Annotated in this window: 55 protein-coding genes (2 of these 55 cut by a window edge); 23 read left to right on the top strand and 32 right to left on the bottom strand. The window is 64.5% G+C overall.

Annotated elements, in window-relative coordinates:
- Positions 1-507, top strand: partial view of an NAD(P)H-dependent flavin oxidoreductase gene (locus ACZ1J6_RS11845; protein WP_132262952.1) — the 3' end only. The gene continues 900 nt to the left of window position 1, outside the view; the window shows 507 of its 1,407 coding nt (coding positions 901-1,407); its start codon lies beyond the left edge, outside the window; its stop codon occupies positions 505-507.
- A 102-nt stretch (positions 508-609) separates the two neighbouring features.
- Here the strand turns inward: ACZ1J6_RS11845 and ACZ1J6_RS11840 are convergent, their stop codons facing one another.
- From ACZ1J6_RS11840 to miaA, 9 genes are all read right to left on the bottom strand, one after another.
- Positions 610-1,473: a GGDEF domain-containing protein gene (locus ACZ1J6_RS11840; protein WP_431567446.1), complete on the bottom strand. Its 864-nt coding sequence runs from the start codon at positions 1,471-1,473 to the stop codon at positions 610-612.
- Positions 1,474-1,715: 242 nt separating this feature from the next.
- On the bottom strand, positions 1,716-3,389 hold the full coding sequence (gene leuA, locus ACZ1J6_RS11835; protein WP_314465434.1) for a 2-isopropylmalate synthase: 1,674 nt from the start codon (positions 3,387-3,389) through the stop codon (positions 1,716-1,718).
- Between the two features lie 301 nt (positions 3,390-3,690).
- Complete coding sequence (locus tag ACZ1J6_RS11830; RefSeq protein ID WP_134092966.1) at positions 3,691-4,320, bottom strand: TMEM175 family protein; 630 nt, start codon at positions 4,318-4,320, stop codon at positions 3,691-3,693.
- Between the two features lie 108 nt (positions 4,321-4,428).
- Positions 4,429-4,755, bottom strand: a complete 327-nt coding sequence (locus tag ACZ1J6_RS11825; RefSeq protein WP_134092965.1) for an I78 family peptidase inhibitor — start codon at positions 4,753-4,755, stop codon at positions 4,429-4,431.
- A gap of 72 nt (positions 4,756-4,827) precedes the next feature.
- Positions 4,828-5,484 carry a YceI family protein gene (locus ACZ1J6_RS11820; protein WP_465128099.1) on the bottom strand — a complete coding sequence of 219 codons (657 nt, stop codon included), beginning with the start codon at positions 5,482-5,484 and terminating at the stop codon, positions 4,828-4,830.
- A gap of 110 nt (positions 5,485-5,594) precedes the next feature.
- Entirely contained in the window at positions 5,595-6,614 is a 1,020-nt protein-coding gene (ilvC, locus tag ACZ1J6_RS11815) for a ketol-acid reductoisomerase (RefSeq protein ID WP_054441697.1), read from the bottom strand.
- A gap of 103 nt (positions 6,615-6,717) precedes the next feature.
- Complete coding sequence (gene ilvN, locus ACZ1J6_RS11810; protein ID WP_054441698.1) at positions 6,718-7,236, bottom strand: acetolactate synthase small subunit; 519 nt, start codon at positions 7,234-7,236, stop codon at positions 6,718-6,720.
- Between the two features lie 31 nt (positions 7,237-7,267).
- Positions 7,268-9,010 (bottom strand): biosynthetic-type acetolactate synthase large subunit, encoded by a 1,743-nt coding sequence (ilvB, locus tag ACZ1J6_RS11805; RefSeq protein ID WP_431567447.1) that lies wholly within the window; start codon positions 9,008-9,010, stop codon positions 7,268-7,270.
- Positions 9,011-9,228: 218 nt separating this feature from the next.
- The gene (miaA, locus tag ACZ1J6_RS11800; RefSeq protein ID WP_431567448.1) at positions 9,229-10,221 is read right to left on the bottom strand and encodes a tRNA (adenosine(37)-N6)-dimethylallyltransferase MiaA; all 993 of its coding nucleotides are present in this window, start codon (positions 10,219-10,221) and stop codon (positions 9,229-9,231) included.
- Between miaA and serB the strand changes: the two genes are divergently transcribed.
- Both serB and ACZ1J6_RS11790 read left to right on the top strand, forming a co-directional pair.
- Positions 10,214-11,098, top strand: a complete 885-nt coding sequence (gene serB, locus ACZ1J6_RS11795) for a phosphoserine phosphatase SerB (RefSeq protein WP_132262934.1) — start codon at positions 10,214-10,216, stop codon at positions 11,096-11,098. The genes miaA and serB overlap by 8 nt on opposite strands.
- 14 nt (positions 11,099-11,112) lie before the next feature.
- Complete coding sequence (locus tag ACZ1J6_RS11790; RefSeq protein ID WP_431567449.1) at positions 11,113-11,772, top strand: DUF1345 domain-containing protein; 660 nt, start codon at positions 11,113-11,115, stop codon at positions 11,770-11,772.
- Between the two features lie 67 nt (positions 11,773-11,839).
- Here the strand turns inward: ACZ1J6_RS11790 and purL are convergent, their stop codons facing one another.
- On the bottom strand, positions 11,840-14,011 hold the full coding sequence (gene purL, locus ACZ1J6_RS11785; protein ID WP_431567450.1) for a phosphoribosylformylglycinamidine synthase subunit PurL: 2,172 nt from the start codon (positions 14,009-14,011) through the stop codon (positions 11,840-11,842).
- 200 nt (positions 14,012-14,211) lie between these two features.
- On the opposite strand from purL, the gene ACZ1J6_RS11780 reads away from it, so the two are divergent.
- From ACZ1J6_RS11780 to tgt, 9 genes are all read left to right on the top strand, one after another.
- Entirely contained in the window at positions 14,212-14,436 is a 225-nt protein-coding gene (locus ACZ1J6_RS11780) for an exodeoxyribonuclease VII small subunit (protein ID WP_465128098.1), read from the top strand.
- A 3-nt stretch (positions 14,437-14,439) separates the two neighbouring features.
- A complete protein-coding gene (locus tag ACZ1J6_RS11775) occupies positions 14,440-15,348 on the top strand; it encodes a polyprenyl synthetase family protein (protein WP_132262930.1) in 909 nt (302 codons plus the stop codon).
- Entirely contained in the window at positions 15,348-15,866 is a 519-nt protein-coding gene (gene coaD, locus ACZ1J6_RS11770) for a pantetheine-phosphate adenylyltransferase (RefSeq protein WP_132262929.1), read from the top strand. Before ACZ1J6_RS11775 ends, coaD begins: the two co-directional genes overlap by 1 nt.
- 111 nt (positions 15,867-15,977) lie before the next feature.
- Complete coding sequence (locus tag ACZ1J6_RS11765) at positions 15,978-16,664, top strand: peptidylprolyl isomerase (protein ID WP_132262927.1); 687 nt, start codon at positions 15,978-15,980, stop codon at positions 16,662-16,664.
- Positions 16,665-16,717: 53 nt separating this feature from the next.
- Positions 16,718-17,752 (top strand): tRNA preQ1(34) S-adenosylmethionine ribosyltransferase-isomerase QueA, encoded by a 1,035-nt coding sequence (gene queA, locus ACZ1J6_RS11760; RefSeq protein ID WP_431567451.1) that lies wholly within the window; start codon positions 16,718-16,720, stop codon positions 17,750-17,752.
- A gap of 42 nt (positions 17,753-17,794) precedes the next feature.
- The gene (locus ACZ1J6_RS11755; protein WP_132262923.1) at positions 17,795-18,730 is read left to right on the top strand and encodes an ABC transporter ATP-binding protein; all 936 of its coding nucleotides are present in this window, start codon (positions 17,795-17,797) and stop codon (positions 18,728-18,730) included.
- Positions 18,727-19,500 carry an ABC transporter permease gene (locus ACZ1J6_RS11750; protein ID WP_132262921.1) on the top strand — a complete coding sequence of 258 codons (774 nt, stop codon included), beginning with the start codon at positions 18,727-18,729 and terminating at the stop codon, positions 19,498-19,500. Before ACZ1J6_RS11755 ends, ACZ1J6_RS11750 begins: the two co-directional genes overlap by 4 nt.
- 47 nt (positions 19,501-19,547) lie before the next feature.
- On the top strand, positions 19,548-20,591 hold the full coding sequence (locus tag ACZ1J6_RS11745; RefSeq protein ID WP_431567452.1) for a DUF481 domain-containing protein: 1,044 nt from the start codon (positions 19,548-19,550) through the stop codon (positions 20,589-20,591).
- A 19-nt stretch (positions 20,592-20,610) separates the two neighbouring features.
- Positions 20,611-21,747: a tRNA guanosine(34) transglycosylase Tgt gene (tgt, locus tag ACZ1J6_RS11740; RefSeq protein ID WP_431567453.1), complete on the top strand. Its 1,137-nt coding sequence runs from the start codon at positions 20,611-20,613 to the stop codon at positions 21,745-21,747.
- 418 nt (positions 21,748-22,165) lie between these two features.
- Here the strand turns inward: tgt and ACZ1J6_RS11735 are convergent, their stop codons facing one another.
- The gene (locus ACZ1J6_RS11735) at positions 22,166-22,363 is read right to left on the bottom strand and encodes a hypothetical protein (protein ID WP_134092953.1); all 198 of its coding nucleotides are present in this window, start codon (positions 22,361-22,363) and stop codon (positions 22,166-22,168) included.
- 167 nt (positions 22,364-22,530) lie between these two features.
- On the bottom strand, positions 22,531-23,145 hold the full coding sequence (gene rpsD, locus ACZ1J6_RS11730) for a 30S ribosomal protein S4 (protein WP_021235709.1): 615 nt from the start codon (positions 23,143-23,145) through the stop codon (positions 22,531-22,533).
- Positions 23,146-23,465: 320 nt separating this feature from the next.
- Between rpsD and ACZ1J6_RS11725 the strand changes: the two genes are divergently transcribed.
- On the top strand, positions 23,466-24,605 hold the full coding sequence (locus ACZ1J6_RS11725) for an IS110 family RNA-guided transposase (protein ID WP_431567454.1): 1,140 nt from the start codon (positions 23,466-23,468) through the stop codon (positions 24,603-24,605).
- Positions 24,606-24,906: 301 nt separating this feature from the next.
- Here the strand turns inward: ACZ1J6_RS11725 and ACZ1J6_RS11720 are convergent, their stop codons facing one another.
- From ACZ1J6_RS11720 to rpiB, 5 genes are read right to left on the bottom strand one after another with little or no spacing between them, the layout of a single operon-like run.
- Positions 24,907-25,659, bottom strand: coding sequence for an RNA methyltransferase (locus ACZ1J6_RS11720; protein ID WP_132262915.1), 753 nt, complete (start codon positions 25,657-25,659; stop codon positions 24,907-24,909).
- Positions 25,652-26,140, bottom strand: coding sequence for a transcriptional regulator NrdR (gene nrdR, locus ACZ1J6_RS11715; protein ID WP_132262913.1), 489 nt, complete (start codon positions 26,138-26,140; stop codon positions 25,652-25,654). Before nrdR ends, ACZ1J6_RS11720 begins: the two co-directional genes overlap by 8 nt.
- Before the next feature lie 32 nt (positions 26,141-26,172).
- On the bottom strand, positions 26,173-26,397 hold the full coding sequence (locus ACZ1J6_RS11710) for a hypothetical protein (protein ID WP_132262912.1): 225 nt from the start codon (positions 26,395-26,397) through the stop codon (positions 26,173-26,175).
- Between the two features lie 19 nt (positions 26,398-26,416).
- On the bottom strand, positions 26,417-27,715 hold the full coding sequence (glyA, locus tag ACZ1J6_RS11705) for a serine hydroxymethyltransferase (protein WP_431567455.1): 1,299 nt from the start codon (positions 27,713-27,715) through the stop codon (positions 26,417-26,419).
- Between the two features lie 17 nt (positions 27,716-27,732).
- Positions 27,733-28,170 carry a ribose 5-phosphate isomerase B gene (gene rpiB, locus ACZ1J6_RS11700; protein ID WP_132262908.1) on the bottom strand — a complete coding sequence of 146 codons (438 nt, stop codon included), beginning with the start codon at positions 28,168-28,170 and terminating at the stop codon, positions 27,733-27,735.
- A gap of 166 nt (positions 28,171-28,336) precedes the next feature.
- Between rpiB and ACZ1J6_RS11695 the strand changes: the two genes are divergently transcribed.
- A complete protein-coding gene (locus ACZ1J6_RS11695) occupies positions 28,337-30,049 on the top strand; it encodes a M28 family peptidase (RefSeq protein ID WP_431567456.1) in 1,713 nt (570 codons plus the stop codon).
- A 95-nt stretch (positions 30,050-30,144) separates the two neighbouring features.
- Positions 30,145-30,396 (top strand): hypothetical protein, encoded by a 252-nt coding sequence (locus ACZ1J6_RS11690; RefSeq protein WP_132262905.1) that lies wholly within the window; start codon positions 30,145-30,147, stop codon positions 30,394-30,396.
- A gap of 67 nt (positions 30,397-30,463) precedes the next feature.
- On the opposite strand, the gene rpoD is transcribed toward ACZ1J6_RS11690, so the two are convergent.
- From rpoD to ACZ1J6_RS11675, 3 genes are read right to left on the bottom strand one after another with little or no spacing between them, the layout of a single operon-like run.
- Complete coding sequence (gene rpoD / locus ACZ1J6_RS11685) at positions 30,464-32,482, bottom strand: RNA polymerase sigma factor RpoD (RefSeq protein ID WP_132262904.1); 2,019 nt, start codon at positions 32,480-32,482, stop codon at positions 30,464-30,466.
- A 40-nt stretch (positions 32,483-32,522) separates the two neighbouring features.
- Positions 32,523-34,418: a DNA primase gene (dnaG, locus tag ACZ1J6_RS11680; RefSeq protein WP_431568550.1), complete on the bottom strand. Its 1,896-nt coding sequence runs from the start codon at positions 34,416-34,418 to the stop codon at positions 32,523-32,525.
- 27 nt (positions 34,419-34,445) lie between these two features.
- Positions 34,446-34,898, bottom strand: coding sequence for a GatB/YqeY domain-containing protein (locus tag ACZ1J6_RS11675; RefSeq protein WP_431568551.1), 453 nt, complete (start codon positions 34,896-34,898; stop codon positions 34,446-34,448).
- Between the two features lie 163 nt (positions 34,899-35,061).
- Between ACZ1J6_RS11675 and carA the strand changes: the two genes are divergently transcribed.
- The 4 genes from carA (at position 35,062) to greA (ending at position 40,750) form a co-directional block, all read left to right on the top strand.
- Positions 35,062-36,228, top strand: coding sequence for a glutamine-hydrolyzing carbamoyl-phosphate synthase small subunit (gene carA, locus ACZ1J6_RS11670; RefSeq protein WP_431568552.1), 1,167 nt, complete (start codon positions 35,062-35,064; stop codon positions 36,226-36,228).
- Between the two features lie 166 nt (positions 36,229-36,394).
- A complete protein-coding gene (locus tag ACZ1J6_RS11665; RefSeq protein WP_132262897.1) occupies positions 36,395-36,772 on the top strand; it encodes a hypothetical protein in 378 nt (125 codons plus the stop codon).
- 47 nt (positions 36,773-36,819) lie between these two features.
- Positions 36,820-40,143 carry a carbamoyl-phosphate synthase large subunit gene (gene carB, locus ACZ1J6_RS11660; protein WP_431568553.1) on the top strand — a complete coding sequence of 1,108 codons (3,324 nt, stop codon included), beginning with the start codon at positions 36,820-36,822 and terminating at the stop codon, positions 40,141-40,143.
- 130 nt (positions 40,144-40,273) lie between these two features.
- Complete coding sequence (gene greA / locus ACZ1J6_RS11655; protein WP_132262894.1) at positions 40,274-40,750, top strand: transcription elongation factor GreA; 477 nt, start codon at positions 40,274-40,276, stop codon at positions 40,748-40,750.
- A 106-nt stretch (positions 40,751-40,856) separates the two neighbouring features.
- Here greA and ACZ1J6_RS11650 read toward each other — a convergent pair whose 3' ends face one another.
- The 5 genes from ACZ1J6_RS11650 to ACZ1J6_RS11630 form a co-directional block, all read right to left on the bottom strand.
- Positions 40,857-41,078, bottom strand: coding sequence for a DUF4170 domain-containing protein (locus ACZ1J6_RS11650; protein WP_132262892.1), 222 nt, complete (start codon positions 41,076-41,078; stop codon positions 40,857-40,859).
- Between the two features lie 130 nt (positions 41,079-41,208).
- Positions 41,209-41,790 carry a hypothetical protein gene (locus ACZ1J6_RS11645; protein ID WP_243840836.1) on the bottom strand — a complete coding sequence of 194 codons (582 nt, stop codon included), beginning with the start codon at positions 41,788-41,790 and terminating at the stop codon, positions 41,209-41,211.
- The gene (locus ACZ1J6_RS11640) at positions 41,777-42,097 is read right to left on the bottom strand and encodes a hypothetical protein (RefSeq protein ID WP_132262891.1); all 321 of its coding nucleotides are present in this window, start codon (positions 42,095-42,097) and stop codon (positions 41,777-41,779) included. Before ACZ1J6_RS11640 ends, ACZ1J6_RS11645 begins: the two co-directional genes overlap by 14 nt.
- Positions 42,094-42,480, bottom strand: a complete 387-nt coding sequence (locus tag ACZ1J6_RS11635; RefSeq protein WP_431568554.1) for a phage holin family protein — start codon at positions 42,478-42,480, stop codon at positions 42,094-42,096. Before ACZ1J6_RS11635 ends, ACZ1J6_RS11640 begins: the two co-directional genes overlap by 4 nt.
- A gap of 21 nt (positions 42,481-42,501) precedes the next feature.
- Positions 42,502-43,017 carry a hypothetical protein gene (locus ACZ1J6_RS11630; protein ID WP_132262887.1) on the bottom strand — a complete coding sequence of 172 codons (516 nt, stop codon included), beginning with the start codon at positions 43,015-43,017 and terminating at the stop codon, positions 42,502-42,504.
- A gap of 199 nt (positions 43,018-43,216) precedes the next feature.
- Between ACZ1J6_RS11630 and eno the strand changes: the two genes are divergently transcribed.
- Positions 43,217-44,503 (top strand): phosphopyruvate hydratase, encoded by a 1,287-nt coding sequence (eno, locus tag ACZ1J6_RS11625; RefSeq protein ID WP_132262885.1) that lies wholly within the window; start codon positions 43,217-43,219, stop codon positions 44,501-44,503.
- 254 nt (positions 44,504-44,757) lie between these two features.
- Here eno and ACZ1J6_RS11620 read toward each other — a convergent pair whose 3' ends face one another.
- The 7 genes from ACZ1J6_RS11620 to ACZ1J6_RS11590 form a co-directional block, all read right to left on the bottom strand.
- On the bottom strand, positions 44,758-45,321 hold the full coding sequence (locus tag ACZ1J6_RS11620; RefSeq protein WP_132262883.1) for a helix-turn-helix domain-containing protein: 564 nt from the start codon (positions 45,319-45,321) through the stop codon (positions 44,758-44,760).
- Positions 45,322-45,526: 205 nt separating this feature from the next.
- Entirely contained in the window at positions 45,527-45,673 is a 147-nt protein-coding gene (locus ACZ1J6_RS11615) for a hypothetical protein (RefSeq protein ID WP_165921328.1), read from the bottom strand.
- A 371-nt stretch (positions 45,674-46,044) separates the two neighbouring features.
- Positions 46,045-47,568, bottom strand: coding sequence for a DcaP family trimeric outer membrane transporter (locus ACZ1J6_RS11610; protein ID WP_431568555.1), 1,524 nt, complete (start codon positions 47,566-47,568; stop codon positions 46,045-46,047).
- 12 nt (positions 47,569-47,580) lie between these two features.
- Entirely contained in the window at positions 47,581-48,069 is a 489-nt protein-coding gene (locus tag ACZ1J6_RS11605) for a GNAT family N-acetyltransferase (protein ID WP_431568556.1), read from the bottom strand.
- A 15-nt stretch (positions 48,070-48,084) separates the two neighbouring features.
- Positions 48,085-49,596 (bottom strand): arginine/agmatine antiporter, encoded by a 1,512-nt coding sequence (gene adiC, locus ACZ1J6_RS11600; protein ID WP_431568557.1) that lies wholly within the window; start codon positions 49,594-49,596, stop codon positions 48,085-48,087.
- A gap of 13 nt (positions 49,597-49,609) precedes the next feature.
- Positions 49,610-51,898, bottom strand: coding sequence for an Orn/Lys/Arg family decarboxylase (locus tag ACZ1J6_RS11595; protein ID WP_465128097.1), 2,289 nt, complete (start codon positions 51,896-51,898; stop codon positions 49,610-49,612).
- On the bottom strand, positions 51,877-52,524 hold the full coding sequence (locus tag ACZ1J6_RS11590) for a hypothetical protein (RefSeq protein WP_431568559.1): 648 nt from the start codon (positions 52,522-52,524) through the stop codon (positions 51,877-51,879). Before ACZ1J6_RS11590 ends, ACZ1J6_RS11595 begins: the two co-directional genes overlap by 22 nt.
- On the opposite strand from ACZ1J6_RS11590, the gene ACZ1J6_RS11585 reads away from it, so the two are divergent.
- The 3 genes in view from ACZ1J6_RS11585 to ACZ1J6_RS11575 are tightly spaced (each overlapping or abutting the next) and all read left to right on the top strand, a layout consistent with a single transcriptional unit that may run on beyond the window.
- The gene (locus tag ACZ1J6_RS11585) at positions 52,498-53,826 is read left to right on the top strand and encodes a TolC family protein (protein WP_431568560.1); all 1,329 of its coding nucleotides are present in this window, start codon (positions 52,498-52,500) and stop codon (positions 53,824-53,826) included. The two genes, ACZ1J6_RS11590 and ACZ1J6_RS11585, sit on opposite strands and share 27 nt — an antisense overlap.
- The gene (locus ACZ1J6_RS11580; RefSeq protein WP_465128096.1) at positions 53,823-54,863 is read left to right on the top strand and encodes an HlyD family secretion protein; all 1,041 of its coding nucleotides are present in this window, start codon (positions 53,823-53,825) and stop codon (positions 54,861-54,863) included. Before ACZ1J6_RS11585 ends, ACZ1J6_RS11580 begins: the two co-directional genes overlap by 4 nt.
- Positions 54,860-55,732, top strand: the 5' portion of a protein-coding gene (locus ACZ1J6_RS11575) for an ABC transporter permease (protein ID WP_431568562.1). 273 nt of this gene lie beyond the right edge of the window; the window shows 873 of its 1,146 coding nt (coding positions 1-873); its start codon is at positions 54,860-54,862; the stop codon falls past the right edge of the window. Before ACZ1J6_RS11580 ends, ACZ1J6_RS11575 begins: the two co-directional genes overlap by 4 nt.

Here is a 55,732-nt window from a genome sequence, read left to right as displayed (position 1 = left end):
AACCCGTTCCTGCGCAATCTCGAGGCGCGTTCGGAGCGCCAGATTCCTTACTCGAAGGTCGAGGCCGGAGAGCATACCGTGCGTCTCGACGTCGGCGTGAAGGGCAAGAACTTCTGGGTCGCGCCCAAGGATCTCGACCGCGCGCGTTCGTGGTCGGCGCAGGGCTTCACCGATGGCCTGCGCACACCCGACGACACGATCATCTTCGTCGATCCTGCCGAGCGCGATGATATCCGCAAGGACCAGGCCGACTGCATGGGCTGCCTGTCGCATTGCGGCTTCTCCTCGTGGAAGGACCATGACGACTACACCACCGGCCGTCTCGCCGATCCGCGCAGCTTCTGCATCCAGAAGACGCTCCAGGACATCGCTCACGGCGGCCCGATCGACGAAAACCTGATGTTTGCCGGCCATGCCGCCTACAAGTTCAAGCAGGACCCGTTCTATTCCAACGGCTTCACGCCGACGGTGAAGGAACTGGTCGATCGCATCCTGACCGGCGACTGATCGCCGCGGGAAACGGAGCGATAAAGAAAAAGGGCGGCTCTCGGGCCGCCCTTTTTTGTTTCCATCAACCGAAGTCCGACCTTCGGATCCGGCCGTCCTGCGTCAGGAGCCGACTTCCTGCCCGGCCACCGAGGCGGCGCGGCAGGTCCGGTCGCGGCCCGAGCGCTTGGCTTCATAAAGGGCCTCGTCGGCAGAGTGCAACGCGGCCTCGATGTCTTCGTCGTTCCAGCAGCAGAGACCGGCGGAGAAGGTGATCGGGCGCCCATCGACGGTGCCGATCGGCTCCTCGCGCATGCGGGCGGCGAGCCGGGCCAGTGTCCAGTCCGCTTCGTCCTCGATGCATTCGTGGAACAGGATGGCGAATTCTTCGCCGCCCCAGCGAGCCACCATGTCGGCGCGGCGTATCTGTGAAGAGAGCCGGTCCGCGAATGCGCAGAGCACCCGGTCGCCTTCGTCATGGCCGAGCCGGTCGTTGACTTGCTTGAAGAAGTCGATGTCGACGATGGCCAGGCAGCCTTTGCGCTGGTGGGCGGGCAGGGCCTGGACCTGCTCCAGGAAGCCGCGACGGTTGGCGATCCCGGTGAGGGGGTCTTCCAGTGCCGCGATGCTGAGGTCTTCCATCTGCGCGCGCGTGGCGGTGGCTGCGCGGTGGACGCCTGCGTAAAGTGTCTGGATCACGTCCCCCACTTCAGGGAGCGGTGCGCCGTCCTCTTCCTTCGGATTCAGGGCGGCCGCCAGGGCATGGATCGGGTCGAGCAGGGCCCCTATGCCGAACAGGGCGAGAGCGGTGCCCAGGACCGTCGCCAGGGTCAGCAGGACGAATTCGAACAGGGCGATCCGCCCGGTCGACAGGCCCCAGGCACAATAGCCGATCAGCGGAAGATGAGTGGCGAGGAAGCAGATGGCAAAGATGCGCAATCGCAGCGAGCGCGGAAATATGAAGGACGTTGCGAGGTAGAACTGCATTCAGGCATCCCGGTTCTCGTTAGAATTGCCGGAAAAAATTGTCGACGGTTCTAAACGGTTCCTAAAAATTCATCGTTAATTTGCGTACGCAAGATGAGCCGTGCGACCTCCATGGCCGGTCGTTTCGCTCCGTTCCCTGTGCACATAAGGACTGAGGCGGGAGTCCGCAGACCCCCGCCTCAATCGATTTCAACTCATTTAATTCAACGCATTGCCGAAAAGGCCGGAGCGTGGAGGGATTTTCAGCCACGCACCGTGTTGGCAGCGCTCAGCACCGCGCGGACACTGGCGGTCGCCACGTCCTCGTCGATGCCGACACCCCAGATCACGCGCCCATCGGGCGTCACGCATTCGACATAGGCGGCGGCGCGGGCGTCAGTGCTCTTGCCCATCGAATGCTCGGCATAGTCGCGCACGTCGAGGGTCACGCCGAAGCTTTCCGCCAGGGTCGCGGTGACCGAGGAGATCAGGCCGTTGCCGCGACCGGATACCGACTGCTCCTTGCCGTCGACGCCGATCTTGCCGGCGAAGACGCGGGTACCGTCGGCGGCCTTGGCTTCTTCCCAGTCGATCAGCTGGAAGTGCTGCGGATCGTCGATGCGATAGGCCTTGCGGAACACGTTCCAGATGTCGGCGGCCTGGAGTTCGCGGCCGAGTTCGTCGGCCAGTTCTTGGACGTGCTTCGAGAAGTGCGCCTGCATGCGCTTGGGCAGCTTGAGGCCCTGGTCCTGCTCGATAACCCAGGCGAAACCGCCCTTGCCAGACTGAGAGTTGACGCGGATCACCGCTTCGTAGTCGCGGCCGAGATCAGCCGGGTCGATCGGCAGGTAAGGCACGGCCCAGATCTCGTCGTTGCGCTTTTCCTGCGCCGCGAAGCCCTTCTTGATGGCGTCCTGATGGCTGCCCGAGAAGGCGGTGAACACCAGTTCGCCGCCGTAGGGATGGCGTTCCGCGACCTTGAGCTGGTTGCAGTATTCCACCGTCTGGATCACTTCGTCGATGTCCGAGAAGTCCAGCTGCGGGTTCACGCCCTGCGTGTACATGTTCATCGCCACGGTAACGAGGCAGCAGTTGCCGGTGCGCTCGCCATTGCCGAACAGGCAGCCCTCGACGCGGTCTGCGCCGGCCATCAGCCCCAATTCGGCGGCAGCCACGCCGGTGCCGCGGTCGTTATGGGTGTGCAGCGAGATCACGGCCGATTCGCGGTTCGGCAGGTTGCGGCAGAAATACTCGATCTGGTCGGCATAGACGTTGGGCGTCGCCGCCTCGACCGTCGCCGGCAGGTTGAGGATGATCGGATTTTCCGGCGTCGGCTGGAGAATTTCCATCACCGCCTCGCAGCACTCGATCGAGAAATCGAGTTCGGCCGTGGAGAACGTCTCGGGCGAGTATTCGAACTGCCACTGGGTGCCGGGATACTTCGCCGCCTGGTCGCGCATGATCTTGGCGCCGTTTTCAGCGATGCCGCGGATCTCGTGCTTTTCCATGCCGAACACCACCGTGCGCCACAGCGGCGAGACGGCGTTGTAGAGGTGGACGATCGCGGCGTGAACGCCTTCCAGGCTCTCGAAAGAGCGGGTGATCAGGTCTTCGCGCGACTGGGTCAGCACCTGGACCAGCACGTCTTCGGGAATGCGGTCGTTCCTGACGAGGCCGTTGATGAAATCGAACTCGGTCGCACCCGCGCTGGGGAAGCCGACTTCGATCTCCTTCAGGCCGACCTTGACGAGCAGGTCGAAGAAGCGGTTCTTCTTTTCCGCGCCCATCGGGTCGATCAGCGCCTGGTTGCCGTCACGCAAGTCGGTCGAGAGCCAGCGCGGCGCCTTGGTGATGACCTGCGAGGGCCACTGGCGGTTCGGCAGGTCGATCTGCGGGAAGGGACGGTACTTGACCGAAGGGTCTTTCAGCATGGTCATGGGTAATCTCGCTCGGAAATGATCTTCGTGTCGCTGGCTTGTTGCCATTGGCTAGCCTGCTTGCGTCTTGCCGGCCTGCGTTTGGCCGGTCTTTGCAGGTCCCCTTGAGCGCCGAGCGCGCCGCAGGACCGACGCGTCACCTCACGCCCAAGGGCGGATAAGTCGCAGGGTTAGGCCAAGACGAAGGGTCATGGCGCTGCCTATGGGCATTCGGGCCGCCGAAGTAAAGCGAAAAGGGCGCCCGCTTGCGGCACGGCCGATCCCGCGCGCAGCTATCCCGGTGCGCAACAAACTGTCGCGGTCAGGAGCCGGCGGGCGGATGGCGGTCGAGGAACAGCCGGTCGAGCACGCTCCAGGGCAGCATCCAGAACACCGCGACCAGCGCCGCGCAGGCGATGCCGAGCCAGGGGGAAAGAAATGTCAGCGGAAGGCCGAGCGCATAGACCACCGAGGCTGCGATGCCCTTGCGATGCGAGGCCTTGTGATAGCGCCGGCTCGCCACGTTTTGCGCGCCGGTCGCCGCGATCCGGCCCTGGAGCAGGATATAGGCAAGCGCCGGTGTCAGCATCGTCACCAGATAGAGCAGCGTGGCCTCGCGGCTGAAGTGGTGCTCTCCCAGGTAGGCGGTGGAGAAGGGGATGAGCGACAGGGTGAAGAGCAGCAGCATGTTGGACCAGAGCAGGCCGCTGGTCACCAACCGCGCATGGCCGAGCAGGCGATGGTGGTTCACCCAGTAGATCGCGACGTAGGCATAACTCAGCACATAGGCGATGAAAATCGGCCAGAGCGACCAGAGCGCGCCGAGGCCCTCGGTGACCGGGGTCTTCAACTCCAGCACCATGATGGTGATGATGATGGCGATGACGCCGTCGGAAAAGGCCTCGACACGGGTGAGGCCGTCCTCGCGGTCGATTTCGTCTGCTTCGCTCATCGGGCGTCCCTGTTCAGATCCTGGCCGTTTCAATTCGGCAAGGATGTCTGGCCGAGAAAGAGACTTGGCCGACAGGGACGCCCGGATCAAGATATCGCTTGGTATGGGTCAGGTGCAGGTGAAGCCCTTGATCTTGCCGTCCTCATCCACCTGGACGTTCAGGCGGTCGGGCCGATAGTCCATGGTCACGGCCATGCCGGGCTTCAGGACGCGCATCGGCTTGTCGCCGCGCCATGCGGTGATCTTGGCGATCACTTCGTCGCTCGCGGGCTGGCCCACGTAGGAGGCAAGCTGGTCGGCACCGCAGCTGGGTTCCATCGACGGCGGCGGCGGGCTGGCATCGGCCACATTGTCGCTCCCCGTGCCGGTGCAGCCGGAAAGAGCGGCTGCAAAGGTGAGGGCGGGGGCAATGGTCGCGAACAGTCTGGCCTTCATGCCGGTCTCCTTTCGGGGTGTCTGATCCCGCGATTATGGCCCATCCGCCGTGAACGGTCGATGACGCCCGCGTTACTGCTTTTCGAACGCGGCGTTGATGACGAGCACCGTCTCGTCCGAAACGACCGGGACGTACTTGGTCACGCCGAAGTCCGAACGCTTGATGATCGCGCGGGCCAGGAAGCCGACCGAATCCTTCTTGCTCATCGGGTTCTGCCCGGCGCCGAAGAAGCGTGCCATGATGGTGATCGGCTTGCTGACGCCGTGAAGCGTGAGGGTACCGTCGATCGCGGCGGCATCGGGACCGCGCGGCGTGACCGAAGTGGCGACGAACGTCGCGGTGGGGAACTTGGCGGCGTCGAGCCAGTCTGCGCTGCGCAGTTCCTCGGTCAACTTGTCGCTGGTGGTCTGGACCGAAGTGACCGGGATGGTGACGTTGAGCTTGGTGGCGGCAAGGTTCTTGGGGTCGAGCGTCATCGAGCCGCTGGCGCCGGAGAACGTGCCCGCGAAAGGCGAGATTCCCATGTGGGAGACGCTGAAGGTGACCTGGGTGTGAGCAGGCTCGACGGCGTAAGTGCCCGCCTTGACATCCGTGGGGGCGCCGGCGCCGTGGAGCATTTCCATCCGTTCGCGGCCGCCGCCCGGGCCGCCGGGGCCCGGCTGGGCGATGACGGGGGCCGCGAGAGCGGCTGCGGCGGCGAGGACGAGGGGGATATGGATGCGGCGCATTGGGTATGCTCCCGAAAAAGAAGAGGCGGCGCATTTCTGCGCCGCCTCCGAACCTTCGTCAAACGCGAAATGCGTAAGAGAAATCAGTTCTCTGCCTTGAACCTCAAGGCTTAGTTCTTCGCCTTGTCGACCAGGGCGTTGGCGCCGATCCAGGGCATCATGGCGCGCAGCTTCGAGCCGGTTTCCTCGATCGGGTGACGCTTGGCGGCGATGCGCGAAGCCTTCAGTTCCGGCTGGCCGGCGCGGTTGTCGAGCACGAAGTCCTTCACGAAACGGCCCGACTGGATGTCTTCCAGAACGCGCTTCATTTCCTTCTTGGTTTCTTCGGTGATGATGCGCGGGCCGGTCTTGATGTCGCCGTATTCGGCGGTGTTCGAGATCGAGTAGCGCATGTTGGCGATGCCGCCTTCATACATCAGGTCGACGATCAGCTTCAGCTCGTGAAGGCATTCGAAGTAGGCCATTTCCGGCGCGTAGCCGGCTTCCACCAGCGTTTCGAAGCCGGCCTGGACCAGCGCGGTGGTGCCGCCGCAAAGCACGGCCTGCTCACCGAACAGGTCGGTTTCGCATTCCTCGCGGAAGTTGGTCTCGATGATGCCCGAACGGCCGCCGCCGACGCCCGAGGCGTAGGCCAAGGCCACGTCCTGCGCATTGCCGGTCACGTCCTGGTGGATCGCGACGAGGCAGGGCACGCCGCCGCCCTTCACGTATTCGCCGCGAACGGTGTGGCCCGGGCCCTTCGGCGCGATCATGATGACGTCGATGTCGGCGCGCGGTTCGATCAGGCCGAAGTGGACGTTGAGGCCGTGAGCGAAGGCCAGCGCCGCGCCGGGCTTCAGGTTTTCATGAATGTCGGCAGCATAGATCGCGGCCTGGTGCTCGTCGGGCGCGAGGATCATGAGCACATCGGCCCATGCGGCCGCTTCGGCGTTGGCAAGCACCTTGAAGCCGGCGCCTTCGGCCTTCTTGGCAGAGGGCGAGCCGGGACGAAGCGCGATGGCCACTTCCTTGACGCCCGAGTCGCGCAGGTTCTGCGCGTGGGCATGACCCTGGCTGCCGTAGCCGAGGATCGCGACCTTCTTTTCGGTGATCAGGTTGATGTCGCAATCGGCGTCGTAATAGACCTTCATTGTACTACCCTTTCGACGGCCCGTCCCCGTGAGGCGGGGCCTAATTGATTTGCGCCGGTGGCGCATGGTCGGTTGGTTCCGGTTTCTGGCCGGAGGATATGGGTTAAGCCTCGTGCGGCCCGCGGATCATTGCGACGATGCCGGTACGGCCGACTTCGACGAGGCCGAGGTCGCGCATCAGCTGCACGAAAGTATCGATCTTGTCCGGCGCGCCGGTCAGTTCGAAGATGAAGCTGCCGGTGGTGGTGTCCACCGCCTTGGCGCGGAAGATGTCGGCCAGGCGCAGCGCCTCGACGCGCTTCTCGCCCAGGCCCGCCACCTTGATGAGCGCCAGTTCGCGGGCGACGTGAGGGCCTACCTCGGTGAGGTCGACCACCTTGTGCACCGGCACCAGGCGTTCGAGCTGGGCGTGGATCTGGTCGATCTGGCTCGGCGGGCCGTGCGTGACGATCGTGATCCGGCTCACCGCGTGGTTCTCGGTGATGTCGGCCACGGTAAGGCTGTCGATGTTGTAGCCACGCGCGGTGAACAGGCCGGCGATCTTGGCGAGAATGCCCGCCTCGTTATCGACGGTGATGGTGAGGACGTGGCGTTCCTCGGCCTCTTGCTTGATGTGCATCATGATATGTCTTTCGGATCCTGCGCGCGCGTTCTCAGACCAGAGCCTTGGCTTCGTCGTCCATGGTGCCGGCCACGGTGTCGCCGTAGAGGATCATTTCGGTATGCGCCGCGCCCGAGGGGATCATCGGGAAGCAGTTCGATTCCTTGGCGACCAGGCAGTCGACGATGACGGGACCGTCGTAGTCGATCATTTCCTGGATGCCGGCATCGAGCTGGCTTTCGTTCTCGATGCGGATGCCCTTCCACCCGTAAGCTTCAGCCAGCTTCACGAAGTCCGGCAGGCTGTCCGAATAGGACTGCGAGTAGCGGCTCTCGTAAGTGAGTTCCTGCCACTGGCGGACCATGCCCATCCACTCGTTGTTGAGGATGAAGATCTTCACCGGCAGGCGGTACTGGGTGGCGGTGCCCAGTTCCTGGATGTTCATCTGGATCGAGGCGTCCCCGGCGATGTCGATGACCAGGCTGTCCGGATTGCCGAGCTGCGCGCCGATCGCGGCGGGCAGGCCGTAGCCCATCGTGCCGAGACCGCCCGAGGTCAGCCACTTGTTCGGACCGAAGAAGTGGAAATACTGCGCCGCCCACATCTGGTGCTGGCCGACTTCGGTGGAGATCACCGGGTCCTTGTCCCTGGTCAGCTCGAACAGGCGCTGGACCGCCAGCTGCGGCATGATCGCCTTCTTCGAAAGCGGGAAGGACAGGCTCTTCTTGCCGCGCCATTCCTCCACGCGGGCCTTCCACGGCGCCAGGTCCTGACCCTTGCGGTCGCCCCAGAGCGTCAGGATCTGGTCGAGCACGGTGGCGCAGTCGCCGATGATCGGCAGGTCGACGCGAACCGTCTTGTTGATCGAGGCGCGGTCGATGTCGATGTGGATCTTGGTCGAATTCGGCGCAAAAGCGTCGAGACGGCCGGTCACGCGGTCATCGAAACGGGCGCCGACGCAGACGATCAGGTCGGCCTGGTTCATCGCCAGGTTGGCCTCGTAGGTGCCGTGCATGCCCAGCATCCCCAGCCAGTCGGCATGGTCTGCGGGGAAGGCGCCGAGGCCCATGAGGGTGGACGTGACGGGCGCGCCGGTCCTGGCCTGAAGCTCACGCAGCAGGGTCGTGGCGCGCGGGCCGGAGTTGATGACGCCGCCGCCGGTATAGAACACCGGCGCCTTGGCCTTGGCCAGCAGTTCGACCGCCTGCGCGATCTCGTCCGCCGTGCCTTCGGTGCGCGGCGAATAGCGCTGGCGGCGCTGCGCCGGGGCATCGTTCCAGGCGGCGGAGGCGATCTGGACGTCCTTGGGGATGTCGATCAGCACCGGGCCGGGACGGCCGGACGTGGCGATCTGGAACGCCTCGTCGATGATGCCTGCCAGTTCGGCCGGGTCCTTCACCAGGTAGTTATGCTTGGTGCAGTGGCGCGAGATGCCGACCGTGTCCGCTTCCTGGAAAGCGTCCGAGCCGATCAGCGCCGTCGGCACCTGGCCGGTGATGATGACCAGCGGAATCGAATCCATGAAAGCATCGGCAATACCGGTGATGGCATTGGTTGCGCCCGGGCCCGAGGTGACGAGAACGACGCCGGGCTTGCCGGTCGAACGCGCATAACCTTCGGCTGCGTGGGCCGCGCCGGCTTCGTGACGGACCAGGATGTGCCGAAGTCGCTCGTCGCCGAATAGAGCATCGTAGATCGGTAGCACGGCGCCGCCGGGATACCCGAATACGAATTCGACCCCCTGCTTGACCAGGCTTTCGACCAGGATGTTCGCGCCGCTGCGCTCTTCAGTCACAACACATTCCTTTACCGATTCGTGGGCGTTTCCCGAGGGAAGGGCTGCCCTTCGAATATTGCGCGCCACGAAGGTCACGCATTACCAAAAAACCATAGCGCGCCCTTGGGCGAACTATAATGAAACCGACCCGACACGACGGGCGCCGTGCCGGGTCCTCCCTCTCCTCCCTGCATACTTTCATCAGCAGGTGAGGGCGCTCTAAGGGGCCGAAAATATTACGTCAACCCTATAACGTGAAATAATCTATCTTGAAGGGTTTTTTGGTCGAAATATTCGAACTCGATCCTTGCCCAATCTTGCGGGGGCTGGTGGCGCAACCAGGTGAACTGACGCTTGGCGTAGTTGCGGGTGGCCTGCGATCCCCGGGCCACGGCCTCCTCCAGCACACTTTCCCCGCGCAGAACGGCGGCGAGTTCCGGCACGCCGATGGCGCGCATCACCGGCAGGTCGGGATCGAGGCCGCGGGCGAGCAGCCTCTCCACTTCGGTGACGGCGCCGCGCTCGATCATGCGCGCGAACCGCACGTCGCAGCGGCGGTAGAGGGCCTGGCGTTCGGGAAGCAGGATCGCGGCGTGAAGCGAGACATCGCTGCCGATGCCGCCGCTGGTCCGTGCCTGCCAATGAGCAATCGGCAGGCCGGTAGAGCGGACGACTTCCAGGGCGCGGGCGATGCGCGCGCTGTCTGCGGGGGCGAGGCGCGCGGCGCGTTCGGGGTCCTCGCCCTGCAAGGCGGCATAGGCCTCGGCAACGGGGAGGGCGCGGACCGCGTCGCGCACGTCCGGATCGATTGCGGGGACGGGAGCGATGCCGTCCAGGAGCGTGCGTATATAAAGGCCGGTGCCGCCCACCAGCACGGGCACGGCGCCCTCGGCATGGACTGCGGCGATGGCCGCGCGCGCGGCGCGGGCCCATTCGGCGGCGGAGCAGGTCTCGGCCCCGTCCCAGGCGCCGAACAGGCGGTGCTCGATGCCGCCCATTTCCTCCGCCGTGGGGCGGGCGCTGAGCACGGTCAGGTCGGCATAGACCTGCGAACTGTCGGCATTGACGACCACGGCCCGCCGACCGCGCCGTTCCAGCTCCTGTGCCAGCGCCACGGCACAATCGCTCTTGCCGCTGGCGGTTGGCCCTGCGATGAGCGCGAGGGGTGGCTTTTCGCGGTCGCCAGTGGAATTTTCATACGCAGCTTCAAGGGAATTCGCAGTGCTCATTGCGCGGCTGATAGCAGAACCGGACCACCTCTCGGCAAGAATCGATGCGGCGCGGGCCGAAATGCAGGAAAGCGGTGTGCGGCTCGCTTCGGCGGCGATGCTCGATTTCTGCGGCAAGACCATGCAGCTTGCCTCGCCCGACGATGACGCCGCCGCGCTGCGCAAGGCCCTGGATGACCATTTCGCGCCGACCGACGGCCTGGTCTGCGATCATGAGCCGACGATTCCCGGGCTGTTCATCTCCGACATGGATTCGACCATGATCGGCCAGGAATGCATCGACGAACTGGGTGACTTCGCGGGCCTCAAGGAGCGCATCGCCGAGATCACCGAGCGGGCCATGCAGGGCGAACTCGACTTCGAGCAAGCCCTTCTGGAACGAGTCGGACTGCTCAGGGGCCTTTCGGTCGGCGCCATCGAGGAATGCCTCGCCAGCCGCATCCGGCCGATGCCGGGCGCGCGCACGCTGGTGGAGACGCTCAAGAAGTTCGGCTGCCGCACCGTCCTGGTGACCGGCGGCTTCCACCACTTCGCCGATCCGGTCGCCGCGCAGCTCGGTTTCGAGCATGTGGTCGGCAATCGGCTGGAAGTGGCCGACGGCAAGCTGACGGGCGGCCTTGCCGGCCCGATCGTCGACAGCGCGGTCAAGAAGGCGACGCTGCTGGCCGAGATGGCGGCGCTGGGCGACGACGTCACCAGCCTTGCCACGGGCGACGGCGCGAACGACATTCCCATGCTGGAAGCCGCGACTTACGGTATCGCCTATCACGCCAAGCCCAAGGCGCGCGCTGCGGCGAACGGCTGGGTCGACCGCGGCGATCTCACCAGCGTGCTGCGGCTGCTCGGCATCGACGAGCAGGAATGGGTTCGCATCTAGGAAAGGCGACGATGATGGCCGGCGATGAAACTTCTTTTCTCAGTCGGCTGTCTCACCCGCGCTATCTGCTGTTCCTGGCCGCGCTTCTGCTCTCGCCCTGGCCGCTGCTGTCCGTGATGCGCAAGGTCGAGGCGGTCGTGACCGCGTTCGATCTTGCCGTGATCGTCTTCACCCTGAGCTGCATCCCGCTATGGCGCGGCGGCACGGCCGATGTGATGCGCCGTCAGGCCAAGCGCGACGATGCGGGGCAGGTCCTGCTGCTTCTGCTGACCGGGCTGATATCCTCGATCATTCTCGCCGCGCTCGGCACTCTGGTGCTCGACAACCAGAGCCTGGTGCCCGGCGAGATTGCGCTGCTGGTGGTGACGCTGCTGGCCTGCTGGACTTTCGCCAACCTCATCTACGCCTTCCATTACGCGCGGCTCTATTATTCCTCCCGCGACGGCGGAGATCACGAAGGCCTGGACTTCCCCGGCGGCTGCGTGCCCGATTTTGCCGACTTCGTGAACTTCGCCTTCGTGATCGGCATGACCTGCCAGACCGCGGACATCGAGATCACCGATTCGGACCTGCGACGGGTTTCCACCTTCCACGGCCTGTTCGCTTTCGCCTTCAACCTCGGCATCCTGGCATTGACGGTAAACGTGCTGGCCTCTTCCACCGGGGGCGGTTGACCGAGCAGAAAAAAAGGGCGCCCGTCGGGGCGCCCTTTTTCCGGTTCCGTTCCGGGACGAAGAGCGATCAGCCCTCCATCCAGTCCCTGAAGAACGCTTCGTTGGCGTCGCGAAGATCGCTGACTTCGTTGCCGGCGACCTTGGTGCCTGCAACAGTGCCGATGCGGCGCGCGCCGGGCAGTTCGGTGCCGGCGGGGGCGGTGACGAGGTAGCGGCTCTGGTCTTCGCCGAAGGCCTCGGCCGTGCTCAGTTCCACGTCGAGATTGCAGCCGAGGCCGCTGGCAAGCGCCATTTCGGCCAGGGCCACGAGCAGGCCGCCGTCGCTGACGTCATGGACCGCGGTAACCTTGCCCGCGCCGATCCACTCGCGGATCGCGGCGCCGTTCTCGGCCTCGACAGTGAGATCGACCCTTGGTGCTTCGCCGGCTTCCTGGCCCGCGATCTCGCGCAGCCAGAGCGACTGGCCGAGGTGCGAACCGAGCTTGCCCTCAGGCGCGCCGAGCAGGAAGATCTCGTCGCCGACATTCTTGAAGGCGACAGTCGCCATCTTCTCGTGGTCGGCCAGGATCCCCACGCCGCCGATCGCCGGGGTCGGCAGGATCGCCGAGCCGCCGCCGGTGGCCTTCGATTCGTTGTAGAGCGAGACGTTGCCCGAGACGATCGGATAGTCGAGCGCGCGGCAGGCATCGCCCATGCCGTTCAGGCAGCCGACGATCTGCGCCATGATTTCGGGGCGCTGCGGGTTCGCGAAGTTCAGGCAGTTGGTGATGGCAAGCGGAAGGCCGCCCACCGCGCTGATGTTGCGATAAGTCTCGGCCACGGCCTGCTTGCCGCCCTCATAGGGGTCGGCATAGCAGTAGCGGGGCGAGCAGTCGGTGCTGATCGCCAGCGCCTTGGGCGTGTTGTGGATGCGCACCACGGCCGCGTCGCCGCCGGACTTCTGCATCGTGTCGCCGCCGACCTGGCTGTCGTACTGTTCCCAGATCCACTTGCGCGAGGCGAGGTCCACCGTGCCCATCAGCTTGAGCAGGTCGGCGCCGATGTCGGCGCTTTCCGCTACCTCGCCCAGGGCCGGAACCTTGGCCCAGGCCTTGTATTCTTCAGGCGAAACGTAGGGACGCTCGTATTCCGGCGCGTCGTCGGCCAGCGGGCCGAGCGGGATGTCGCAGACCACTTCGCCATTGAATTCGAGAACCATGTGGCCGGTGTCGGTCACTTCGCCGATCACGGCAAAGTCCAGTTCCCACTTCTTGAAGATCGCCTCGGCCATCGGCTCCTTGCCGGGCTGGAGCACCATGAGCATGCGCTCCTGGCTTTCCGAAAGCATCATCTCGTAAGGCGTCATCGCCTCTTCGCGGCAGGGCACATTGTTCATGTTCAGGCGAATGCCGGCACCGCCCTTGCTGGCCATTTCGACCGACGAGGAAGTGAGGCCGGCCGCGCCCATGTCCTGGATCGCGACGATGGCGTCGGTGGCCATGAGTTCGAGGCAGGCCTCGATCAGCAGCTTTTCGGTGAAGGGATCGCCCACCTGCACGGTCGGGCGCTTCTCGTCCGAATGCTCGTCGAAATCGGCCGAAGCCATGGTGGCGCCGTGGATGCCGTCGCGGCCGGTCTTGGAGCCGACGTAGACGATGGGGTTACCGAGGCCGGTGGCGGCCGAGTAGAAGATCTTGTCCGTATCGGCGACGCCCACGGTCATGGCGTTGACCAGGATGTTGCCGTCGTAGGCCTTGTGGAAGTTCGTCTCGCCGCCCACGGTGGGCACGCCCACGCAGTTGCCGTAGGAGCCGATGCCCTCGACCACGCCCTGCACCAGGTGCTTCATCTTCGGATGCTCGGGGCGGCCGAAGCGCAGGGCGTTCATGTTCGCGACCGGGCGGGCGCCCATGGTGAAGACGTCGCGCAGAATGCCGCCGACGCCGGTGGCCGCGCCCTGGAACGGCTCGATGTAGCTTGGGTGGTTGTGGCTTTCCATCTTGAAGATGGCGGCCTGTCCGTCACCGATGTCGATCACGCCGGCGTTTTCGCCGGGGCCGCAGATGACCCAGGGGGCCTTCGTGGGCAGCTGCTTCAGGTGGAAGCGGCTCGACTTGTACGAGCAGTGCTCGGACCACATGACCGAGAAGATGCCAAGCTCAACCAGGTTGGGCTCTCGGCCGAGCGCGTTCAGGACCCGCTCGTATTCCTCGGAATTGAGGCCATGCGCCTCGACGACATCGGGAGTGATTTCGGACATGCGACGCGCCTTAGCGCCGAGCGTGGCGCTTCGCTAGACGTAAAAACAAGGCCATTTCGCCGTGCCCCTCGCCGTTTGCCGAAGTGCCGTCCCCCAGTCCCGCCTTGACCGCCGAACGCGGCCGCTCCATTGCGGTGGGCATGACTGAGAACAGTGCTGAAATTGGCGCCCCCAATAGTGCCGGCCCAGATATTGCGGGCATGAGTTTCGAAGATGCGCTGCGTGCGCTGGAGGACGTGGTGCGTCGCCTCGAAAGCGGCGATGTGCCGCTCGACGACTCGATCACGCTCTACGAACGCGGCGAAGCGCTGCGCCAGCATTGCCAGAAGCGGCTCGATGCCGCGCAGGCACGGATCGAGCGCATCGTCGCCGGGCCGGATGGGGCTCCGGCAGGAACCCAGCCGTTCGACGCGGCGGATCGCTGATTCGTGAGTGAGGTCGCCGTGACCGATCCGATCCTTTCCGAAGGCCTCGCCCGCATAGCCGAGGAAATCGACGGCGCCTTCGATGCGCTGCTGCCGGTTCCCGACGATGCCCGGGCACGGCTGGTGGAGGCCATGCGCTACGCCGCGATCGGCGGCGGCAAGCGTTTGCGGCCGCTGCTGCTGGCCGGAGTCGCGGAAATGTACGGCGTCGTGCGCGAGGCGGCGATTCGCGCAGCCATCGCCATCGAATCGATCCACGTCTATTCGCTGATCCATGATGACCTGCCGTGCATGGACGATGACGCCCTGCGCCACGGCAAGCCCACGCTTCATCTCGCCTTCGACGAGGCCACGGCCGTGCTGGCGGGCGACTCGCTCCATGCCTTCGCTTTCGAGGTGCTGGGCGATCCGGCCACGAGCGCGGATCCCTTCACCCGCATCGAACTCGTGCAGGCGCTGGGTCATGCCAGCGGTGCGCAGGGCATGGCCGGCGGGCAGATGATGGACCTCGTGGCCGAGACCAGCGAATTCGACCTCCAGACCGTCACGCGGCTGCAGCAGCTCAAGACCGGCGCGCTGCTGGGCGCGGCGGTGGAGATGGGTGCTATCCTCGGGCGCCTGCCGCCGGAAGGTCGCGCCCACTTGCGCGGCTACGCGCGGGACATCGGCCTCGCCTTCCAGATCGCGGACGACCTCATCGATCATGAGGGCGACGCTTCCGTCGCCGGCAAGGCCGTGGGCAAGGACGCCACGGCGGGCAAGGAGACGTTCGTCTCGCTGCTCGGCCCGGATCGCGCCCGCGAACAGGCCCGCATGCTGGTCGAACAGGCTATCGGCCACCTGGCGCAGCACGGCAAGGAAGCCGACCTGCTGCGTGCCGTGGCGCGCTATATCATCGAGAGGGATCATTGATGAGCCTTGGTGAACGTATCGGGGTCTATCCCGGCACTTTCGATCCCATCACGCTGGGCCATGCTGATATCATCCGGCGCGGCGCCAAGCTGGTCGATCGCCTGATTATCGGCGTGACGACAAACCCTTCGAAGAATCCGCTGTTCACGCCCGAAGAACGCATGGCCATGGTCGAGCGCGAAGTGGCGGCGCTGGGGATCGAGAACGTCACCGTGGTAGGCTTCAACGCGTTGCTGATGAAGTTCGCGCAGAAGCAGGGGGCCAGCGTCATCGTGAGGGGGCTGCGCGCCGTCGCGGACTTCGAGTACGAGTACCAGATGGCGGGCATGAACCAGCAGCTCAATCCTTCCATCGAGACGGTGTTCCTGATGGCGGACGTCAGCCTCCAGCCGATCGCCTCCAAGCTGGTCAAGGAAATCGCCATGTTCGGCGGGGAAATCGCCAAGTTCGTGAGCCCCGCCGTGCGCGAGGACGTGATGGCGAGAGTCTCCCGCAACGGTCTCCTCGGCGACTACTGAGAACCTCGCAGAACCCTCCACGCGGTCCTTGCGACAAATTCATTCATTGTCACGTCAGCAGCGGGGCACTATCGCCCCTGGCCTGAACGGCTTCCTTCCTGTGAGTATTCGATGACGTTTCGCCTGACCCTTACCGCGACGATGATCGGCCTGGCGCTGGCGGCTACGCCTGCTCTGGCCAAGAAGAAGGAAGATCCGACCCCGACGCCGCCGGTGGCAGCGCTGCCCACTTTCGTCGATCCCGACGTCACGCACCAGCCCGAGAACGTGCTCCTGCTCGATCTCTCGGACGGCGGCCGCGTCGCCATTCGGCTCATGCCGGAATGGGCGCCGCATCACGTCGAGCGGGTCAAGACGCTGGCGGCGCAGGGCTTCTACAACGGTCAGATATTCCACCGCGTGATCGACGGCTTCATGGCGCAGACCGGTGATCCGACGGGCACCGGGCAGGGCGGCTCGCAGCTTCCGGACCTCACCGCCGAATTCAACGCGATGCCGCATGTTCGCGGCACCGTCTCGATGGCCCGCACCAACGAGCCGAACAGCGCCAACAGCCAGTTCTTCATCGTGTTCTACCCGCGCTTCTCGCTGGACCGTAAGTACACGAACTTCGGCCGCGTGATTTCGGGCATGCAGTACGTCGACGCGATCCAGCGCGGCGAGCCGCCGCAGAACCCGACGAAGATCGTCCAGGCTTCGCTGGCTTCCGAGCACAAGGCACCGCCGCCGGTTGCTCCGGTCGCCCCGGCGCCGCAGTCGATCACGGCCGACCAGCTCAGCAAGTCGAAGTCGAACTGACCTGACGCGAAAAATGGATGACGCCGCGTGTGAGCGCCCCTAGAGGGCGCTCCATGCGCGTTGACCTTTTCGACTTCGACCTTCCGCCTGAGAATATCGCCCTGCGTCCTGCACGTCCTCGCGATTCGGCGCGGATGCTGGTGGTGCAGGGGCGCGCTGCAGGCCCGATGGTCGAACGCGTCGTGCGCGATCTTCCCGGCGAACTGCAGGCCGGCGACGTCCTGGTCTTCAACGACACCCGCGTCATTCCCGCCCAGCTCGAAGGGCGCCGCGGAGAAGCGCGGATCGGCGCCACCCTGCACAAGCGCATGGACTTGCGCCGCTGGCAGGCTTTCGTCCGCAATGCCAAGCGCCTGAAGGCCGGCGACCGCATCGAATTTCCTGCCGACGTCACGGCACTTGCCGAAGAACGGCACGATGACGGCAGCTGGACCTTGCACTTCGAAGGCGACGAGCCCGTCGAAGTCCTGCTCGAAAGGGCAGGGCGCATGCCGCTGCCGCCCTATATAGCCGGCAAGCGCGAGACCGACGAGCAGGACGCCAGCGACTACCAGACCATGTTCGCGCGCGAAAAGGGCGCCGTAGCGGCGCCCACCGCGGCGCTGCATTTCACGCCCGAACTCATCGAGCGGCTGGACGCGGCAGGCGTGAAGCGCGAGACGCTCACGCTCCATGTCGGCGCAGGCACCTTCCTCCCGGTCAAGGCCGAGGAGACCGCGGACCACCGCATGCATGCCGAATGGGGCCGGATCGACGCAGAGACTGCGAACCGTCTCAACGCCGCGCGCGCGGCGGGCGGCCGGGTCATCGCGGTCGGCACCACCAGCCTGCGCCTGCTCGAAAGCGCGACCGGGGAGGACGATGTGATTCGTCCCTTCGAAGGCGATACCGCGATCTTCATCACCCCGGGCTACCGCTTCAAGGCGATCGACGGGCTGATGACCAACTTCCACTTGCCGAAGTCCACGCTGTTCATGCTGGTCTCGGCGCTGATGGGACTGGAGCGGATGCAGGAAGTCTACGCCCATGCCATCGGTGAGGGTTACCGCTTCTATTCCTACGGAGATTCCAGTCTACTTTTACCCTGAGGGGACTTGGAACTGTCACCGGTTTCGCGCATCACGCGCTCCATGGAACCCATTCTCGAAATCAGCGGCCTGACCAAGACTTACGCCGGGGGCTTCACCGCGCTCCAGGGCGTGGACCTCACGATCAACAAGGGCGAGATCTTCGCACTGCTCGGCCCCAATGGTGCCGGCAAGACCACGCTGATCGGCGCCGTCTGCGGCCTGGTCCGACCGAGCAGCGGGACGATCCGCGCTTTTGGAGAGGACATGACTCACGGCTGGCGCGCACTGCGTGCCCGCATCGGTCTGGTGCCGCAGGAACTGGCGACCGACATGTTCGAGACGGTCCTCCATTCCGTCAACTATTCGCGCGGGTTGTTCGGGCTGGCGCCCGATGCCGCGCGGATCGAGGAAATCTTGCGCGCGCTCAGCCTGTGGGACAAGCGCAAGTCGCAGATCCGCGCGCTTTCCGGCGGCATGAAGCGGCGCGTGCTGATCGCCAAGGCGCTGGCGCACGAACCGGACCTGCTGTTCCTGGACGAGCCGACCGCCGGCGTCGACGTGGAACTGCGACGCGACATGTGGGCGCAGATCGCCCAACTCCGTGACCGCGGCACCACGATCATCCTCACCACGCACTATATCGAAGAGGCCGAGGAGATGGCCGACCGCGTCGGGATCATCCAGGCCGGCAGCATCCGCATGGTCGAGGACACCCGCTCGCTGATGAAGCGGCTGGGCCGTACCGAGGCGCATATCGGCCTTCCCGTGCCGCTGCCCGCCATTCCCGCGGCCCTGGCGGACTACAATCTCACGCTCGCGGACGACGGGCTGGAACTGGTCTATCGCGGCGGCGACGGTTCGGGCGGCGGCAAGGCGCAAGTGGCGCAGCTGACCAAGGACCTCGTCGCGAACGGCATCGACTATACCGCCATCGACATTCGCGAATCGAGCCTCGAAGACATCTTCGTCGACCTTCTGGAAGGAGCGGCGGCATGATCGCCTTCAACGCACGCAGCACCTGGACCATCTACAAGCGCGAGGTCATGCGGGCCCTGCGCACGGCCATGCAGTCGATCCTCGGGCCGGTGCTGACGACCGTGCTCTACTTCGTCGTGTTCGGCGCGGCGATCGGCAGCAAGATGGATTCGGGCATGGCCGGGGTGAACTACGGCGCCTTCATCGTGCCGGGCCTGCTGCTGCTGACCCTGCTCAGCGAAAGCACCTCGAACGGTAGCTTCGGCATCTACATGCCGCGCTTCACCGGCGCGATCTACGAGCTGCTTTCGGCGCCCGTCGGCGTGGCCGAGACGCTGATCGGCTTCGTGGGTGCAGCGGCCACCAAGTCGCTGATCCTGGCGGCTATCATCCTGACCACCGCCACGTTCTTCGTCGACTATACGGTGGCCCATCCGTTCTATGCGCTGGGCTTCATCCTGCTGGTTTCGGCGAGCTTCTCGCTGTTCGGCTTCATCCTGGGCATCTGGGCGGACAGTTTCGAAAAGCTGGGCATCGTTCCGGTGCTGTTCATCGTGCCGCTGACATTCCTGGGCGGCACCTTCTACTCCATCGACCTGCTCCCCGAGCCCTGGCGGTCTGTGGCGATGGCAAATCCGGTCGTCTATCTGGTCAACGGACTGCGCTGGTGCTTCTATGGCAGTTCCGATTTCCCGATCGGCCTGTCGCTGGGCATGACGCTGGGCTTCCTGGCGCTGTGCATCAGCTTCATCGCCTGGATCTTCCGCACGGGGTGGCGCCTGCGCGCCTGAATCGGTAATATCGTGACATGACAATGCGTTCGGCTGTTTGTTTTAGTGTGCCTGCTCTGTTCATCGCCGTCTCGGCGCAGGCCCAGGAACCCCTGTCGGTTCAGTTTCAGCCCTATCATTTCGAGACTTTCCCCGAGCTGGAACTGGTGCCGCTGTTCCCCGTCGAGGAACTGCCGGTGCGCCTCGAACTGCCGGACTATGTCGCTCCGCCGCCTTACATCGCCGCGTCGCCGCCGCGCCTGCCGGGCAATGTGAAATCGATGCTCGAAGCGGCGGTCAAGACCAAGGATTCCGCCGTCGTCGGTGCCGTGGTGAAGGCCGCGCTCTCCACGCAGCCTTATGACAAGGACGAGATCCGCGCGATCCACCAGGCGTTCCTGGATGCGAACGCCCAGGAGATCGCGGACAAGGCGAACGCTGAAAGGGAGCGCATCCGCCGCGCCGCGCTGCTGGAGCTGTGGACGGGCAAAGTCGAACTCGGTGCCTTCCGCGCAACCGGCAATACCAGCAATTTCGGCTATACCGGCGCGGTCAAGCTCGACCGCAAGGGCCTCAACTGGCAGCACACCGTGCAGCTCAATGCCGATTATCAGAAGGACCGCGGGGTCGTTTCGCGCGAACAGTACGGGGCCAGCTACCAGCCGCGCTACACACTGAACGACGGCCTCTTCACATATGGCCGCGTGCAATACGAAAAGGACCGGATCCAGGGCTTCCTCGACCGTTACTCGCTGTCCGGCGGTCTCGGCTACCGCGTCCTGAAGCGCGACAATGTGACGCTCTCGCTGGAAGTCGGACCGGCGCTTCGCCGCACGCGCTACGTAACCGTGCCGCAGGAAACGACATGGTCGGGACTGACATCGATCGATTTCGACTGGCAGGTCGGGCCGACGATCAAGCTGACACAAGATGCCTCGTCCTACATCGAGACCGGCAACAGTACCTTCACATCGGCCACCGGCCTCGAAGCCGGCATGGCCAAAGGGCTGAAGGCGCGGATGTCCTATTCGATCGAGCATGAAACCTCGCCGCCGGACGGATCGCTGCGGACCGACACCATCTCGCGCTTCTCACTGGTCTACGGCTTCTGAAGGCTGTAACGGGCGGCGCATGAACCCCCGTTTCGAATTCTCCATCCACGCCACCGACGGCAAGGCCCGCACCGGCGTCATCAAGATGCGTCGCGGCGAAATCCGCACGCCCGCCTTCATGCCGGTGGGTACCGCTGCCACCGTGAAGGCGATGAAGCCGCAGGACGTGCGCGCCACCGGCGCCGACATCATCCTGGGCAATACCTACCACCTCATGCTGCGCCCCGGCGCCGAGCGCGTCGCGCGGCTTGGCGGATTGCACAAGTTCATGAACTGGGATCGCCCGATCCTGACGGACAGCGGCGGCTATCAGGTCATGAGCCTCTCGGATCTGCGCAAGATCACGGAGAACGGCGTGACCTTCGCTAGCCACCTCGACGGATCGCGCCACTTGCTGACGCCCGAGCGCTCGATGGAGATCCAGCGTCTGCTCGGCTCGGATATCGTCATGTGCTTCGACGAGTGCCCGAAGATCGACCAGCCGCGCGACGTGATCGCGCGCTCGATGGAAATGTCGATGCGCTGGGCGAAGCGCAGCCGCGACGGTTTCGACAGCGGCGGCGAACATGCGGCCAATTCGGCGCTGTTCGGCATCCAGCAGGGCGCGCTCGACGAAGGTCTGCGCAAGGCGAGCGCCGATGCGCTCACCGACATCGGCTTCGACGGCTATGCCATCGGCGGTCTTGCCGTGGGCGAAGGGCAGGAGGCGATGTTCGCCACACTCGAATTCGCACCGGGCCAGCTTCCCGCCGACCGCCCGCGTTACCTCATGGGCGTGGGCAAGCCAGACGATCTGGTGGGCGCCGTGGAGCGCGGGGTCGACATGTTCGATTGCGTCCTGCCCAGCCGCTCGGGGCGCAATGGCCAGGCCTTCACTTGGAACGGCCCGCTGAACTTGCGCAATGCCCGCCATGCTGAGGACAACAATCCGCTGGACGAGCGCTGCAAGTGCCCGACTTGCGGGACCTACAGCCGGGCCTACCTCTACCACCTCGTCAAGTCCGGCGAGATCCTCGGCGCCATGTTGATGACCGAGCACAATATCTCGTTCTACCAGCAGCTCATGCAGGGCATGCGCGAGGCCATCGCCGCAGGCACTTTCGCGCAGTTCGCGGCCGATTTCCGCCGCGATTATTTCGGCGGACGCGACGGGTAGCCTGAAAGGGGCGTGCCGGTCTCCTTCCGGCATGATGGGAGCTTGGGGCGAGGCGGAGGTGATGTTCGGGGCTAATCCTAAGAGGCCAGCCCAATTCGTCGCTCTCCTAAGCCGCCACACATCCTTCGTCATTGCGAGCGTAGCGAAGCAATCCAGAGTCGCGTAGAGCCGCCCCTGGATTGCTTCGCTACGCTCGCAATGACGATGTGTATTGGGCAACCGACGACGATGTGTATTTGGCAACCGACATAGTATCAGCAGGCGCCATCACATTTTGCGAAGATCGCATCGCGTTGGCAGACGGCGGTGCGTTGGTGGCGCATCGCGCGGACGCGGCTTCGAGTATCCGGAATAACCCGGCGCTACCGATCCAAGGCTGTCAGCGAGGCCCAAAGGCCCGCATACTCACCGCCCTGGATCAGGCGGGCTCCAATCCTTCTTCCAGATCTTCGTGGAGCGCGCCGATCTCTAGCTTGGTGCCGACGTACGTCACAAAGCGTCCGGTTCTGGAATCGAGGAATCCGGCACCGATCTCGGCCGCGAACTGCTTGGCGGTTTCGAGGTCGGGGTACCATTTGCCAGTGCGATTGGGAGTGATGAAACGATATCGGGACATGATGCAGGTCTAATGCACAAGTTCCATGTCCGTTCCCTGACAGAACCAACGATTCGGCGCGGTTTTTCAGCGTTTTGGCGCAGCAAAAATAAGACTGCGCAGGGCAACAAAAAGGGCGGCTCCGCGAGGGAGCCGCCCTTCCTATTTCTGGCCGATAGGCCCGAAACTTAGCGCGAGTAGAACTCGACGACCAGGTTCGGTTCCATCTTCACCGGATAGGGCACTTCGTCCAGCGAGGGAACGCGAACGAAGGTCACCTTGTCGGTGCCGTCCTGAGCGACGTAGTCGGGGACTTCACGCTCGGGCAGGTTCTGGGCTTCGATGATCAGCGCCATTTCCTTGGCCTTGTTGCCCAGGCTGATGACGTCGCCGACCTTCACGCGACGCGAAGCGATGTTGCACTTCACGCCGTTGACGCGGATGTGGCCGTGCGAAACGATCTGGCGAGCCGCAAAGATGGTGGGCGCGAACTTCGAACGGTACACGACCATGTCCAGGCGCTGCTCGAGCAGGCCGATCAGGTTCTGGCCGGTGTCGCCCTTCATGCGCGAGGCTTCCTGGTAGGTAGCCTTGAACTGCTTCTCGGTCACGTCGCCGTAGTAGCCCTTGAGCTTCTGCTTGGCGCGGAGCTGCAGACCGTAGTCAGACAGCTTGCCCTTGCGGCGCTGGCCGTGCTGGCCAGGGCCGTAGCTGCGGCGGTTGACCGAGCTCTTCGGGCGACCCCAGATGTTCTCGCCCATGCGGCGGTCGAGTTTGTACTTGGCGCTTTTACGCTTCGACATAAGTCGTTCTCCTTTTCTGCTGCCGCTGCCACGGTGGAAGCGGTCCATGTTTTCCCGGGGCGCACCATTCCGCCTAATATGCGGAATGCGGCCGCCGCTTCACCGGGGTGCGGGGCCGAATGGACAGACCTGTCAAGAAGGCAGGCGCCATGTGAAGGGGTGCCCCATACGGGCTCGGGCAGGAATGTCAAGCGAGATGGCGTTTTTGGACAATCCGCAGCAGCGGTGCCGCTACCCGGCGACAGCCGGGCAAAAAGATCCTATGTAGGCCGCCGGTCTGAGTCGGTATTCTGACGGCAGTGTCATTCAGGAGATTGGCCATGACGACAGAACAGGAGCTTGCCTTCCGATCGGCGACCAGCGAAACCGTTTATGCGGCAATCGAGCTGAGCAAGAAGAGTTGGGTCATATCCGTAGCCCACCCTGACCAGCCCAAGCCGAGCATCTATCGTCTGCCAGGCGGCGATTTTGATGCCTTGGTGACGCGGCTTCGCAAGGTCGCCGGATCGATCCCGAGAATCGTGATCTGTTATGAGGCGGGCTACGATGGGTTCTGGCTGGCGCGCCGCCTGACCAGTTCAGGGATCGAGTGCCGGGTACTGGATCCCGCCAGCCTGCAGGTGAACCGTCGTGCACGCAGGGTGAAGACGGATCGCATCGATGCCCTGATGCTGCTCCGGGCCGTCATCGCGATTGACCGGGGCGATCATCATGTATGTGCTGTCGTGCGCGTTCCCGATGTCGAAGAAGAAGATGCGCGCCGATCGCACCGGGAACGGCAACGTCTAATCCACGAGCGCACAGCCCACATCAACCGGATCAAGGGCCTGCTTTTTGGACAAGGGATCAGGGGTATCGAACCAAAGCTGCGCGCGACCCGGATTGATTTTGCCTCCCTTGTCACCGCCGAAGGTAAATCGCTTCCCGAACGCCTACGCCATGAACTCGAACGTGAATATGCACGGCTGGCTTTGGTCGAAGAGCAAATCCGCTGCGTCGAGAAGGAGCGCGACATGGCTGATGCGCAAGACCCCGCCATCGAGCAGAAGCGCCAGATGCTTCGCCTGCTCCCCGGAGTCGGCGGAACGACTGCCGCCATCATGGCGCGGGAAATCTTCTCACGGCAGTTCAGCAGCCGCTCGCACCTGGGTTCCTATCTCGGGCTGACACCGAGTGCCTACGACAGCGGCTCGACGACGAAATGTCAGGGCATCTCAAAAGCTGGCAACAGCTGGGCTCGGCGCATCCTCATCGAGATCGCCTGGATCTGGCAGCAAAAACATCCCGAAAGTCCGCTGACGAAATGGTTCAGGGCGCGAACACAGGGGCAATCGCCGCGCATGCGCCGGATCATGTTGGTGGCTATGGCCCGCAAGCTGGCAATCACGCTGTGGCGCTATGTCGAAACTGGCCTCATACCTGAAGGATTGGTGATACCAGACAAGGCGGCTGCGGCCTGATAATCAGCCTTTGAGAGTTCAGGCCCCGGCCAGGGCCTGAAAGCGGGGTGACGGGCTTCGAGAGTATGATTGGTGCGAATGCACCGACAAAAAGTGTGAAACCGTCCCCTTGAACGTCTGAGCTGTGCATGCAGGATTGTGGCAAGCCGTCATGGAGCTGCCGGATATAAGTTGATGCGCCAGGCGCACGCCTGCACGAGGACGATCAACCCCGCCGATCTCGACAGAATGAAAAAGGCAACCGGACAAGGTCTGCCGCAGGTTCTGCGCGCGCCACTTGACACGAGACGCCACATATAAATCAATCTCGCGGGCGACGCTTGTTTCCGAGGGCAGAGAGCACACCGCGAAGGGTGCGCACTTCGAGGTGATTCCAGCCCGGCTTCGTGAGAAGATTGCGCAAGGTCAGCCGGTTGGCCGCCGCACGCGTTTCGGGCCAGAAATAGTTCTTGGGTTCGAGCAATTGCTCGAAGTGGCCGATGAGGCCTTCCAATTCGTCTTGCGGGGCAGGGGGAAGCAATTCCTCCTGCGTGGGCTGCGCGAGTTCGCCGGACGCCGCGGCGCCCTTCGACCATTCGTAAGCGCAGAGAATTACCGCCTGCGCCAGGTTGAGCGAGGCGAATTCGGGATTGATCGGCACCGTCAGGATCGCGCGGGCGAGCGCGACGTCCTCGGTCTCCAGGCCCGAACGCTCCGGCCCGAAGACATAGGCCGAGCGGGCGCCGGTGGCTTCCGCTGCGGCGTGGATTTCACGCGCGGCCTGCTCGGGGGTGACGACGGGCTTGGTGACGCCGCGCTTGCGCACGGTGGTGGCGTAGACATTGGCGCAGTCTGCCACGGCTTCGGCCAGCGTCTCGAAGACTTCCGCCTGCTCCAGGACGACGTCGGCGCCTGCCGCAGCCGGACCGGCCGAGGGATTGGGCCACCCGTCGCGCGGGGAGACGAGACGCATTTCCACGAGGCCGAAATTCAGCATGGCGCGCGCGGCCTTGCCGATGTTCTCGCCCAGTTGCGGGCGGACCAGCACGACGACCGGCTTGTTCACGTCAGTCATTCTTGCTGCCTTCCATGGCGCCCGGACCCGCGACATCGCGGACTGTTCCGGCAAATTCCTCGAAGTCACGCGCTTCGTTGAAGGCGCGGTAGACCGAGGCGAAGCGGATATAGGCAACGGAATCGAGCTGGCGCAGGCCTTCCATCACCATTTCCCCGATCTCGCGCGAGGATACTTCCGATTCCCCCAGGGTCTCGACCTGGCGCTGCACGCCGGAGACCAGTTGGTCGATCTTCTCGCGCTCGATACCGCGCTTGCGGCAGGCGAGCGTGGCCGACTGCTCGATCTTCGCGCGGTCGAACGGCTCGCGGGTGTCGTCGCTTTTCACCACGGTGATTTCGCGAAGCTGCACGCGTTCGAATGTGGTGAACCGCGCGCCGCAGCTGGAACACTGGCGGCGGCGGCGGATCGCGGTATTGTCCTCGGTCGGGCGGCTGTCCTTGACCTGGGAATCGTCGTGAGCGCAAAAAGGACAGCGCATTCAGTCAGCTACTTTCAAAACTTGAGAGACTTTCAGGGGCGCACGCGCTTGTAGAACTGGTATCCCGCACCGACCGCAAGGCCGAGCGGGATAGACACGAACGGCAGCACGGCGGCCGCGACCGCACCCGCCGCGCCCCAGATCAAGACCGGCTTGGTGGAGGGATGGCCCATGCCATCCTGAAGCATTCCGGCCAGCTCATGGCGGGCGTCGGACATGAAATCACCGGTGTCGTTGGGGCGGTTCGGGTCGGTCATGGCACTGGGGCTCCTGAAATCAGTCCTCGTAGATCGGGAATCGATCGCACAGCGCTTCAACGCGCGCACGCACGTTCTGCTCCACCTGAGCGTCGCCCGCTTCGCCGCACTTGGCAAGGCCGTCGAGCACGTCGGCGACCATGTTGCCGATTTCGCGGAATTCTTCCGGGCCGAAACCGCGCGTGGTGCCGGCCGGCGAACCGACGCGGATGCCGCTGGTCTTCATCGGCGGCAGCGGATCGAAGGGGATGCCGTTCTTGTTGCAGGTGATGCCCGCACGTTCCAGCGCCTCGTCCGCGTCCTTGCCGGTCACGCCGAGCGGCGAGAGGTCGATCAGGGCGAGGTGCGTGTCGGTGCCGCCGGAGACGATCGCTGCGCCGCGTTCCTTCAGCGTTGCGGCGAGTACCTGGGCGTTCTCGATCACGCGCGCGGCGTAGTCCTTGAACTCAGGGCGCAGCGCTTCACCGAAGGCCACGGCCTTGGCGGCGACGACGTGCATCAGCGGGCCGCCCTGAAGGCCGGGGAACACTGCCGAGTTGATCTTCTTGGCGAGCGCCTCGTCATTGGTGAGGATCATGCCGCCACGGGGGCCGCGCAGCGTCTTGTGCGTGGTGGTGGTGGCGATGTGCGCGTGCGGGAACGGCGAGGGGTGCAGGCCAGCGGCGACGAGGCCGGCGAAGTGCGCCATGTCGACCTGGAACAGCGCGCCCACGGCGTCGGCGATTTCGCGCATGCGCTTGAAGTCGATCACGCGCGGATAGGCGGAGCCGCCGGCGATGATCAGCTTGGGCTGGTGCTCCTTGGCCAGGGCCTCGACCTCATCGTAGTCGATCAGGTGGGTGTCCTTGGTCACGCCGTACTGCACGGCCTTGAACCACTTGCCCGAAAGCGCGGCGCGCGCGCCGTGGGTGAGGTGGCCGCCGGCATCGAGGCTCATGCCCATGATGGTGTCGCCCGGCTTCACGGTGGCGAGGAGAACCGCGCCGTTGGCCTGCGCGCCCGAGTGAGGCTGGACGTTAGCGAACTGGCAGTCGAACAGCTGCTTGGCGCGTTCGATGGCGAGCGTCTCGACTTCGTCCGAAGGCTCGCAACCCTGGTAGTAGCGCTTGCCGGGGTAGCCTTCGGCGTACTTGTTGGTCAGCACCGAGCCCTGGGCTTCCAGCACGGCCTTGGAAACGATGTTTTCCGAGGCGATCAGTTCGATCTGCTTGCGCTCGCGGCTGAGTTCGTGGCCGATGGCCTTGGCGACGGCGGGGTCGCTCTGGGCAACGCCGTCAGTGAAGAAACCGGCGGAACGGATGGCGGTATCTACAGTCATGTTCGGGTTTCTCCGTTTCAGAAGACGGGGTTGGAAAGCTTTTCGACGCGGCCCGCGTGGCGTCCGCCACCGAACTCGGCCGAAAGGAAGGCATCGAGGCAGGCCTTGGCCATGTCTTCGCCGGTCAGGCGCGCGCCCATGGCGATGACGTTGGCGTCATTGTGCTCACGCGCCAGCGCGGCGGAGAGCGGCTCGGATACGAGCGCGCAGCGGCATGCGGGATCGCGGTTCACGGCAATCGAGATGCCGATGCCCGAGCCGCAAAGCGCGACGCCGAACTGGACCGTACCGTCGGCAACGACGGAGGCCAGCTTGTAGCCGTAGTCGGGATAGTCGACACGGTCCGCGGTGTCCGGGCCGAGGTCGGCGACTTCGTGGCCTTGCTCGATAAGGTATTCACGCAGGGTCGCCTTGAGGTCGATGGCGGCGTGGTCTGAAGCAATCGCAATGCGCATGGGATCGGGCTGCCTGTCCTGATGCGGAGATTCGTTGCGCCTCCCCTTAGTCGTGACTTCGTCGCATTGCGAGTCTTGCGCGCGAACGGATTCGAAAGGGACTGGTTCCCCGTGAGGGAAGTGGCATTGTGCGCGGGGAATGTTACCGGAATTTCAGGAGGATCGCATGAAAAACGGCAAGTGGCTGATGGCGGCGATCCTTCTGGCCATCGTGCTCGCTATCCTGGGCACGACACCGCCGCGCCCCGCGCCGGTTTCCGCGCCGCCCGCGGAATTCTCGGCCATGCGGGCCATGGGCGATATCGAGCGCATTGCCCGCGCGCCGCATCCCAGCGGCTCGGACGAGCACGCGGCCTTGCGCGGTTATCTGATGCAGCGCCTGGGCGGATTGGGGCTGACCGTGCGTACGCAGGACGGGCAGTTTCCGGAAGGCGCGCGCGCGGCGCTCAACCGGCGCAGCGGGGCGAAGGCGCAGCGCATTCCGCTGGTCAATGTGCTGGGGCTGCTGCGCGGCAAGGAGCCGAATCTCCCGGCCGTGGCGCTGATGGCCCATTACGACAGCGTCTGGGGCTCTCCGGCAGCGGCGGACGACGGCGCGGGTGTGGCCTCGATTCTTGAAACGGTGCGCGCGCTTTCGCTCGATCGCGACCGGAAACGCGATGTGCTGGTGATCCTGACCGATGGCGAGGAAGCCGGGCTGAACGGGGCGAAGATGTTCTTTGCCGAGGCGGGCGAGGCAGGGCGGATCGGCGCGATCGTCAATCTGGAGACCCGCGGGGGCGGTGGGAAGGCCAATCTGTTCCAGACTTCTGCGCTGAACGGCGAAGCGGCGCGGATTTGGGCGGCTTCCGCGCCGCATCCGGCGGGCACTTCGCTGGCGACGTTCATCTACAGCATTCTGCCCAACGACACCGACCTGAGCGTCGCCCTGCCGCGCGGCTATGCCGCCTGGAACTTCGCCTTCATCGGCAGGCCCGGGCTCTATCACTCGCCGCTGGCGACTGCGCAGAACCTTGATCGCGGCGCGCTTCAGCAGATGGGCGAGCAGACCCTGGGACTGGCGCGCGCCTTGACGCAAACCTCGGAACTGCCGCGGGGGGCGCCGGACATCGTGTTCTTCGATGTCTTCGGCCTGTTCGTGTTCCACTATGCGCCGTGGTGGGGCTGGGCGATGCTGGCGGTGGCTTTCGCGGGCTATGGCATGATGGCCATGCGGCGGTTCGATCCTCCGACGCTGGCGGGCGGGGCAGTGCGGATGCTGGCGCTTGTCGTGCTCACCGGCGGGTTGCTCTGGGCGCTGAACCTGGTGTCCGGAGCGGACGGCCCGGTGAACTATTACGACCGGCTGGCGGCGATCCCGAGGCTTCAGGTGGTGGCCTTGTGCGGTTCGCTCGCGGTGGGGCTGGCGTTGCTCTGGCGGCGGCCCGATTCGGCATCGGGCGAAGTGGGGCTGGTCCTGCCGGTCTGGCTGGCCGGAGCGGCGTTCCAGGTTTTCGCGCCGACGGCGGCCTATGTCCTGACCGTGCCCTTGCTGCTGGGCGGTGTGGTCGCCTTGCTGCGAGGCGCGATGCCCAGGCGCGACCCGGTCCTTGCGAGCGTGATCGTTGCGGCGCTGGTGACAGGCTATGCGCTGCTCCTGGGCTATTCGCTGATGCAGGCGGTGGGGCCGGTCGTTCCGATGGTTTGCCTGGTGCCGCTGCTGATGGCGGTGCCGGTGCTCGTGCCGCTAAGGCGGCCGCTGCCGAAAGGGGCGGCGCGAGGGGCGGCCGCGGCGCTGCTGGTGCTGGCGATCGGGATCGCGCTCTGGGTGCGGTGGGACGCCCCGGCAGCAAGCGTGGCGGCCTACGACCAGGTTCGTAAGCTCGGGGTGAAGGGCTAAGGGTTATTCCGGATGAGGAAAGACTGTAGTCTTGCGATTACCGCAAGCTGCGGGCAGCCTCGTGGCGGTTTTGACCCGCAGAAGGGAGAGCGACCGTGAAGCGTATTGTGCTGTCGACATTGGGTATGGCCGGCATTCTGGTGATGGCGGGATGCATGGAGACCATGCCGGGACCGGACCGCCCCCATCGGCCGCCTCCGCCGCGCCCTGAGCAACCGGCGATGTGCACGCGGGAATATGCGCCGGTATGCGCGGTGAAGCGCGGTAAGCGCCAGACTTTCAACAATGCCTGCATGGCGCGGGCGAAGGGCTACGACGTGGTCGATCAGCGTCCTTGCGGACGATAGCCCGGCGGACGAAGACCGAAAAAAAAGCCCCGCTTCGGCGGGGCTTTTTCCTGAGATTTCGCTGCTTTCACTGATCGAGGAACGAGCGCATCTTGCGGCTGCGGCTCGGGTGCTTGAGCTTGCGCAGCGCCTTGGCCTCGATCTGGCGGATACGTTCGCGGGTAACCGAGAACTGCTGGCCGACTTCCTCAAGGGTGTGGTCGGTGTTCATGCCGATGCCGAAGCGCATGCGCAGCACGCGCTCCTCGCGCGGGGTCAGCGAGGCAAGGACGCGGGTGACCGTTTCCTTGAGGTTCGCCTGGATCGCCGCATCCACCGGGATGATCGCGTTCGTATCCTGGATGAAATCGCCGAGGTGCGAATCTTCCTCGTCGCCGATCGGCGTTTCAAGCGAGATCGGCTCCTTGGCGATCTTCATCACCTTGCGGACCTTTTCGAGCGGCATGGACAGGCGCTCGGCCATTTCCTCGGGCGTGGGCTCGCGGCCCTGCTCGTGAAGGAACTGGCGGCTGGTGCGGACCAGCTTGTTGATCGTCTCGATCATGTGCACCGGGATACGGATCGTGCGGGCCTGATCCGCGATCGAACGCGTGATCGCCTGACGGATCCACCAGGTGGCGTAGGTCGAGAACTTGTAGCCGCGGCGGTACTCGAACTTGTCGACCGCCTTCATCAGGCCGATGTTGCCCTCCTGGATGAGATCCAGGAACTGAAGGCCGCGGTTCGTGTACTTCTTGGCGATCGAGATCACCAGGCGCAGGTTCGCCTCGACCATTTCCTTCTTGGCGATGCGCGCCTCGCGCTCGCCCTTCTGGACCATGTTGACGATGCGGCGGAACTCGGGAAGCGCCATGCCGGTGGCGGCGGCGATGTCCGAGACTTCCGCGCGGATGCGCTCGACCGGATCGACTTCGGCCTCGGCGAAGGCCGCCCACTTCTTGTCCTTCTTGGCCATGTCGGTGAGCCAGGTGTCGTCCAGCTCGCGGCCGACATAAGTCTCAAGGAAATCGGCACGCTTGACCTTGTGACGCTCCGCCAAGCGCAGCATCTGGCCGCCCAGCGTGGTGAGGCGGCGGTTGAAGGCGTAGAGGTTGTCGACGAGATATTCGATCTTCGTCGCGTGGAACTTCACCGATTCGACCTGCGCGGTCAGGTCTTCGCGCAGCTGCTGGTACTGGTCTTCCTTGGCGGCCGGGAAGTCGATGCCCAGCGCCAGCGCGTCGAGACGCTCCGACTGGAGGCGCTCGAAGGCCTGGAACAGCTCGGTGATGAGCATGAACTTCTCAAGCGCTTCGGGCTTGAGGGCCGCTTCCATCTGGGCGAGGCTGAGGGTGTTGTCCTCTTCCTCTTCCTCGGCTTCGCGCTTGGGGATCGGGTTGCCGTCCTCGTCGACTTCGTCGCCGGACTCTTCCTCGACTTCGTCCTCGTCCTTGAACGAGGGGCCGGCGGTCTTTTCGCTGATCTCGCCGTCGTCGTCGCCTTCACCGTCCTCGGACAGGCTTTCCGGCGCGGGCTCCTTCGAGAGCATGGCGTCGAGATCGAGGATCTCGCGCAGCTGCATCTCGCCGTTGTTGAGCGCTTCGGACCACTGGATGATGGCGTGGAACGTGATCGGGCTCTCGCAGAGGCCCAGGATCATCATGTCGCGGCCGGCTTCGATCCGCTTGGCGATGGCGATTTCGCCCTCGCGGCTGAGCAGTTCGACGGCGCCCATCTCGCGCAGGTACATGCGCACGGGGTCGTCGGTGCGCTCGACCGTTTCCTTCTTCTTGGTATCGACCACCATGCGGGGCGAAACGTCGTCCGAATCGGACTCCTCGTTGTCGCGGTCGTCGTCTTCCTGCTGGCCTTCGGAATCTTCATCGCTCTCGACGATGTTGATGCCCATTTCGGAGATGGCCGCCATGATGTCCTCGATCTGTTCGGAGGACATCTGGTCTTGCGGGAGAGCTTCGTTCAGTTCGTCGTAAGTAATGACACCCCGGCGCTTGGCGCGGGCGATCAGCTTCTTGATCGCGCCTTCGTTCAGGTCGATCAGCGGTGCGTCGGTCCCGTCGTCGCCGCCGGTGTTGTCGTTCTTGCTCATTCTTCGCCGTTATCCCCGTGCATTCAACCCGATTATACCGTCAGGAAGAAGCCGCCTGTCTTGTCGCCATTTGCCTGAGCCGACTATCAAATTCCAGCTTTCTCTTGAGCAGGCGCTGCTGATCGGCAAATGCCTCTTCAGACAACTCGCTTTCGAACCTTGCCGTTGCCTGAGCCAATGCCGCATCCAGAACCGGACGCTCTACCAGGAGGTCTATTGCCTGGGCCAGATCCTCTGCCGCCTGGTCCGGGCCGGTATCGGTGTTCAGGAACCCGAAGCGCAATCCCGAGTATTCTGCGGTGCCGGGAATCTCCAGACCATTCTCGACCAATATGGTGGCGAGGTGGTCGCTTTCAAGCGCGCCGCTGGCCTGGCAGCAATCGAGCAGCAACCCGAAGCGCGGATCGAGCCCGGGGGTGCGGGCCAGTGCCTCGGCGTGGCGGCGAACCTGCGCAGGCCATTGAATAAGCCCGGCAAGCACTGCGGCCGAGAGCGCATCCCGCGCGCCTCCGCCGGTTGCCCGGCGCAGGCGTTCGAGCGATTCGGGGGTCGATTCGGCCTGGGGTTGCCAGCGGCCGTTCTGGAAGTTCCCACGACCGCCGCGCGGCTGGTTTGCACGGAATTGGCCGCCACCACCTCCGCCGCCACCCTGCTGCCAGCGGCTTTCACGCTTGGGAAAGGCGAATTCGGAATAGCGATCCTGCAATTCGCGCCGGTAGAGGCTGGCGATATCCGGGTGCTGAATCGCATCGACATGCGCCATCAGGCGGGCCTTGAGGCCGGCCTTGTCCTCGGGCGTGGTCAGCGGCTGCGCGTCGCGCTCCACTTCCCAGAGCACTTCGATCAGGCTTCTGGCCGCGCCGAGAATCTCTTCCATGGCCCGGGCGCCGCGCTGTTTGATGAGATCGTCCGGGTCGAGACCTTCGGGAAGGCGCACGATGCGCAGGGAATGGGCAGGGCGGAGCAGGGGCAGGGCGCGGGTGACGGCGCGCATCGCCGCGCGCTGGCCCGCCGCATCGCCGTCGAAGCAGAGCACGGGCATTTCGACATGGCGCCAGAGCATCTCGATCTGCTGCTCGGTCAGCGCCGTGCCCAGCGGGGCGACGCATTCGCCGATCCCGGCGGCCGCCATGGCGACCACGTCCATGTAGCCTTCCACCACCACCATCCGGCCCGACTGGCGCGCGGCAGGCGCGGCGCGGTGGAGGTTGTAAAGCGTGCGGCCCTTGTCGAAGAGGGGCGTGTCCGGGGAGTTCAGATACTTCGGGGCATCCGTTTTCTCCTTGGAGAGGATGCGCCCGCCGAAGGCGATGACGCGGCCGCGCGCGTCCTCGATCGGCAGCATGAGGCGGCCGCGGAAGCGGTCGTAGGGATCGCGGTTCTCAACTTCGATCCGCAGGCCCGCCTCGATCAGCATCGCTTCGGGGAACTTGCCCAGCGCTTCCTTCATCGCCTGCCGCCCCTCGGGCGCGAACCCGAAGCCGAAGCGCTGGAGGGTATGGGCATCGAAGCCACGCGTGCCGAGATAGGCGCGCGCCGCCTCTCCGCCGGGCGACGACAGGTTCTGCACGAACCAGGCTTGCGCGGCGGCCATCACGTCATGAAGCGTATCGCGCTTTTCCGCCGCTTTGGCTGCGCGCGGATCGGGAGCAGGGACGTCCATGCCCGCCTCGGCCGCCAGCTCCTTGACCGCGTCCATGAACGACAGGCCCTGATGGTCCGTCATCCAGCGGATCGCATCTCCATGTGCGCCGCAGCCAAAGCAGTGATAGAAGCCCTTTTCGTCGTTGACGGTGAAGCTTGGAGACTTCTCGTTATGAAACGGGCAGCAGGCCTTGAACTCGCGCCCCGCCTTCGTGAGGCGGGTCGAGCGACCGATCAGCGCAGACAGCGTTACCCGCGTGCGCAGTTGGTCGAGCCATTGGGGAGTAAGCACGGTCCTGCCGCCCGATTTCGTATCAGGTCAGGCCAGCGCCGCCTTCACCCAGCCCGAAGCCTTGCCCATGTCGAGCTGGGTGCCGTGGCGCGCCTTCAGCGCGGCGACGACCTTGCCCATGTCCTTCATGCTCTCGGCACCGACTTCGGCCTTGATGGCCTCGATCAGGGCCTTGGTCTCTTCCTCGGAGAGCTGCGCGGGCAGGAAGGTTTCGATCACTTCCAGTTCGGCCTTCTCGTCGGCGGCCTTTTCGGGACGGCCACCTTCCTCGAAGAGCTGGATCGATTCGCGGCGCTGCTTCACCATCTTCTGGAGCACGTCGATCACCATGGCATCGTCGTCCGGAAGAGAATCGGCGGTGCGCAGTTCGATGTCGCGGTCCTTGATCTTGGCAAGGATGAGGCGCACGGCGGCGAGACGCGGCTTGTCGCCCGTCTTCATCGCGGTGATCTGGGCGGCCTTGATCGAATCACGAAGCATTGTTTTCCTGCTGTTCTGATAGGTTTGGGGAAGTGTCGTGGCGCAAAACTAGCAAGCCGCGCGCCAAATTGCACCTCTCGCGCCTTGACGCGGTGCACAACCCTCTCTAGCGGGCAGCCCTTAGCACACATAGTCAGAAACGCCGTAAACGGAGCGACCCACCATGGCCGACGCCGCATATACGCTTGCGCCCAAACCTGAAGGGGCGACAGGCGTTCTCGTCCTGAGCGATGGACACGTGGTCTGGGGCCGCGGCTTTGGAGCCGTCGGCGAAGCAGTCGGCGAAGTCTGCTTCAACACCGCGATGACCGGATATCAGGAAGTGATGACCGACCCGTCCTACGCGGGCCAGATCGTCACTTTCACGTTCCCCCACATCGGCAATGTCGGTGTCAACGACGAGGATCTCGAATCCAGAGTCGATGGCGCCGTGGCCTGCGTCGTCCGCGAAGACGTGACGTTGCCCTCGAACTTCCGCTCTGCCGGTGAGTTCGGCGACTGGCTCGCGCTCAAGGGCAAGGTCGGTCTTTCGGGCGTCGACACCCGCGCGCTCACCCGCCGCATCCGCCTGCAAGGCGCACCCAACGCCGTCGTCGCCCATAACCCGGACGGCGAGTTCGACATTCCCGCGCTCATCCAGCGCGCCCAGGAATGGCCGGGCCTCGAAGGCATGGACCTTGCCAAGATCGTCAGCCGCGAAATTCAGGAGGGCTGGGAAGGCTCGACCTGGGAACTCGGCCAGGGCTTCGGTGCGGCGGAGGGCGACGCTCTCCCGCATGTCGTCGCCATCGACTACGGCGCCAAGGACAACATCTTCCGCAACCTGGTGAAGGCCGGTGCACGCGTTACTGTGGTGCCTGCCGAGACCTCGCTCGACGCGATCCTCGCGCTGGAGCCGGCGGGCGTGTTCCTCTCCAACGGCCCGGGTGACCCGGCGGCGACCGGCGAATATGCCGTTCCCGTGATCCGCTCGCTGCTGGAGCGCGACGTGCCGATCTTCGGCATCTGCCTCGGTCATCAGATGCTCGGCCTTGCGGCTGGCGCAAAGACCTCGAAGATGCACCAGGGCCATCGCGGCGCCAATCACCCGGTGAAGCGCCTGGATGACGCCGTCGTCGAGATCACCTCGATGAACCACGGCTTCGCGGTCGACAACCAGACCCTGCCGGAGAACGTGGAGGAGACGCATGTCTCCCTGTTCGACGGTTCGAACTGCGGTATCTCGATCAAGGGCAAGAAGGCCTTCGGCGTGCAGTATCACCCCGAAGCCAGCCCCGGTCCGCAGGACAGCTTCTACCTCTTCGAAAAGTTCGTGGGGATGCTGGCCTGATGGGATTGGCGGGTCGGGCTCTTCTGGCGGCATCCGTGCCGCACCCCGCATCGGCGATCATTGCCGGTGCGGCCCAGCGAGCTTTCGACCCGGCATGTCCCTTTGCCTATGCAGTCGGGAGCCCGGCCTTGGTGCCGGGAACCCACCAGAGGCAAGGGGCCATACGATGACCGACCTTATCGACCACATGATCGCTTACTATATTGCCGGACAGGCTGCCGAACTCACGGTTGCGCCGCGGTTCTACCCTTACGGTGAACTGCAGCTCATCTTCGAGGACAAGGTCTCGGTGGCCGTTCGCAAGTTCGGCCCCAAAGTGCGCAAGCACGCCAAGGAAGCCGGCAAGGTCTTCATCGACCGGATGCTCGAAACGGGCGCCTGGTCGACCACGGAGGGCGAGTACGGCGGTTCGATGCACCAGTTCCAGGCTGACCGATACCGCGCGGTGATCCGCGAGGAGCAGGACAGCAACCCGATCATTCTTCAAGCCAAAGCCGAAGGCCCGGATTACTGGGACAAGGCGTTTGGCGAGCTGGTGGCCTAGGCCGCCAGTCCGACATACAAGACACACAGGACACCCCAGGACAGCCCATGCCCAAGCGCACAGACATCTCCTCGATCCTCGTCATCGGCGCCGGCCCGATCATCATCGGCCAGGCCTGCGAATTCGACTATTCGGGGACCCAGGCGATCAAGGCGCTCAAGGAAGAGGGCTACCGGGTCGTCCTGGTGAACTCGAACCCGGCGACGATCATGACCGATCCGGACATGGCCGACGCCACTTATGTCGAGCCGATCACCCCGGAAGTGGTCGCCAAGATCATCGAGAAGGAGCGCCCGGATGCGGTGCTCCCGACGATGGGCGGGCAGACCGCGCTGAACTGCGCGCTGGCGCTGTTCAACGACGGCACGCTGGAGAAGTTCGGCGTGCAGATGATCGGCGCGGACGCCGACGCCATCGACAAGGCCGAGGATCGCCAGCGCTTCCGCGACGCGATGGACAAGATCGGGCTGAACTCGGCGCGCTCGGGCGTGGCCCACACTCTGGACGAAGCGTTCGCGGTGCTGGAAACCACCGGCCTGCCTTCGATCATCCGTCCCAGCTTCACGATGGGCGGCACCGGCGGCGGCATTGCCTACAACAAGGCAGAGTTCGAGGCGATCGTCCGCTCGGGCCTCGATGCCTCTCCCACCACCGAAGTGCTGATCGAAGAATCGCTGCTCGGCTGGAAGGAGTATGAGATGGAAGTCGTGCGCGACAAGCACGACAACTGCATCATCATCTGCTCGATCGAGAACGTCGATCCGATGGGCGTCCACACCGGCGACTCGATCACCGTGGCCCCGGCGCTGACGCTGACCGACAAGGAATACCAGATCATGCGCAACGCCTCGATCGAGGTGCTGCGCGAGATCGGCGTCGAGACCGGCGGTTCCAACGTGCAGTTCGCGGTCAACCCGAAGGATGGCCGCCTGATCGTCATCGAGATGAACCCGCGTGTCTCGCGCTCGTCCGCGCTGGCTTCGAAGGCCACCGGCTTCCCGATCGCGCGCGTCGCGGCGAAGCTGGCCGTGGGCTTCACGCTCGACGAGATCATGAACGAGATCACCGGCGCCACGCCGGCCGCGTTCGAGCCGACCATCGACTACGTCGTCACCAAGATCCCGCGCTTCGCTTTCGAGAAGTTCAAGGGCGCCAAGAACGACCTCACCACCGCGATGAAGTCGGTGGGCGAAGTCATGGCGATCGGCCGCAACATCAAGGAATCGATGCAGAAGGCCCTGCGCGGCCTGGAAACCGGTCTCGACGGTTTCAACCGCGTGGTCGAACTGGAAGGCGCCGGGCGGGACGTGATCACCGCCGCACTCTCCAAGGCGACGCCGGACCGTCTGCTGGTGGCGGCCCAGGCCTTCCGCGAAGGCTTCTCGGTCGACGAGATCCACGCCATCGCGCACTACGACAAGTGGTTCCTGCGCCACATCGAAGAGATCGTCGCCGAAGAGGCGCAGATCATGAAGCACGGCCTGCCGATCGATGCGCAGGGCCTGCGCCGCGTCAAGGCCATGGGCTTCTCGGACAAGCGCCTTGCCACGCTCGCCGTGCGCTCGGTCGGCGTGGCCGGCGGCATGGGCGAAACCCAGGCGAAGAGCTCGGGCCTCGTGCACGACGCGCTGCGCGCCATGGCCGGCGCCACCAGCGAGAACGAAGTGCGCAAGCTGCGCCAGAAGCTGGGCGTCCACCCGGTGTTCAAGCGCATCGACTCTTGCGCGGCCGAGTTCGAGGCGGTCACGCCCTACATGTATTCGACCTACGAAGCGCCGATCTTCGGTGAGCCGGAGAACGAGGCGAACCCGTCGGATCGCCGGAAAATCGTAATCCTCGGCGGCGGTCCCAACCGCATCGGCCAGGGCATCGAGTTCGACTACTGCTGCGTCCACGCCTGCTTCGCGCTTGCCGAAGTCGGCTACGAGACCATCATGGTCAACTGCAACCCGGAAACCGTGTCGACCGACTACGACACCTCCGACCGCCTCTACTTCGAGCCGCTGACCGCCGAAGACGTGCTGGAAATCCTGCGCGTAGAGCAGCAGAACGGCGAACTGGTCGGCGTGCTGGTGCAGTTCGGCGGCCAGACCCCGCTGAAGCTGGCCCAGGCGCTTGAGGACGCGGGTATCCCGATCCTCGGCACCTCGCCGGACGCGATCGACCTTGCCGAAGACCGCGAGCGCTTCTCCGCGCTGGTCGACAAGCTGGGCCTGAAGCAGCCGGCCAACGGCATCGCCCGCAGCCGCGATGAAGCGGTGAACGTCGCCAACCGCATCGGCTATCCGGTGCTGATGCGCCCCAGCTACGTGCTCGGCGGCCGCGCGATGGAAATCGTCGACAGCGAGCAGCAGCTTGACGACTACATCACCACGGCCGTGCAGGTTTCGGGCGACAGCCCGGTGCTGATCGACCAGTATCTGCGCGATGCGATCGAATGTGACGTCGACGCGCTTTGCGACGGCGACCAGGTCGTCGTGGCCGGCGTCATGCAGCACATCGAGGAAGCGGGCATCCACTCCGGCGACAGCGCCTGCTCGCTGCCGCCTTACAGCCTGCCGGCCGAGATTATTGCCGAGATGGAGCGTCAGGCCGAAGCGCTGGCCTTCGGCCTCAGCGTGCGCGGCCTTATGAACATCCAGTTCGCGGTGAAGGATGGCGAGGTCTACCTTATCGAAGTGAACCCGCGCGCCTCGCGTACGGTACCCTTCGTTGCCAAGGCACTCGGTCAGCCGGTCGCCAAGATCGCCAGCCGCGTCATGGCGGGCGAAAAGCTGGCCGATTTCCCGCCCTTCAAGCGCGACCTGCCGTACATGGCGGTCAAGGAAGCGGTGTTCCCCTTCGCGCGCTTCCCCGGCGTCGATCCGGTGCTGAGCCCGGAAATGAAGTCGACCGGCGAAGTCATGGGCATCGATGCCGACTTCCCGACCGCGTTCCTCAAGGCCCAGCTCGGCGCCGGCATGCGCCTGCCCGATAGCGGCACGGTGTTCGTCTCGGTGAAGGACAGCGACAAGGCGGTGATCCTGCCTGCGGTACAGTCGCTGGTGAAGGAAGGCTTCCGCATCGTCGCCACGTCGGGCACCCACAAGTACCTGAGCGAAGCCGGTCTGCCGGTGGAACTGGTGAACAAGGTGGCGGAAGGTCGTCCGCACATCGTCGACAAGATCGTCGATGGCGATATCGCGCTGATCTTCAACACCACCGAGGGCTGGCAGAGCCTGAAGGATTCGCAATCGATCCGCGCTTCGGCGCTCACAGGCAAGGTGCCGTACTTCACGACAGCGGCTGCCAGTGTCGCTGCTGCACAGGCAATTTCTGCACAGCGCGGGAGCCAGCTTGAAGTGCGTTCGTTGCAGGATTATTATAGCTGAAATCGATCTAGCCTCCCCACATCGCTGCAGATCGGCCCAGTCCCCGGGAAAACCCTGAGGGACGGGACAGGAAACTAGTCTCACCTGACTGGTTTCGCGGAGCGGGGAGGCAGCAGGAAGGAAGTGTTTGATGGCCAGTATCGAAAAGCTCCCCATGCTCGCGGAAGGGTATGAGAAGCTTACCGCCGAGATCAAGGCGCTGCGCGAAGAGCGCCCCCGGATCGTTGACGCGATCGAGGAAGCGCGCGCGCACGGCGATCTTTCGGAAAATGCCGAATATCATGCCGCCAAGGAGCGTCAGGGCCAGGTCGAAGCGACGATTGCGGATCTGGAAGACAAGATCACGCGCGCCCAGATCGTCGATCCGGCCACGCTTTCGAGCGACAAGATCATCTTCGGCGCGACTGTGACGCTGCTCGATGAAGACGACAAGCCCGTGCGCTACCAGATCGTCGGCCCTTATGAAGCCGATGCCCGCGTCGGTCGCATCAGTTACAACTCGCCGCTGGGCAAGGCTCTGATCGGCCGCAGGGTCGAGGAAGAAGTGGAAGTCACCGTTCCGGCGGGCGACAAGTTCTATCTGGTGCAGAAGATCGAGTTCGTCTGAGCGCCGATCTTCCGTTTTGCAGACAAAAGAAAAGGCCGGCAGAAATGCCGGCCTTTTTCGTTATCCGCGACTTGCGGGTGAAGCCCCCGTGAGGGCTTGCCGCTCGTCAGGCTTCCGGCTGGTCGGGCTGAAGCAGACGGTGCAGGTGCACGATCACATACTTCATTTCCGCATCGTCGACCGTGCGCTGGGCGGACGAACGCCAGGCGTCTTCTGCCGAGGCGTAGTCCGGGTAGACGCCGACCAGATCGAGTTCATTGAGATCGGCGAATTCAAGGCTGCGGGGATCTGTGACCCGGCCGCCCATCACAAGGTGAAGCTTCTGCATGGGACCGCTTTCGTGAGTGGGAAGAGAGATGCGGACCCCATACGTTTTGCCAGGTTACAGGGCAAGAGCGGATCGCACCGGCGATCCGCTCTCATAAATGATACTGCTTCTCAATAACGAAAAGAGGAGGTCAATGCGGTAGGCGCTGAGTCAGTCCGCTAAAGATCTCGGCAATGCGGTGACTGCCGGAAGTGGCGGTTTCGCTGGCCGAATGACTGATTTTGTGCGCCTGGCGGGCGGCCACTTCACCGGCTTCGCTTGCCCGCTTTGCCGACGCGCGCCCAAGGGCACTTGCAGCAGCCAGCGCTGCCATGCCGTATTTTTCAAGTCGCTCGGCGGCAAGTTCGCCGTTCTTCTCGGCGCTGTCGGCTACCAGGCCGGCCTTCTTGCGCGCACTTGCGCTCAGATCGTGTGCCTTCTCGGCAGCTTCCTTGCCCAGCAGGGCAGTGGCAGCGCCGGCCGCTTCGGCCAGGTGCGCTCCGCGCGACAGGACGCCACGGGTCATGCGGCGCGGCAGCAGTGCGCTGACGAGCGCCCCCGCCGCCAATCCGCCTGCCACCACCAGAACCGGATGGCTCTTCACGAACGCCACCACCTTTTCCGAGGGGCGTTGCTCGGCCTTGGCGGCCTTGAGCGCCACGACCTTGCCGGGATTGGAATCGCTGGCTGAGGTTGCGGGGAGGGTAGGGGTGGTCGTTTCAGTCTTGCTCACCGTCGGACTCCTTCGGGTGTCTGCCGGAACCGAACAGTCGATCGATCCCGGCCATGATCGGGTTACGCAGAAGCCAAAGCACCAGGGCAGTGAAGGTTCCGCCAATCGCGACGGGATGCTCTTCAACGACGGTGACCGCCTCGTCGAACATGTCGGCCGCCTGTTCGACAGCCTCGTCGATGATGCGACCGGCCAGACCGCGCACTTCGAAATCGGCCTTGAGCGCGCCGTAACGGGCATCGAACACGGCCTTTGCGGTGTCCCTGGCCGAACGATCGACTTCCAGTTGGCGGGCGAGGGCGCTCATTCCGAACCTTCCTTTTCCTTCAGGATCGCCATCATCCGCTTCACACGGCCCCGCGCGGAAAGCCCCATGAACAGGGCAACCAACAGGATCGCCACCGGCACCGCGACCATGGCCAGCCATGGCCCGATCAGTGTGCCGACGGCGATGACCGCGCCGAGAACGAGGGCCATGAGAGCGAAGAACACGAAGACGGCGGCGCCGACGCCGAGAACGGCGATGGATTTCGTCTCGGCGGCGAGATAGGCGGCCCGCGTTTTCTGGTACGTGACTTCCGCCTGCGCGAACGTTCGCGCTTCGCCCAGCAACAGGCGCACGTCTTCAATCAGGGAAAGGTCCTCGCCCTCCTGAAGGGGAGGGGCGAGGTTGGCTTGGGTGTCCAGCATCGTCGTGCGAACGATAAGCGCTTACTTGCCGCTCTTGAACAGACGAGCGAAGAGATAGCCGGCTGCCACCGCCATGCCGACTGCGGCGACCGGGCTCCTGCGCACGAATTCCTTGGCTTCCTCGCCAAGTTCATCGATCGACTTCTCGTCGAGCTTGGTCGCGGTATCGGCAAGGGACTTGGACGCGGTGCGGGCATAGTCGCCGTACTTCGCGCCTGCCTTCTCGTCGATCAGGCCGGCATTGTCGTCGATCATCTTCGACAGCCCGACGATCGCCTGGCTGGCCTTGGCCTTGCCTTGGTTCGCGAAATCGGCGGCCTTGACCTTGGCGTCGTCGGCAAAGGCGCTGGCCTTGGCCTTGGCATCTTCCGAACGGACCTTGGCTTCGCTCGACAATTCGCCCTTGGTCTGGCTGAACTTCTCATGGCAACCGTCGGCCATGGCCTGAACGCCGGCCTTCGCTTCTTCGACGGCCTTGGTGAAATGGCTCTTGGCGTCGTCAGTGCCGTTTCCGGTGCTCGTGGTGGTCTCGGACATTGCGAATTCCTTCCTTGCTTCCCGTTGCGCCGTATTCATTTCGAGGCCGCTCGGTGTCTTGAGCGATATGCGGCATGAGTAACACAACTTGTCGTCGAAATGGCAACGCAACTTGTCAGGCGTAGTTCCCCTGCTAAGACGCCGGACGAGAGTGCGCCCAAGCGTCTCAGGGGGCGCCTTGCAGGAGGAATATCCCGTTATGACCGCGATTATCGATATCCACGGCCGCGAAATTCTCGACAGCCGCGGCAATCCCACTGTCGAAGTCGATGTTCTTCTCGAAGATGGCAGCTTCGGTCGTGCAGCAGTTCCTTCGGGTGCTTCGACCGGCGCGCACGAGGCCGTCGAACTGCGTGACGGCGATACGTCGCGCTATCTGGGCAAGGGTGTGTTGAAGGCCGTGGACGCGGTCAATGGCGAGATCGCCGAAGAGTTGGTCGGCATGGATGCCGAAGACCAGCGGGATCTCGACCTGTGCATGATCGAGCTTGATGGCACGGAGAACAAGGGCCGCCTCGGCGCCAACTCCATTCTCGGCGTCAGCCTTGCCGTCGCCAAGGCGGCTGCCAATGCGCGCGGCCTGCCGCTCTATTCCTACGTCGGCGGCGTTTCCGCGCATGTCCTGCCGGTGCCGATGATGAACATCATCAACGGCGGCGAACATGCCGATAACCCGATCGATTTCCAGGAATTCATGATCATGCCCGTCGGCGCCGATTCGATCGCCGAAGCGGTGCGCTGGGGTTCGGAAATCTTCCACACCCTGAAGAAGGGCCTGCACGAGAAGGGCCTGGCCACCGCGGTGGGCGACGAAGGCGGTTTCGCGCCGAACCTTGCCAGCACCCGCGATGCGCTGGACTTCATCATGGCCTCGATCGAAAAGGCAGGCTTCAAGGCGGGTTCGGAAATCCAGCTCGCGCTCGACTGCGCCTCGACCGAGTTCTTCAAGAACGGCAAGTACGAGATCAGCGGCGAGGGCCTGAGCCTGACTCCGGTGGCCTTTGCCGATTACCTGGCCGATCTGACCGAAGCCTATCCGATCATCTCGATCGAAGACGGCATGGGTGAGGACGATTTCGAAGGCTGGAAGGCCCTGACCGACAAGATCGGCCACAAGGTCCAGCTGGTTGGCGACGATCTTTTCGTCACCAATCCCAAGCGCCTGACCATGGGCATCGACAAGGGCCTGGCCAACTCGCTCCTGGTGAAGGTCAACCAGATCGGCACGCTGACGGAAACGCTGGAAGCCGTCTCGATCGCGCAGGGCAACGGTTATACCGCCGTCATGTCGCACCGTTCGGGCGAAACCGAGGATGCGACCATCGCCGACCTCGCCGTCGCCACCAACTGCGGCCAGATCAAGACCGGCTCGCTCGCGCGTTCGGACCGGCTCGCCAAGTACAACCAGCTCATCCGTATCGAGGAAGAGCTGGGCAAGGCGGCGCGTTACGCCGGTGCCTCGGCCTTCGGCCGTCTTTCGCGCTGACGGAACGACGAGGCCGGCCCGGCGGGAATATCCGGCCGGGCCAGCCTTGCGGCATGAAAAAGGGCCCGGCCTCCGTATGGGGACCGGGCCCTTTTCGTCGCGGTTCTGCTGCCCGGGAATGCCGGGTCTGGCCGGAGAAAGCCGGGTGGCCGATTTCCGTCAGGAGAAATCGACCACCCGGTCACCGCCGCATATCCCATCCTTGTGCCTGGCTAACCCCCTGTGGGGCGGAACGGGTTGGTTGCAGGCATCTGTTATAAGGCTGCCAGGATCCCGGGGCGGGGATCGTCGAGCAGCACCACGGATCGGGATGCGGAGGCGAAGTACTCGAGCATCGCGGCGTAGCCCCGCGCGCTCAGTTTCACGTAGACCCGACGCGCGTCGCCAGGATCGGCTTCGCGGACGAGAAGGCTCTGTTTTTCGAGAATGGTGATCCAGCGCAGCGCCGTTGTCGAAGGCACGGCCGAGCCGATGCATGCACTGGTGACCGATACGCGCCGGCGTTCCTTGGCGGCGATGAAAAGGTCCAGGAGGATGTCCCAGGCCGGTTCGCCGAAAAGCTCTTCCGACTGGAAGATCTTGCTGCGGCGCCGACGGTCCTCGTAAGTCTGGCGCGCCAGTTCCACCCATACGGGGTGATCCTGGCTGGCCGTCTTGGTCGTCTCCCGCGTTTCGATGGGGATGCCGATGCCCATGATGTCCGTGGCGGCACTTGCTCCGATTTCGAGTTCGCGCGCCATGGCCAGAAGTTCATTGGCGATGCCGATCAGACGAATGGCCTTCGCCCGATTGCGCATCAACTGATCGGTCTTCTCCATAAACCAGTGCCACCAGCGCCTGGCCGCAAGCACATCGCACCACCATCTCCCGATGGAATACGATCGTGTTCGCGGCTGTTACTACAGGTGTTCGCGATGGATTGTTTCCAGCAGTGCCAAATTCGGTGGAACTGGTAGAAACGGTAATAGTATTCGCGAACTGGTCCAATGTTAACCACAGCGGGGCAAGTCCGTCTTGCGCAGGCTAGTCCGGTTTGGAGCGAATTTGCTCGGATTTGTGCTGACCGCGCAACGCGTCGATGGCGGCCTGGAGATGGGCCGCAGCCACGAAAGCGCCCAATTCCTCGAGTTTTTCGAGTTTCGAGCCAAGTTCACCGATCAACTGAGTCATATTAGCGTCCCTCTTCACACTCTGGTTCTCCGACAGGCGAGAGTGGCTCTCGACTGGGTCCGAACGCCCCCGGACCAGGGTTTGCGACCCGCACCGCAAAGGGGGCGGAATTTTTTCGACCAATACCTCCGAATACGATCAATATCGGAGAGATTGCCCGTGCAATTACAGAATTTTCATCGCAATGGAACAAGCAGAATGGGAGTGTCCAACTTGTGAACACGTCATGAAATTTAGTTAACGATGAGGAAGGGGGGTATTTAATCGAGACTATGCGCGTTTTCTGATTATACAGCGTCAAAAAATAAGCGGTTCTACATATGTTGCTGCTAGAGGAATTTTAAGTTACTAAGATTTTGCTTGAAATTATCTTATCGCACGAAGTCGTACTTCACGCTGGCCTGAATGCGGCTGGCGTCACGCGCGCTGCCGTCCTGCCGCTTCAGTCGGCCATAGAGTCCCTCGATACCCACCGAGAAAGAAGCGACCGGCGACCAGATCAGGTTGAGCGCGCCGTAGCGGGATTCGGAAAAGGCATCGTCGGGCAGCAGTCCCCCGTCGCTCACGCCCAGGATGCCGGCGACGATGCTGGTCCGCAGGGCGGTGGACCAGTTGTGGGTATAGGCGCCGTAGCCGCCCGCCTGCTCGATCAGGCGGAGGCTGCCGTCGGTTCGCAGCGCGGCGTCGAGGCCCAGGCCGCCGATATCGTTGACGTAATGCGCGGCGCCTCTGCCCCAGAGCCCCGCTGCGGAAAAGGCATTGGCATCGTCCAGCGACAGCGAGCCGGAGGCGGATAGCGCAAAGCCCATGGCATTGTCCCTGGCCCCGCCGTTATCGGTGCGATAGCCGATGCGGCGCACGGCCCCGCCGAGTTGCAGATGTCCGCTGGCGCCTTCGTAGCGCCCGACAAGGACGACATCGGGCATCGTCTCGGCACTGGTCTGGTCGTCGGCCAGCGAGAGGTCGGTATCGGGTTGCTCCAGAGAAAGCGTGAGGTGAGTGCCTCGTGCCACCTTGAACGACTGGCGAACCGAGGCCTGGCGCACGAAGATCGCGCCGCCGGGGCCCCAGTTGTCGAGCGTGTCGGGCAGCGCATCGGCGTCTACCAGCGCGGAATAGCCGTAGCCGCCGTAAGTGTTGCCCACTTGCCCATAGGCGTGATTGAGGTGGAAGCTGTAATCGGTGCCATCGCCGTAGAAGTCGTTCTCGACGTAGAACCGCAAGTTGCCGAGCGTGGACGGGCGGCGGATCTCAAGGCTGAAGCGCGTGGCGCGGGCGCTGACATCCGCGCGGTTGCGGGCCTTGTTGACGAAGGGGATGGAGGGCACGGAAAACTGGTCCCGGTCCCCCACGAAGCGGGGGTCGTAGATGAGATCGACTTTGGCGAAACCGCCGATACGCACGGCGGTCTCAGTGCCGGGGATCGGGATGAAGCCCTTCAACTCGGGGTCGTTCGGCGGGCTTTCGTTGTCCGGACGGGAGGCACCGGTGATGCGGTCGCCGATGGTTTCGCGGCCGGGCAGGGGGGAAGGCATCACGCCGAGGCTGCTGGCCCCGCTTGCCACTCGCGCGCCTGAAGGAGCGGAGCGCGGTGCTTCGGGTCTCTGCGGCGGGGCCGCGGGCGTCCTGCCCGTTTCAGCGACATGGACGGCACCGGCGCCCTGGTCGGTTGCGGAGGTGGTGGGGGGCGCTTCGGCGATCTGCGCCGCACCGGCGTTTCGATCCTGCTTCATCGCCGCGATCTCGGCCTTCAGCGCATCGACCGTGGCTTTGAGGTCGGCCACTTCGCCGCGCAGCGCAGCAACGTCGCTATCCTGCGCTTTAGCGGGCAGGGCGACGGCCGCCGAGGCTGCCGCGCAGACCAGAGCGAGGCTCCGGCCGGAAGAGTGGGCCATGTATTTCCCCCTTCAGATATGGCGCACGAGCATCCTCGCTTCGGGGCCGTAGCCCTTGATCGGATCGAGCAACCCGTCGCCGAGCAGTTCGAAGCCCTGCTTTTCCCAGAAGCCGTGGGCGTCCCCGACGGCGATCAGCACGACGCGGCTGAGCCCGCGCGCCTTTGCCTCGTCCAGCGCGATCCGCACTGCGCCGCCTGCAAAACCCCGCCCGCGCGTGGAGGCGCCAAGGGCAAGGTCGTGCAGGAAGTAGCAATCGAACGGCTCGGCAAGGCCGGTCATGGGTGTGTCGAGCACCGGCGGGCGGTCCTGCCGCCCGGGATGCGAGACGAGGTAGCCGGCGACTTTGCCGTCATCCCCTTCCAGCACGTGGCAGCCGGAAGGGTAATGCCGGAAGCAGGCGGCGAAGACTTGCGGATTCTCGGGGTAGTCGAGGTGGACCATGTCCGCCACGTCCGCCACGTGGGCCACGTCATCTTCGCGCATTTCCCGCCAGTGCATCGTCTTGTCGTTTCCCTATTGGACGCCGGACGGCGCCATCTGCTGCGCGGCCTCTCCCGCCTCCGCCGGCGCCTGTTCGCGCGAGCGGAGGTCGAGGTCGTCGTGGCGGCCGACCGATAGCCAGAACATCACGACAAGGGCAACGATCGTGACCCCAAGCGCCAGATAGCGCACCCAGATCGGGGCCTTGCCGCCGGGGTGGATGTGCTTCTCGTCCAGATCGCGCTTGCGGGTGATAGAGGCGGAGTAGAACACGATGGTGGCGATCACGAAGATCAGCGACCAGCGCGTCTGCTCGCCGTCCGAACCGACCAGCGCGATCATGCAGTAGATCGCGCCTGCGAGGCCTGCCGCCACGAAAAAGGTGTACTGGCCGTGCGGCATCTTGCCGTAGCCCAGCACCTTTATCGCGATGCACGAATAGATGTAGGGGAGCAGCGTCATGATCACCGCGATCGAGGCGATCTTGCCGAACTGCTCGCTGGCCGTGGGCGACATCGTGGCGAGCACTTGCACGCTCATGATGACGGCCACGATGACGAGGCCGAGCGACGGCACGCCGCGCTTGTTCACCTTGGCGAAGATGCCGGGGAACAGCCCGTCGTCCGCCGCTGCCTTGGCCGATTGGCCGACCAGCAGGGTCCATCCCGCCAGCGATCCGAGGCAGCCCACCGCCGCGCAGAGCGCCACGGTGCTGCCCGCGAAGTCGCCCAATGCCAGGCGCGCGGCGTCGGCAAAGGGCGCGGAAGAGGCGATCAGTTCCTTGTTGGGGATCATGCCCATGATGACCGAGGAGCTGAGCACATAGGCCACCGAGGCCAGCACCACGCCGCCCACGGTCGCGATCGGCACGTTGCGCGATGGGTTTGCGACGACGCCTGCGGAGACCGAGGCGCTCTCCACCCCGATGAAGGCCCAGAGCGTGAACGTCAGCGTGGCCATCACTGCGTTGGGGCTGCTCTGGCCGGAGACGTTCCAGGCGGAGGAGAAGATCTCCGGCTTGAACCAGAACCAGCCGAACAGCGCCATGCCGAAGATCGGCACCAGCGCGAACACCGTGGTGAAGCTCTGCAGCCGTCCCACCACCTTGGGCCCCAGGATGTTGGCATAGGCGAAGAACCAGATGATCGCGATGGAGCCGAAAGCCATCACGATCGGGATCTTCAACGCCGGGAAGAAATGGGAGAGATAGCCCAGACCCGCGACGGCCAGCGCCACGTTGCCCACCACGTTGGCCAGCCAGTAGATCAGGTTGGTCTGGTATCCCATGTAGTCGCCATAGGCCTTGCGGGCAAAGGCATAAGGCCCGCCCGCCGCCGGATCGATGGCGGAAAGCTTGGCGAAGACCAGTGCCAGCGCCACTGCGCCCACCACGGTCAGGAGCCAGCCGATCAGCGCGATCGAGCCGATGGCCGAAAGGTTGGCGGGCAGCATGAACACGCCCGATCCCATCATGTTGCCGGCCACCATCAAGGTGGCGGGAACGAGTCCGATCTTGCCGCTGTCGTCGGCCGCTGCTGTTGCCATTTTTGGTCTCCCCTCAGGACTTCTTGACGACCAGGACGTTGTAGACCCCGTCCTCCACTTCCACCCCGTGGGTATCGTGCCCGAAGCCGGGGAAGCGCAGGTCGTAAAGCTCCAGCGCCCGCAGATATCCGATCAGCGCGCCCTTGGCGGGGCCGGCGTTCTCACCCGGCATCAGCAGCGGGATGCCCGGCGGATAAGGCACGATGCCGGTGGCGAGGGTGCGCCCGGCCAGGCCGTCCAGCGTCACCTTCTCGATATTGCCGCGCACCAGTTCCTCATAGGCGGAAACCGGGCTCATGTCAGGCTTGGGCAGGATGCCGAAGGCTTCGGACATCGTGGCGGTGGTCTTGAGGTCGCCCATCGCCGCGAACATCAGGTCCGCCAGTTCGCGCAGACCCATGCCGGAATAGCGCTCCGGATAGTCGGCGACGAGCGAGGGGATCGTGCGTTCCAGCGAGACGTTGGCGTCGTAGTCCTTGCGGAAGTCCAGCAGGGCGTTGACCAGCGTGCCCCACTTGCCCTTGGTCACGCCCAGCGAGAACAGGAACAGCACGGTGAAGTCCGTGGTCTTCTCCACCACGATCCCTCGCGCGCCAAGGTAGGAGGTGAGGATGCTGGCCGGAATGCCCACCGCGCGCAAGCTGCCGTCCGGATCCATGCCGGGGGTGAGCACCGAGACCTTGATCGGATCGAGCATGCAGTAGCCCGGCTCGATCTCTCCGAAGCCGTGCCATGCGGCATTGGGGACGAGTTGCCAGCAGGTGGGATCGGTGGCGAGATGCTCGGGATCGCATTCGTGGAACGGCACCGTGCGGCCGCGCGCGTCGTGGACTTCGTCGGGCTGCCAGATGTCGAAGAACCAGGCGTTGTCGTCCGCGCTTTCGGCATTGAGGCGGGCGACCATCTGGCGGAAGGCCACTGCCTCGCGGATGGACACATCGGTCAGATGCTCGCCCGAGGAGTCCATCATCGCGGCGGAAACGTCGTTGGACGCGATGATCGGATAGCAGGGCGAGGTGGAGGCGTGCATCATGAACGCCTCGTTGAAGCGCGCATGGTCGATCGGATTGCGCCCGTCGCGCACGTGGATCGTCGAGGCTTGCGACAGCGCGGCCAGCAGCTTGTGCGTCGATTGCGTGGCGAAGACGGTGGGCTTGGACTTGTCGCGCGTTTCCGGATCGCCGTGCATGCCGAAGCGTTCGCGGTAGATCGGGTTGAAGCGGGCATAGCCGTACCACGCCTCGTCGAAGTGCAGGCGGTCCACGGTGTCGCCCAGGAGTTCCTCGACGCGAGCGACGTTGTAGCAGAGGCCGTCGTAAGTCGAATTGGTGATGACCGCATGGACCGGCTTGGCGCCTTCGGGCGCCAGCGGATTGTCCGCCACCAGCAGGCGCAGATGCGCAGGCGTCAGATGTTCGGGCGGGATCGGGCCGATGATGCCCAGCGCATTGCGGGTGGGCATCAGGTAGCACGGGATCGCGCCGGAAAGCGTCATCGCGTGCTCGACTGACTTGTGGCAGTTGCGATCGCACAGCGCCACCTGGTCGCGCGTGACCGAGGCCATCAGGATCACGCGGTTCGATGTGGAGGAGCCGTTGGTGACGTAGTAGGTGCGGTCCGCGCCGAAGACGCCCGCCGCATAGCGCTCACCCGCGCCGATCGGGCCGGAGTGGTCGAGCAGGGAGCCCAGATCGCCGACCGAAATCGACAGGTCCGACCGGAACAGGCTTTCCCCGAAGAACTCGAAGAACGCGCGGCCGGCGGGTGAGGTGAGGAAGGCGGTGCCGCCGGTATGGCCGGGGGTGTGCCACGAATATTCGTAAGTCTGCGCGAACTTCACCAGCGCGCCGAACATCGGCGGCAAGACGGTAGAGCGATAGCGCTCGATCGCGGCGCGGATGCGGCCGCCGATGAAGTCCGCCGTGTCCTCCAGCAGCCAGATGAAGTCGTCCGCCTTGGTCATGGCATCGACGGGAATCTGCGATGCCGCGCTACGATTGGCGACGAGGAAGATCGGTACCGCGGCATTGAACCCGCGCATGGCGTCGAGCACGCGGTGTGCATCGACGTGGTCCTCGGTGAAGCCGAGTTCCCAATCGAGCAGCAGGCACTGGATCGAAGGGTCGGTGGCGGCGATGGCAACGGCGTCCTCGACGTCGTCGGACACGATCACCTCGATCTCGCGTCGCTCCAGTTCATCGACGAGCGCGCCAAGAGCGCGTCCTGCGGCGGAAACATCTTCGAAGTCTTCGCGCACCAAAAGCGCGCGCATCGCCAGTCTCAGGCTCGAACGTGATACCATCTGAAAAGCTCCTCAATCGCGTGATCCAGCCGATCCGGTGATGAGTGTGCTGCAACCGGGGACGCAGCATGCTTTATGTTCTTGGCGACCTGTTCGTTGAGTTCGTGCTTCGGAAAAATGTAAAACCAGGAATAATCGCGGATCGAGCGTGCTTTTTGAGTCGTGATCCGAAATATGACGGAATAAACCGACCGTTCTGATCTGGCAGGCGCCAAATCAATGTCGAAAAGCCGGCATCTGTCAGGAAGTGGTGATGACGCGGATACCTCTTTCACATCGCGATTTACCGCGATTCGATTGATCCCGAACACGAGCGAAACATTGATCGAAATAGCTTTTCGTTCAAGGGGAAATATGTAAATTCCTGAGCGTCCCATTTCTGGTGAACCATGATTGCTGGCAGCGATTTTCGAAATGGAATTGTAATTGGCTGGGCCGGCATCTTTGCGATCCTGCTCGCCGGACCCATAACTGCTTTCGCCCAGGCGGGTGGTAAAGAGGCTGTTCAGGACGACGGCGCCGCGGGAACGCTTTCTTTCGATGCCGCGCGCCAGCGGCTGGACCGGGTATCTTCCGCGCTGGGCGCTGCCTCCGACGAATTGAGCGCGGCAGAGTCCACCGCCCATGCCCTCAAGGCGCTGAATCGGCCGGTCGTATCGGGCTCGGTTTCGGTGATCTCCTACCAGAAATCGCTTTCGGTGGACCTGACCGGGCAGAAGGACAGCTTCAGTAATGCCGCGGGCCAGTTCCTCGAAGGGCTGCCCGGCGAATTTCCGCCGGAGTTCTCGGGGATCGTCCAGCAAGTGACGGGACGTGTGAGCGAGGCGCTGCCGGGCCTGCTTTCGCAGCTTCCGGACGAACTGGACTTTCGCGCGCGGCAGACGGTGATCCGGCCCAATGTCACGGCGGTCATGCCGCTTTACTCGGGCGGTGCGATCCCGGCGATCCAGCACGGCGCGGAGGCCGGGGCGGAGCTGGCGCGTGCCAGGCAGGCGGGCGCGCAGGATCTCTCGCAGGTCCGGCTGGTACAGAGCTACTTCGGCCAGCAACTGGCCTCGGCGCTGCTGGCCTCCGCCACGGGCACCCGCGACGCTTTCGATAAGCACCTCGGCAATGCCCAGGCCCTGTTCCGGGAGGGGGTGATCCCCCGGTCCCGCGTGCTGGAAATGCAGGTGGCGCGCGATGCGGCGCAGCGCGCGCTGGAACGCGCGGCGATGGAAGAACACAATGCCTCGGATTCGCTGGCCCGGCTTCTCGATGCGAGCGGCGGCGTTCGGCCGACGACGCCGCTGTTCGTCAACGGCAGCGGCCTGGAGCCGCTCGACGATTTCCTCGCTACCGCTACCGGGCCGGGCCAGCCCCAGATGCGCGCGGCACAAGCGACGCGCCATCTGGCGGATTCGGGCGTGGACCTGGCCAAGTCGCGGATGCGGCCTCAGGCTTTCGCGTTCGGATCGTACAATTTCAACCGCAGCGATGCGATCCCGGTCGACCCGGACTGGATCGTCGGCCTGGGCCTGCGCTTCACCCTGCTGTCCAACATAGACCGGCGCGACACGCTCGATGCAGCGAACGCGCGCCAGAGTGCGGCGGAGAATGCGGCGCGCGACATGCGCAAGACCATCGAGATCGAGACCAGCCGCGCCTATAACCTGGTGGAGACCGCGCGCCGATCGTTCCTGCTGCTGGACAGCAACATGAAGGCCGCCGAAGAGAACCTGCGCGTCCACGAGATCGGCTTCCGCGAGGGGGAGGATACCGCGAGCCAGCTTATCGATGCGCGCAACGCTCTCTCCCTGGCGCAGACCCAGCGCATTGCCTCCGCTTACGAATATGTCGTGTCGCTTTCCGCTCTGCTGGTCGCCAGCAATCGCGGGGACAGCTTCCGCGATTACCTCCTCCGACCGGACAGGATCACCGCCCCATGAGCGAAAGCGACGCGCCATCGATCCTTCCGGCAGGAGAAGCCGACGCGGGACCGGAAGGGCGCGACCGTTTTCGCCTGCTGGTGGCGGGGCTGGTCCTGCTGGCCGCCGTGCTGCTGGCAGGCCTGTGGATCGCGGCACGGCCCGCGCCGGAGCAGTTGCAGGGCATGGTCGATGCGGACGAGATCAATGTCGCGACCAAGGCGCTGGCGCGGGTCGACCGGCTCCTGGCGGAAGAGGGCGCCACGGTGACGGCCGGCACCGTGCTCGCGATCCTGTCCAGCCCGGAGATCGACGCGGGAAGGCAGCAGGCGCAAGGCGTGCTCGCCGGGGCGGAAGCCATGCGCGATCTTGCCGACAACGGCGCGCGCAAGGAGGATGTGGAATCGCTGCGCGCCGTCTGGCAGGCGGCGCAGGCCGGGTCCGATCTTGCCGCCGTCACCGCGCGCCGGGCGGACAACCTCTATGCGGAAGGCGTGATCGCCGCGCAGCGCCGGGACGAAGCCCGCGCCGCGCGCGATGCCAGCGCCCGGCAGGCCGAGGCGGCAAGGTTGCAATATGTGAAGGCGCAGTCCGGCGCCCGTGCCGAGGAAAAGGCCGCCGCCCAGGCGCAAGTGCAAGTGGCGAAGGCGGGTGTTTCGATTGCCGATGCGCTGGGCGCGGAAAAGACGCTGATCGCCCCCATCGGCGGCGAAGTGACACGGCGGTTGGCCGAGCCCGGCGAGATCGTCGGTCCGGCAGTGCCGGTGTTCCAGATCATCGACACCGCCCATCCCTGGGTAGCGCTCAACTTGCGGGAAAATCAGTTCAATTCGCTGCAGAAGGGCCAGGAGCTGATGGGCCGCATTCCGGCCCTGGAAAACCGCAAGGCGCGATTCCGCGTCACTTACATCAGCCCGCAGGGCGATTTCGCGACATGGCGGGCGACGCGCCAGTCCTCCGGCTTCGACGTGCGCAGCTTCGAGATCCGCCTGCGTCCGGCCGAAGCGATCAAGGGTCTGCGTCCGGGCATGAGCGTGTTGTTCGACTGGCCGCAATGAGCACGCCCGGTCCCGGCTATCGTGCTGCCCTGCGCCGCGAACTGGCGCATCTGCGCCGCGATCGCTGGGACCTGGGAATGCTCACGCTGTTTCCGGCCCTGGCGATCCTGATCGTGGCGGCCATGCTGATCGCGGGCGTCCCCCGCGCCTTGCCCGTTGCGGTGGTGGACGAGGACAACGGCACGCTCAGTCGCGCCATCGTCCGGGCCGTGAGCGCAAGCCCCGCGGTGACCATTGCCGAGCGACCCGAGACTTTCGCCCTTGCTGAGCGCTCTGCGCGGGCCGGGCGGGTATGGGCCATCCTGCTGATCCCGCGCGGCGTGAGCGAGGGGCTGGAGCGGCAGACCACGCCGGCCATCCAGATCTTCTACAACGCCTCTTTCCTGACCATCGGCGCAAGCGCGGAATCCGGCATCCGCTCGGCCGTCGGCGCGGTCCTGGCTGAGCGCGGGCTCGACGCAGCGCGGGCGAGGGGGTTGCCGGCGATCCGAATTCGACCACCCGTGGTCCAGGCGACCGTCCTGTTCAATCCCCAGACCAGCTTCGAATGGTATCTCCAGGCGCTGATCCAGCCCGCCGTGCTGCACCTTCTTGCCGGCTGCGTCGCCGTGATGGCCATGGGGCGCGAGTTGCAGGGCCGTTCGCTGGCAAAATGGAAAGCGGAGACCGGCGGAGGGCTCCCGGCGCTGCTGGGCAAGCTCACGCCCTATGTCGGGGTGCTCTCGATCTGGGGGCTGGTCTGGATGATCTGGTTGGTGGGCGTTCGCGGCTGGACGATGAACGGCAGCCTGCTGCTGACCCTGGCCGCGCAGGCCCTGCTCATCGCCGGGACGGCGGCGCTCTCCGCCTTGCTGGTGGTTGGCGTGCGC

The sequence above is a fragment of the Novosphingobium sp. BL-S-21 genome (assembly GCF_055521655.1).
Note: the sequence above shows the minus strand (reverse complement) of the source record. Positions and strands in the feature narration are given on the sequence as shown.

What these genes read in the sequence shown, in the direction of transcription:
- ACZ1J6_RS11840 (WP_431567446.1), bottom strand. Translation starts at nt 1,473, where the DNA reads ATGCAGTTCTACCTCGCAACGTCCTTCATATTTCCGCGCTCGCTGCGA.
- leuA (WP_314465434.1), bottom strand. Translation starts at nt 3,389, where the DNA reads ATGACCATGCTGAAAGACCCTTCGGTCAAGTACCGTCCCTTCCCGCAG.
- ACZ1J6_RS11830 (WP_134092966.1), bottom strand. Translation starts at nt 4,320, where the DNA reads ATGAGCGAAGCAGACGAAATCGACCGCGAGGACGGCCTCACCCGTGTC.
- ACZ1J6_RS11825 (WP_134092965.1), bottom strand. Translation starts at nt 4,755, where the DNA reads ATGAAGGCCAGACTGTTCGCGACCATTGCCCCCGCCCTCACCTTTGCA.
- ACZ1J6_RS11820 (WP_465128099.1), bottom strand. Translation starts at nt 5,484, where the DNA reads ATGCGCCGCATCCATATCCCCCTCGTCCTCGCCGCCGCAGCCGCTCTC.
- ilvC (WP_054441697.1), bottom strand. Translation starts at nt 6,614, where the DNA reads ATGAAGGTCTATTACGACGCCGATTGCGACATCAACCTGATCACCGAA.
- ilvN (WP_054441698.1), bottom strand. Translation starts at nt 7,236, where the DNA reads ATGATGCACATCAAGCAAGAGGCCGAGGAACGCCACGTCCTCACCATC.
- miaA (WP_431567448.1), bottom strand. Translation starts at nt 10,221, where the DNA reads ATGAGCACTGCGAATTCCCTTGAAGCTGCGTATGAAAATTCCACTGGC.
- ACZ1J6_RS11790 (WP_431567449.1), top strand. Translation starts at nt 11,113, where the DNA reads ATGGCCGGCGATGAAACTTCTTTTCTCAGTCGGCTGTCTCACCCGCGC.
- purL (WP_431567450.1), bottom strand. Translation starts at nt 14,011, where the DNA reads ATGTCCGAAATCACTCCCGATGTCGTCGAGGCGCATGGCCTCAATTCC.
- ACZ1J6_RS11780 (WP_465128098.1), top strand. Translation starts at nt 14,212, where the DNA reads ATGAGTTTCGAAGATGCGCTGCGTGCGCTGGAGGACGTGGTGCGTCGC.
- coaD (WP_132262929.1), top strand. Translation starts at nt 15,348, where the DNA reads ATGAGCCTTGGTGAACGTATCGGGGTCTATCCCGGCACTTTCGATCCC.
- ACZ1J6_RS11765 (WP_132262927.1), top strand. Translation starts at nt 15,978, where the DNA reads ATGACGTTTCGCCTGACCCTTACCGCGACGATGATCGGCCTGGCGCTG.
- queA (WP_431567451.1), top strand. Translation starts at nt 16,718, where the DNA reads ATGCGCGTTGACCTTTTCGACTTCGACCTTCCGCCTGAGAATATCGCC.
- ACZ1J6_RS11755 (WP_132262923.1), top strand. Translation starts at nt 17,795, where the DNA reads ATGGAACCCATTCTCGAAATCAGCGGCCTGACCAAGACTTACGCCGGG.
- ACZ1J6_RS11750 (WP_132262921.1), top strand. Translation starts at nt 18,727, where the DNA reads ATGATCGCCTTCAACGCACGCAGCACCTGGACCATCTACAAGCGCGAG.
- tgt (WP_431567453.1), top strand. Translation starts at nt 20,611, where the DNA reads ATGAACCCCCGTTTCGAATTCTCCATCCACGCCACCGACGGCAAGGCC.
- ACZ1J6_RS11735 (WP_134092953.1), bottom strand. Translation starts at nt 22,363, where the DNA reads ATGTCCCGATATCGTTTCATCACTCCCAATCGCACTGGCAAATGGTAC.
- rpsD (WP_021235709.1), bottom strand. Translation starts at nt 23,145, where the DNA reads ATGTCGAAGCGTAAAAGCGCCAAGTACAAACTCGACCGCCGCATGGGC.
- ACZ1J6_RS11725 (WP_431567454.1), top strand. Translation starts at nt 23,466, where the DNA reads ATGACGACAGAACAGGAGCTTGCCTTCCGATCGGCGACCAGCGAAACC.
- ACZ1J6_RS11720 (WP_132262915.1), bottom strand. Translation starts at nt 25,659, where the DNA reads ATGACTGACGTGAACAAGCCGGTCGTCGTGCTGGTCCGCCCGCAACTG.
- nrdR (WP_132262913.1), bottom strand. Translation starts at nt 26,140, where the DNA reads ATGCGCTGTCCTTTTTGCGCTCACGACGATTCCCAGGTCAAGGACAGC.
- ACZ1J6_RS11710 (WP_132262912.1), bottom strand. Translation starts at nt 26,397, where the DNA reads ATGACCGACCCGAACCGCCCCAACGACACCGGTGATTTCATGTCCGAC.
- glyA (WP_431567455.1), bottom strand. Translation starts at nt 27,715, where the DNA reads ATGACTGTAGATACCGCCATCCGTTCCGCCGGTTTCTTCACTGACGGC.
- rpiB (WP_132262908.1), bottom strand. Translation starts at nt 28,170, where the DNA reads ATGCGCATTGCGATTGCTTCAGACCACGCCGCCATCGACCTCAAGGCG.
- ACZ1J6_RS11695 (WP_431567456.1), top strand. Translation starts at nt 28,337, where the DNA reads ATGAAAAACGGCAAGTGGCTGATGGCGGCGATCCTTCTGGCCATCGTG.
- rpoD (WP_132262904.1), bottom strand. Translation starts at nt 32,482, where the DNA reads ATGAGCAAGAACGACAACACCGGCGGCGACGACGGGACCGACGCACCG.
- ACZ1J6_RS11675 (WP_431568551.1), bottom strand. Translation starts at nt 34,898, where the DNA reads ATGCTTCGTGATTCGATCAAGGCCGCCCAGATCACCGCGATGAAGACG.
- carA (WP_431568552.1), top strand. Translation starts at nt 35,062, where the DNA reads ATGGCCGACGCCGCATATACGCTTGCGCCCAAACCTGAAGGGGCGACA.
- ACZ1J6_RS11665 (WP_132262897.1), top strand. Translation starts at nt 36,395, where the DNA reads ATGACCGACCTTATCGACCACATGATCGCTTACTATATTGCCGGACAG.
- carB (WP_431568553.1), top strand. Translation starts at nt 36,820, where the DNA reads ATGCCCAAGCGCACAGACATCTCCTCGATCCTCGTCATCGGCGCCGGC.
- greA (WP_132262894.1), top strand. Translation starts at nt 40,274, where the DNA reads ATGGCCAGTATCGAAAAGCTCCCCATGCTCGCGGAAGGGTATGAGAAG.
- ACZ1J6_RS11650 (WP_132262892.1), bottom strand. Translation starts at nt 41,078, where the DNA reads ATGCAGAAGCTTCACCTTGTGATGGGCGGCCGGGTCACAGATCCCCGC.
- ACZ1J6_RS11640 (WP_132262891.1), bottom strand. Translation starts at nt 42,097, where the DNA reads ATGAGCGCCCTCGCCCGCCAACTGGAAGTCGATCGTTCGGCCAGGGAC.
- ACZ1J6_RS11635 (WP_431568554.1), bottom strand. Translation starts at nt 42,480, where the DNA reads ATGCTGGACACCCAAGCCAACCTCGCCCCTCCCCTTCAGGAGGGCGAG.
- ACZ1J6_RS11630 (WP_132262887.1), bottom strand. Translation starts at nt 43,017, where the DNA reads ATGTCCGAGACCACCACGAGCACCGGAAACGGCACTGACGACGCCAAG.
- eno (WP_132262885.1), top strand. Translation starts at nt 43,217, where the DNA reads ATGACCGCGATTATCGATATCCACGGCCGCGAAATTCTCGACAGCCGC.
- ACZ1J6_RS11620 (WP_132262883.1), bottom strand. Translation starts at nt 45,321, where the DNA reads ATGGAGAAGACCGATCAGTTGATGCGCAATCGGGCGAAGGCCATTCGT.
- ACZ1J6_RS11615 (WP_165921328.1), bottom strand. Translation starts at nt 45,673, where the DNA reads ATGACTCAGTTGATCGGTGAACTTGGCTCGAAACTCGAAAAACTCGAG.
- ACZ1J6_RS11610 (WP_431568555.1), bottom strand. Translation starts at nt 47,568, where the DNA reads ATGGCCCACTCTTCCGGCCGGAGCCTCGCTCTGGTCTGCGCGGCAGCC.
- ACZ1J6_RS11605 (WP_431568556.1), bottom strand. Translation starts at nt 48,069, where the DNA reads ATGCACTGGCGGGAAATGCGCGAAGATGACGTGGCCCACGTGGCGGAC.
- adiC (WP_431568557.1), bottom strand. Translation starts at nt 49,596, where the DNA reads ATGGCAACAGCAGCGGCCGACGACAGCGGCAAGATCGGACTCGTTCCC.
- ACZ1J6_RS11595 (WP_465128097.1), bottom strand. Translation starts at nt 51,898, where the DNA reads ATGGTATCACGTTCGAGCCTGAGACTGGCGATGCGCGCGCTTTTGGTG.
- ACZ1J6_RS11590 (WP_431568559.1), bottom strand. Translation starts at nt 52,524, where the DNA reads ATGGGCGGTGGACTCTGCCGCGCTCAATTCGTCGGAGGCAGCGCCCAG.
- ACZ1J6_RS11580 (WP_465128096.1), top strand. Translation starts at nt 53,823, where the DNA reads ATGAGCGAAAGCGACGCGCCATCGATCCTTCCGGCAGGAGAAGCCGAC.